The sequence below is a fragment of the Rhizobium gallicum bv. gallicum R602sp genome, assembly GCF_000816845.1.
GTDB classification, from domain to species: Bacteria; Pseudomonadota; Alphaproteobacteria; order Rhizobiales; family Rhizobiaceae; genus Rhizobium; species Rhizobium gallicum.
Window position 1 is genome coordinate 1 of record NZ_CP006877.1, and the last position, 56,318, is coordinate 56,318.

The window sequence follows — 56,318 nt, forward strand, 5'->3', positions numbered from 1 at the left end:
TAGCCAGACCGGCGGAGGGGAGAGAGTTTCGCCGTCGAGAACTCTCATGACTTTCCGGCGTGTTTCGCTCAAGCGCTTCGTCCCTATAAAAATCTAAAGATATTTAAAAAGGTTTCTATTTCTTAGAGTCGGTGTCTATCAAGGATTAAAATCCATCCACTGGTGATGCCGAATGTCAGGCGCATCAAAGATATCAGGACAACGTGGAGAGCCATCCATCGGGGTTTCTTGGAGAAGCTCGAATCTAAAAGTGATTCCAAAAACTTGTCTCGAAGGCTGAGGCATTTCTTTCTGTGGATATCGTGTGTACTCTAGATGAGCTCTCCAGCGCGGATCACAAATCCACAGGCCGCGCGCCAATACCCTCCAGAAAATCCGAAATGTGGATAAGGGGTCATGTTTTCCCTTGCCTCAAGCCATGCCGGTCCCTTAGCTCTTTCCCATCCAGTCTTTTCAACAGGCAGCAGAAAATAGCGTGGAGAACCGCACGAACTTCTTCCATCTGCATCTGATTTCTGACTCGACCGGTGAGACTCTGATCTCAGCCGGCCGCGCTGCATCGGCCCAGTTCAAATCTGCCCAAGCGGTCGAACACGTCTATCCGTTGATCCGCAACCGCAAGCAGCTGCTTGCAGTTCTCGATGCGATCGACAACGAGCCAGGCATTGTTCTTTACACGGTCGTCGACCGGGAACTCGCTGCGCTGATCGATGAGAGGTGTGTCGAGATGGGCGTTGCCTCAGTCAATGTGCTTGAGCCTGTGATGGCCGCTTTCCAGCTCTATCTCGGGGCTCCGCTGCGGCGTCGTGTCGGCGCTCAACATGTTATGAATGCCGGCTATTTCGCACGCATCGAGGCGCTCAACTTCACCATGGATCACGACGACGGGCAAATGCCCGAGGACTACAACGATGCCGACGTCGTCATCATCGGTATCAGTCGTACGTCCAAAACGCCGACGAGCATCTATCTCGCCAATCGCGGCATCAAGACAGCGAACATTCCGATCGTCTATGATGTTCCTTTGCCGGAAGCGCTTTTCACTGCAACGAGGCCGTTGATCGTCTGCCTCATAGCAACGACGGATCGGATATCGCAAGTGCGTGAGAACCGGGTGCTGGGTGCGACGCCCGGCTTCGATCGTGGCCTGTATACGGATCGAGCCGCGATCTCCGAAGAACTGAAATATGCCCGCTCGCTTTGTGCGCGGCATAATTGGCCGTTGATCGATGTGACCCGTCGCTCCATCGAAGAGACAGCGGCCGCGATCGTTGCCCTGCGCCCCAAGCTGCGCTAAGCGCTGACATTGTGAACCACGAGCTATGAGACGCATGACATCGAAACTGATTCTCGCTTCGTCCAGTCCATTCCGGAGGATGCTGCTTAAAAATGCCGGCCTGGAGTTTGAAGCGCATGCGGCAAAGATAGATGAGCGCGCAATCGAAGCACCCCTCGAACGAGAGGGCGCATCTCCAGATAGAGTTGCTTTGGTGCTTGCGAGGGCTAAAGCAGACGAGGTGAGCGCCCGGTTTCCGGACGCGCTCATCATTGGCTCGGACCAGACCATGTCGCTTGGCGATCGTGTGTTTCACAAGCCGCACGACATGGCTGACGCCGCCAATCATCTGAGATCACTCTCGGGACAAACACATCGCCTGAACAGTGCGATCGCCATCATCCGGAATGGTGCACTTTTATGGGAGCATGTGTCACACGCGTCGCTGACGATGCGCGTTCTGTCGGCGGATTTCATATCGCGCCATCTCGCACGCGTCGGCAACACGGCGCTTGGCAGCGTTGGCGCCTATCAGCTGGAGGGCGAGGGAATTCAACTTTTCAGCAAGATCGACGGCGACTACTTCACGATCCTTGGCCTGCCGATGCTGCCGCTGCTCGCGAAACTAAGGGGATTGGGTGCGATTGATGGATGATTCACGTGAAACATTCGGCCCGAATGCCTTCGTCACCGGCTTCCCCGTGCGGCACTCACGTTCGCCTTTGATCCACGGATACTGGCTGAAAAAGCTTGGGATTGCCGGAAGCTACCGCGCATACGAGGTTGCTCCCGCCGATTTTGCAGCATTCATTGGATCGCTCAAGGATCAAAGCTCGGGCTTTATCGGCGGCAATGTCACCATTCCGCACAAGGAGTTGGCCTGCCAGCTCGCGGACAGCCCGGATGAACTCTCCCAGGAACTCGGCGCATCCAATACGTTATGGCTGGAGGAAGGAAAACTCCATTCGACCAATACCGACGGTCACGGATTTACCGCCAACCTGAACGCGCGCCACCCTGGCTGGGATAAACACGAGACCGCAATAATACTCGGTGCAGGCGGCGCCAGCCGGGCGGTGATACAGGCGGTGCGCGACCGCGGCTTCAGGGAGATCCATGTCGTCAACCGGACCGCGGCTCGCGCGCAGGAACTTGCCGATCGTTTTGGAGACAAAGTCTATGCGCATCCGATGGGAGCGCTCGCGGAGGTCATGAAAGGTGCTGGTCTTTTCGTCAACACGACATCGCTCGGTATGGACGGCGAAACAGCACCGGCAATCGATTTTTCCCCGCTCGACAGTAACGCGCTCGTCACAGATATCGTCTATGTGCCGCTGAAGACACCCTTGCTGAAACAAGCCGAGGAGCAGGGTTTCGCGATCGTGGATGGACTTGGTATGCTGCTTCATCAGGCGGTGCCGGGCTTCGAGAAATGGTTCAGCAAGCGGCCGGTGGTCGATGACGAGCTTCGTGCACTCGTCGTCGCAGATATGGAAAAACACAGATGATCCGGATCGGTCTCACGGGTTCCATAGGGATGGGGAAATCAACGGCGGCAAAGCTCTTTGCCGGAGCCGGTATCCCCGTCAATGATTCCGATGCTGTGGTCCACGAGCTTTATGCCGGCGAGGCAGCGCAGTTGATCGAAGCTGAGTTCCCGGGCACCGTTCGGAACGGCGTCGTCGACCGTCAGGAACTTGGGCGTCAGCTTTCGCGCCGACCAGATGGCTTCAAAACGCTCGAAGCAATCGTTCATCCGCTGGTTCGCCAGCGCGAAACGGAATTCGTGGAACGCGAAAAAGCACGAGGATCGGAGATAATCCTGCTCGATATCCCGTTGCTTTTCGAAACTGGTGCGGAGACGCGGGTCGACATAGTCGTGGTCGTGAGCTGCGATCCACAGATTCAGCGCGATCGGGTGCTTGCGCGACCGGGCATGACCGAGGAAAAATTCAATATGATTCGCTCGCGGCAGACCCCGGACGCCGAAAAGCGGGAGCGTGCCGATTATGTCATCGACACGGGACACGCCATCGAAATTACGCGGGCGAGGGTGATTGAAATCATCGGGGTCTTGAAAGCGCGGATCGCGAAGGGAGATTTCCGGAATGCGTGAAATCATTTTCGATACGGAAACCACCGGTCTCGACAGCCGCATGGATCGCATCATCGAAATCGGCGGCGTCGAGCTTTTGAACCATTTCCCGACCGGCCGCACGATCCATATCTATATCAATCCGGGAGATCAGAAAGTTCATCCCGATGCGCTCGCCGTTCACGGTATTACCGACGAGTTTTTGAAGGACAAGAAGCCTTTCTCCGCAGTGGTCGAAGAGATCATCGAGTTCTTCGGTGACGCAAGGTGGATCGCGCACAATGCGACCTTCGATATGGGTTTTGTGAATGCCGAACTCGCTCGCCTTGGCATACCGCCGGTCCTGCCGGAGAGGGTCGTTGATACGCTTTCTCTCGCTCGGCGCAAACATCCGATGGGACCGAATTCGCTCGATGCCCTCTGCCGCCGCTACGGTATAGACAACTCACACCGCACAAAACACGGTGCACTTCTCGACTCCGAACTGCTTGCCGAGGTCTATATAGAGATGATCGGCGGGCGTCAGACCGCTCTCGGTTTGAGCGTTTCGGCAACAAGCGGGGCAGGCGACGCCGAGATTGTTCTGGATGAGGCCGTTGACATAGGTTTGGAGCGGCCCAGGCCCCTCGCGCCGCGCCTTAGCGAAGCGGAAGCTCAGGCTCACGATGCGTTGATTGCCGCACTCGGCACCAAAGGCATCTGGGCCAGATACGATCGTCCAAATTAAAAATGCCCGGGCTTTGACCCGGGCACGGCTGTCAAAATCACGTGCTTCGAATCAATTTGTCTGCACCTTTGCGCGCGTCTGCTCTTCGGCGACGCGTTGTGCAAACATCTGTGCGAAGTCGATCGGGTCGATCATCAGCGGCGGGAAGCCGCCATTGCGCGTAACATCGGCAATGATCTGGCGGGCAAACGGGAAGAGCATGCGCGGGCATTCGATGAAGAGAACGGGCAGCATGTGTTCTTGCGGGAAGCCGGCAACGCGGAAGACGCCGCCGTAAACGAGTTCGGCATGAAAGACCGTCTTGTCGCCATCCTTGGCCTCGGCGTTGAGCGACAGCACAACATCGAAGTCCGTATCCGAAAGAGGATTGGCATTGACGTTGACGTTGATATTGATCGCCGGCGCCTTGTCGCGCGCTTGAAGTGACCGCGGCGCACCCGGATTTTCGAAGGAAAGGTCCTTCGTGTACTGAGCGAGAATGGTGAGGCTCGGGCTTGTCGTGCCGCTGCCGTTGTTTTCATCAGCCATTGGATTTTCCTCGAGGGGCATTGGATGTTGCCGCCATCTAACATTTCGGGAAAAGGCTTACAACCCTGGGCGAATCGGTCTCTACTCCCCGAGCCGCTTGCCTGACCAGGGAGACTTGTCGTTAGGCTCGCGGCGATAATCGTCCTCGTCAAGATCAACAACTTTTGAATCCGGCTTGGATTGGTTGCTGAATCCGGACGATCGCGACGCGCTAGAGCCTCTCGCCGCCTCAACGATAACGAATCGCTTGCGGATGTAGTTCCAGGCAAGATCACGAACGGCCGGGATGAAAAGCGCGATGGCGATAATGTCCGAAATAAATCCCGGAACGATGAGAAGCAGCGACGCGATGACGAGCATGGCTGGCCGCAGAAGCTCCCGGCCAGGTATTACGCCGTTTCTCCCCTCGCTCGACATACGCTGCAGGATGCCGATCCCCTGGCGACGAAGCAGAGCCATGCCGATCACAACGCTCAGCACGACGAGACCAAGGGTTGCCAGTAGGCCGACTGCGCGCCCGACGATTACGAAGCCCGCTATCTCCGCCAGCGGCAGCAGCAGCACAAAACCTGGTAGCATTGCAAGTCGCATCGTCTCTCCAACCGGCGCTCGCCGGGCCTCAATGGCAATCGCAAGATTGCGGCTATTTGAATCATCTGTCTATGCGGACTATATGGGAGTACAAATCATAGATGTTAACGGTGGCTGCGGCACGATATGAGTTCAAACGACTTCATCACTTTGTTTTTCCTTGTGGCGGCGGTGCTGATTTTTTTCCAGCTCCGCAGTGTTCTGGGACGCCGCACGGGAAATGAGAAGCCGCCGCGCGATCTCTTTACGCCGCGCGATGCCGCCGGTCCTGAGCATTCCGATGCCGGCAAGGTCGTGACGCTTCCGCGCCGCGATACGCCTGCAGAGGAAGAAGGCCGCTTTGCAGTGGTCGACGCTTTTGCGGCCCCCGGTACGCCGCTCAATGAGCCCCTGCGTGCGCTCAGTAAAGCCGACCCAGCCTTCGCACCTAAGGAATTTTTGAACGGCGCGAAGATGGCTTACGAAATGATCGTCATGGCTTATGCCGACGGTGACAGAAAGACGTTGAAGAATCTTTTGTCCCGCGAGGTCTATGACGGTTTTGATGCGGCCATCGCAGATCGCGAGGCCAAGGGCGAGAAAGTGAAATCCACCTTTGTCGGCATCGATAAGGCGGACATCACACAGGTGGAAGTCAAAGGCAGCGAGGCACAGATTACGATCCGTATCGCCAGCCAGCTGATCTCCGCGACCTACGACAAAGCTGACAAGCTGATAGAAGGCGATGTCGAGAACGTTGCCGAAGTCAACGATATCTGGACCTTTGCCCGCGATACGCGATCGCGCGATCCCAATTGGAAACTCGTGGCGACCGAATCGGAAACATGAGTGACGATAAAGCGGGCTTCGTTCTGCAAGCTGCCGGTTTCGATGAACTCAAGGGCTGGAAGGATGATGATCCCTCCAGCCTTTTTGAAGTCATGGAAGCGTGCCGCAGCCAAGTTACCGGCACGAAACCCTACCGCACCGGATCGCTCGGCCTGAGCACCGACGATCTTTTGCCTCTGCTTAAGGCAGCCCGAAATGCGAAACCCGCATCTGCTTCGGAAGCCCGATCCTTCTTTGAGCAGAACTGTCGGCCGTTCTTTATCAAAAAACTGGACGGTGGCCGGGGTTTCGTTACCGCTTTTTACGAACCGGAAATCGCCGTTTCCGACAAGCTCGATTCTACTTATCGCTTCCCGTTCTACCGGCGACCCGATGATCTGATCGAGCTCGACAATAGCAACCGCCCCGTAGGCCTCGATTCATCCTATGCCTTTGGTCGCCTCCAGGATGGAGAGATAAGCGCCTATCCCGACCGGCAAGCGATCGACCAAGGCTTCCTCGACGGTCGAGGCCTTGAAATCGCCTGGGCGAAATCCAAGGTCGATGTCTTCTTCGTGCATGTGCAGGGCGCGGCGCGATTGCGCTACCCGGATGGACGGAAGGCGCGTATCACATATACGGCAAAGGCCGGGCATCCTTTCTCCGCCATCGGCAAGCTGTTGGTCGACCGCGGCGAAATCGACCGTGCGAACATTTCCATGCAGTCGATTCGCGCCTGGCTCGCAGCGCATCCAGAGCAGGTCGATGATGTTCTCTGGCACAATCGGTCCTATATTTTCTTCCGCGAGGCGCCGGTTGCCGCGTCTAAAGCTGGACCAGTTGCTGCAGCGAAAGTGCCGTTGGTCGCCGGACGGTCGCTTGCCGTCGACCGCCTGATACATACCTTCGGTTTTCCCTTCTTCATCCGTTCCGAAAGCCTGACCCATCTTGATAAGGGTAGGCCGTTCCAGCGTTTGATGCTTGCCTTGGACACTGGCTCCGCGATCGTCGGTCCTGCGCGTGGCGATATTTTTACGGGTTCCGGCGATGAAGCGGGCGAATTGGCGGGTACGGTGCGCAACGACGCGGACTTTGCCATCCTCATTCCGAACGCTGCGGCTGGAAGGTTCGGCTGATGACGCGAGACCGCAAGCTCAGCACGGACGAGCGAATTCTATGGGGCAAGGTTGCGCGCAGTACGCGGCCGCTCGCCGGCAAGAAGGGCGAGTTGACTGAACTCGATGCCTTTCTTGTGGAAACCGAAGCCGAGGTCGCGAATGCCGTACAGAAATCATCTGCCGACACGGAAATGCAAGCTGCAGCGCTGCCCGCGGCAGCGAAGCAGCCTTCCGGCACCCACCATCCACTGGAGCGGCCCGTCAAACGCAAGATCGCCAAAGGCCGGCTGGCACTAGAGGCGCGTATCGATCTCCACGGCCTCGTGCAAAGCCAAGCCCACGTCATGCTTCTCGATTTCCTCATCCGCGCGCACGAGCGCGGCATGCGGCATGTGCTGGTGATCACCGGCAAGGGCAGTTCGATGGGGAGCGAAGGTGCGTTGAAACGGGCTGTACCGCTCTGGTTTTCGAAGCCGGAATTCCGCTATCTGATCTCGTCTTACGAAGCGGCTGCGCACCACCACGGCGGCGAGGGCGCGCTTTATATCCGGCTCTCCCGGCGGCAGGGGGACAGGTCATGACGCCGTTCGGCGAAGCTGTTCGAAAGCTTCGGGCGCGCAAAGGCGTGTCGCAAAAGCAGATGGCAGCGGCGCTCAACGTCTCGCCTGCCTATCTCTCCGCACTCGAACATGGAAAACGCGGCTTGCCGACCTTCGACCTGCTTCAGCGGATCGCCGGCTATTTCAACATCATCTGGGATGAAGCTGAGGAACTCTTCCTGCTCGCCCGCGCATCGGACCCGCGCGTGGTGATTGATACCGCAGGTCTCCCCCCCGAATATACGGCTTTTGCCAATCGTTTGGCGGGCCGGATTCGCAACCTTGACAGTGCAGCTTTGGCCGAGCTCGCCGCTACGCTTGAAAATCTCGGCAAAGCTGACGGAAAAGCGTCATAATCCCCTGCTTTATGCCGGATTCCCAGGCTCTGCCATTGGGAATGGCGTCCAAAAACCCTATATTCCGAAATGAAAAAGGCCGGTGATTCGCAAGGCTCTCCGGGCTCCTACAACAGGGAAATTCAAAGACAGCATGACCGATATACCAGCGACGGAAAACGGCGTTAGCACCGAATATGGCGCGGATTCCATCAAGGTCCTCAAGGGACTTGATGCCGTGCGTAAGCGCCCCGGCATGTATATCGGTGACACCGACGACGGTTCCGGCCTGCATCACATGGTTTATGAGGTCGTCGACAACGCAATTGACGAGGCGCTGGCCGGCCATGCCGACATCGTCACCGTCACGCTCAACCCCGACGGCTCGGTCACCGTGACCGACAACGGCCGCGGTATTCCAACGGATATACACACCGGCGAAGGTGTTTCCGCAGCCGAAGTCATCATGACGCAGCTTCATGCCGGCGGTAAGTTCGACCAGAATTCCTACAAAGTTTCCGGCGGCTTGCATGGCGTCGGCGTCTCGGTCGTCAACGCGCTGTCGGTCTGGCTGAAACTGAAGATCCGCCGGCAGGGTAAGATTCATGAAATGAGCTTCACGCATGGCGTTGCCGATGCGCCGCTCAAGGTGACGGGTGAGGCGGGCAGCGACACAGGCACGGAAGTCAGCTTCATGCCGAGCACCGGAACCTTCACGATGACGGACTTCGATTACGGCACGCTGGAGCACCGCCTTCGCGAGCTTGCCTTCTTGAATTCCGGTGTCCGCATTTTGCTGACAGACAAGCGTCATTCGGACATCAAGCAGGAAGAAATGCGTTATGACGGCGGCCTAGAGGCCTTCGTTTCCTATCTCGATCGTGCCAAGAAACCTCTGGTCGACAAGCCTGTCTCCATTCGCGGCGAAAAGGACGGAATTACCGTCGAAGTCGCAATGTGGTGGAACGACAGCTATCATGAAAATGTGCTCTGCTTCACCAACAATATTCCACAGCGCGACGGCGGCACGCATATGGCCGGCTTCCGCGCCGCGCTGACGCGCCAAGTTGTGTCCTATGCCGATAGCTCCGGTATTACCAAGAAGGAGAAAGTCACACTCCAGGGCGAAGACTGCCGCGAGGGCCTGACGGCTGTCCTTTCGGTGAAGGTGCCGGATCCGAAGTTCTCGTCGCAGACGAAGGACAAGCTGGTTTCCTCGGAAGTCCGTCCGGTGGTCGAAAGCCTCGTCAATGAAGCGCTCAGCACATGGTTTGAAGAGCATCCGAGCGAGGCCAAGGTGCTCGTCGGCAAGGTCGTAGAGGCCGCCGCGGCCCGCGAAGCGGCTCGTAAGGCCCGCGAACTGACGCGCCGCAAAGGTGCGCTCGATATCGCCTCGCTGCCTGGCAAGCTTGCCGATTGCTCCGAGCGCGACCCTGCGAAGTCCGAAGTCTTCCTCGTCGAGGGTGACTCCGCGGGCGGCTCTGCAAAACAGGGACGTTCCCGTGAAAACCAGGCGATCCTGCCTCTGCGAGGCAAGATTCTCAATGTCGAGCGTGCCCGCTTCGACAAGATGCTCTCCAGCCAGGAAATCGGCACGTTGATTACCGCGCTCGGCACGGGGATCGGCAAAGACGAGTTCAGCGCCGACAAGCTTCGCTACCACAAGATCATCATCATGACGGATGCCGACGTCGACGGTGCCCACATCCGCACGCTTCTGCTGACATTCTTCTTCCGTCAGATGCCGGAGCTGATCGAGCGCGGCCATCTCTACATCGCCCAGCCGCCGCTCTACAAGGTTTCGCGCGGCAAGTCCGTTCAGTACGTGAAAGACGAAAAGGCGCTAGAAGATTATCTGATCGGCCAGGGCCTTGAGGATGCGGCGCTGAGGCTCGCAAGCGGCGAAGTCCGCGCCGGTCAGGATCTGCGCGAAGTTATCCTCGATGCATTGCGCCTGCGTGCGTTGCTCGAAAACCTGCATTCCCGTTACAATCGCGCTGTCGTTGAGCAGGCGGCAATCGCCGGGGCACTGAACGCCGAAGCGGTCAGCGATCGTGCCAGGGCCGAACAGCTCGCGACTGACGTCGCCAAGCGACTAGACATCATCGCCGAGGAAACCGAGCGCGGCTGGGAAGGCGGCCTGACCAGCGAAGGCGGGTTGCGGCTTGAGCGAATGGTGCGCGGCGTCAAGGAAGTCGTCGTGCTCGACATGGCGCTGATTGGATCGCAGGATGCGCGACAGATTGATCAGCTCTCGTCGCGCCTCAAAGAAATCTACCAGAGCCCACCGGCGCTTTCGCGCCGCGACGGAGATACCGAAATTTCCGGTCCGCGCGCTCTGCTCGATGCAATTTTTGCAAGCGGCCGCAAGGGACTGACGATGCAGCGCTACAAGGGCCTTGGCGAAATGAATGCCGAGCAGCTCTGGGAGACGACGCTCGACCCGAACGCCCGTTCGCTGCTACAGGTCAAGGTAAACGACGCGACGGATGCGGATGGCCTTTTCGCCCGGCTGATGGGCGACGAAGTCGAGCCGCGCCGCGAATTCATTCAGGATAACGCGCTCAGCGTTGCAAATCTCGATATCTAATTGATTTCTTGTACAAAAAGGCGCGTTCATGGCGCCTTTTTCTTTCACAGAATCAATTAGCAACGAATTTTCCGTTGAAGGCCACCTCCGCAAGCGGCATGCGCTGACTTGGCACTTCGCGTGCCTGGTTGCGCTCCGACAGAACGCTCTTGTCGCCAAGGCGGCCGATGGCTATTCCGGCCTCGACGCGATAGCCTTCCGGAATGGCGAAGGCTAGCCTGATTTCGTCATGTTTGATTCCGCCCATGCCATGGGCGTAGAAGCCGGAAAAGCGTGCCTGGAGGGCGAGATGCCCCCACGAGGCACCAGCGTCGAACGAATGCGTATAGCGCGGTTTGTTCTCCGAGAAAGCGCCACTAAAACTGCGTGAGACAACGAAGATCAGCGCGCAAGCATTTTTTGCCCATTCCTGGTTCGATTCCACGAGCAGGCTAAGATGCTTCTCGAAATGTTCCGTGCCCCTAAGGGCGTAGATGAAGCGCCAAGGCTGCTGGTTGCCGGAAGATGGCGCCCAATGAGCTGCGTCAAGGATCGTCAGCAATTGCTCTTCGGCTATGGTTTCGCCCGTGAAAGCACGTGGCGACCAGCGATCGAGAAACATCGCATCGATCGGATATTCGGATGTGCGGCTATTGGCTTCGGTCATCTTGTTTCCGGATAGTGGTTGAGGGGCTGGAGCGAATGATATTGCCCGCGAACAGAACTTTGCAAGCAAACCCGTCGCCGCAGATGCTTCTCCCTTCATTCAATCCGGCGTGCCAAATTCAGTTCCGGCGAATTTTTTAACAATGCGTACCGCTTCAGCAAAAAGCCGTAATGACACGCTTAGTCGACTGGTCCATAGGTGATGGTAGTCCGTTTTCGATGAGGAGGAGATTTTATGAAGCTGATGCGCGTTGGCGAACCAGGTCGTGAAAAACCGGCGCTACTCGATTCCGATGGCAAGATCCGCGACCTTTCGGCGCATGTTTCCGACGTCGCTGGCGAGGCGATTTCGCCGGCCGGCCTGGCAAAAATCGCAGCGCTCGACGCGAAAAGCCTTCCGGAATTGGCTCCGGGCCGCATCGGTGCCTGTGTTGCAGGCACGGGCAAATTCATCTGTATTGGCCTGAATTTCTCTGATCACGCTGCCGAAACTGGCGCAACAGTTCCGCCGGAACCGATCATTTTCATGAAGGCCACCTCCGCGATCGTCGGTCCCAACGATAACGTCGTCATCCCGCGTGGTTCCGAAAAGACTGATTGGGAGGTCGAACTCGGCGTTGTGATCGGAAAGACCGCAAAATATGTCACCGAGGCCGAAGCGCTGGACTACGTTGCCGGCTATTGCGTCTCCAATGATGTCTCGGAGCGCGCATTCCAGACGGAACGCTCCGGGCAGTGGACGAAGGGCAAATCCTGCGACACCTTTGGCCCAATTGGCCCCTGGCTCGTTACCAAGGACGAGATCGCCGATCCGCAGAATCTCGGCATGTGGCTGAAGGTCAACGGCCAGACGATGCAGAACGGCTCGTCGAGGACGATGGTCTACGGGGTCGCTTATCTGGTCTCTTATCTCAGCCAGTTCATGTCGTTGCAGCCTGGCGATGTCATTTCCACCGGTACGCCGCCGGGCGTGGGCATGGGTTTGAAACCGCCGCGTTACCTCAAGGCTGGCGATGTCGTCGAACTCGGAATCGAAGGCCTCGGCACGCAGAAGCAGACCTTTGTCGCGGATCGCTGAAGCTGTCCGATCCTTAATAAATGTGAGTGTATTATTTGCCGGGAATCACTTTTCCCGGCATTTCTTTTCGCGACACGGCTGCATTTGTTGCTATGCAACAAATAAGCCTGTTACTCTCAATTGAAGTGCCCGCAAACGATGGAAAGAAGTAGATGGTCTGCCTGACGGCGCTGTCCTTTCCGGCAAAAGAAAGGTGGCGCAACTCATGTTTTATCAGCTTTATGAATTGAACCATGCAGCGATGGCGCCGTTCCGCGCTGCCGCTGATGCGATGAGGCTTGTTTATGCCAATCCGCTTAATCCTTTTTCGCAGACGCCGTTTGGCCGCACGATCGCCGCAAGTCTCGAGATGTTCGAGCGGACGACGCGCCGCTACGGCAAGCCGGAGTTCGGATTGAAGGAAACGGTCGTCGGCGACAGCAAGGTGGCAGTGCGTGAAGAGATCGTCTGGTCGCGTGCTTTCTGCAATCTTTTGCATTTTGCGCGCAACACGCCTTCCGGCCACCGTGATCCCCGAATCTTAATCGTTGCACCGATGTCCGGTCACTATGCAACGCTGCTTCGCGGTACGGTCGAAGCGCTGCTTCCGAGCGCCGATATCTACATCACCGACTGGGTCGATGCCCGCATGGTGCCGATGACGGAGGGAACCTTCGATTTCGATGACTATGTTGATTATGTCATCGAGATGCTGCATTTTCTCGGCCCCGATACGCACGTCATTGCCGTATGTCAGCCCTCCGTGCCTGTGCTGGCCGCCGCCGCCGTCATGGAAGAGGCAAACGACCCGTTGTCACCGTCGTCAATGACACTGATGGGCGGACCGATCGATACTCGCATCAATCCGACAGCGGTCAATAAACTCGCAGAAGAGAGACCGCTGACGTGGTTTGCCGAAAACGTCATCATGAATGTGCCATGGCCACAACCAGGCTTCATGCGGCCGGTTTATCCGGGTTTCCTGCAACTCTCGGGTTTCATGTCGATGAACCTCGACCGGCACGTGGTCGCACACAAGGAGTTCTTCATGCATCTCGTGAAGAACGACGGTGAGCCTGAAAAGCACCGCGATTTCTACGACGAGTATCTTGCCGTGATGGACCTGACCGCGGAATTCTACCTGCAAACGGTCGATCAGGTGTTCATGAAGCACTCCCTGCCGAAGGGCGAGTTGATTCATCGTGGCAAGCGCGTCGATCCGGCCGCAATCCGCAATGTCGCGCTGCTGACAGTGGAAGGCGAGAACGACGACATCTCCGGTGTGGGCCAGACGAAGGCGGCGCAGACGATCTGTGTCAACATCCCCGACGACATGCGCATGCACTACCTTCAGCCCGACGTGGGCCACTACGGCGTCTTCAACGGATCACGCTTCCGCCGCGAGATCGCGCCGCGTATCGTCAACTTCGTCCGCGAGCACTCTCGTTCTGGAAAACTCAGCGTCAAGCGCGTCATCAGGGGCGGCAAATCCGCCTGAGTTAGAGGATGCTGATTTAATCTTGCCTGTTCAAGGCCTTGTCCGATTTCGCGGGCAATCGTCTTGAAGGGTTGGCCAGCGGTAACCACATCGATTTTCAGCGCTCGGTATTCTGCCGGGCGCAGAAAGCGAGGATACCGCACGATGAACCAGTCAGCATTGCTTCGCCCGGATTGGACTCCGGCTACCGTTGCGTTGATGGTGCTCGGCTTCGTGGTCTTCTGGCCTCTGGGCCTGGCCATGCTTGCCTATATCATCTTCGGCGAGCGGCTTCGCGGTTTCAAGCGCGAAGCGAACAACGCGACTGACGGCTTTTTTGCCGGCTGCCGCCGTTCGCATGGCCGCTACCGCCCGCATTTTTCGACCGGCAACGTCGCCTTTGACGATTGGCGGAAGGCCGAGCTTGACCGCCTCGAGGAAGAGCGCCGTAAGCTCGATGAAATGCGCGAGGAATTCGATACCTACATGCGCGAGCTTCGTCGCGCCAAGGATCAGGACGAATTCGACCGTTTCATGCGCGACCGAAAGAATGCAAAGCGCGATGACAATGGCCCGGTTGCCGAATTTCAGACGCCTTAACGTGTCAGTAGATGATCAACAGACCGGCATCAGCGATGCCGGTTTTTCTTTGCCCGGATTTGTTGCGAATCGTATAGAAAAAGCGCTTATGTTTCCGCTCCTTTCCAAGTCGCAACGGACTGCTGCACGAAAACCTGCCCCGCCCGAAACGCGGACGCTGGACGTCGCAGGCAGGCTGATGCCGCTCACGATCAAGCAGCATGATCGCGCAACCCGTATTACGCTGCGCATCGAGCCCGGCGGCAGAGCGCTGAAAATGACGGTTCCGAAGGGCCTTGCGCAGCGCGAGGTCAACGCCTTCCTCGACCGTCATCAGGGATGGCTGTTGACGAAACTGGCAAAGTTCTCCGTCGACAATACCCTTCACGATGGCGGCGAGATCCTTTTGCGCGGCATCAAGCACCGGATCGAACATACCGGCAGTCTGCGCGGCCTCACCGAGGCAGTCATGGTTGGCGACCGGCATGTGCTGAAGGTCAGCGGCCTACCGGAACATCTTGGCCGCCGGATCGCAACCTTTCTTAAGAAGGAGGCGCGCTCTGACCTCGTGCGGCTCGCGCACTTCCACGCACGTTCGATCAAGGCGCCGATCAAGTCGATTTCCATGAAAGACACGCGCAGCCGTTGGGGCTCATGCTCGTCGGAGGGAAATTTGAGCTTTTCCTGGCGCGTCGTCATGGCGCCGGCCTCGGTGATCGATTATCTAGCGGCCCACGAAGTGGCGCATCTCAGAGAAATGAATCACGGCCCGCATTTCTGGGCGCTTTGCCAAAAGCTCTGCCCGCATATGGAAGATGCGAAAACCTGGCTGAAACGCTACGGAAGCCAGCTTCACGCAATCGACTTTGATTGAGCGTTTAGCCGCGGGAAATTAAGCCTTAGTCGCAAATTGGCTCGACTCTTTTGCCTTTTCGTGTCACTTCGCTGCCATGAAACCCGATATCAAAATCTGCGGCCTGAAGAGCGCTGAAGCGATCGAGCGCGCGGTGTATCGCGGCGCGAACCATATCGGTTTTATCTTCTTCGAAAGAAGTCCTCGTTATATCGAGCCGGACGTTGCCGGAAAGCTTGCCGATGCTGTCCGCGGCAAAGCCAAGATCGTCGCCGTCACCGTCGATCCGACGAATGATGAACTCGATGAAATCGTAGCGCTTTTGAAGCCGGACATGATCCAACTTCACGGCAACGAGAGCCCGGAACGCGTCTTGACGATAAAGGCCGTCTACGGTCTCGCGATCATGAAGGTATTCTCTGTTCGCAGCGCCGATGATCTGAAGCGGGTTGAGGCTTATATTGGGATAGCCGACCGGTTTCTCTTCGACGCCAAGCCGCCGAAGGGGTCCGAATTGCCGGGCGGCAACGGGGTTTCCTTCGATTGGAGCCTGCTCGGCCAGCTTGACGATAGCGTGGATTACATGCTTTCCGGTGGGCTGAACAAGGACAACATCGCCGAGGCGCTGACGATCACCAAGGCGCCGGGCATCGACGTATCCTCCGGCGTCGAAAGTGCACCCGGCGTGAAGAGCGTTGCCATGATCGATGATTTTTTCGATGCGGTCGAGAAGGCTTGCGAGCCTGAAACGGTCTCAGGGAGTTGAGAGTGAACCAGACGCTAAAACCGAATTCCTTCCGTTCCGGTCCCGATGAGGATGGCCGTTTTGGCATCTATGGCGGCCGTTTCGTTGCCGAAACGCTGATGCCGCTGATCCTCGATCTACAGGAGGAATGGAACAAGGCGAAGGACGATCAGGAATTCCAGGCGGAACTGAAACATCTTGGCAGACACTACATCGGCCGTCCGAGTCCGCTTTATTTTGCTGAGCGCCTGACTGCCGAGCTTGGCGGCGCGAAGATCTATTTCAAGCGGGAAGAGCTGAACCACACGGGTTCGCACAAGATCAACAACTGCATCGGCCAGATCCTGCTTGCCAAGCGCATGGGCAAAACGCGCATCATCGCTGAAACTGGTGCGGGCCAGCATGGGGTTGCCTCTGCAACGGTCGCCGCCCGCTTTGGCCTTCCCTGCGTCGTCTATATGGGCGCGACGGATGTCGAGCGCCAGGCGCCGAACGTTTTCCGCATGAAGCTGCTTGGCGCCGAGGTGAAGCCGGTGACAGCAGGTCACGGCACGCTGAAGGATGCGATGAACGAAGCCCTGCGCGACTGGGTCACCAATGTCGATGACACCTACTATCTGATCGGCACCGCAGCCGGGCCGCATCCCTATCCGGAAATGGTTCGCGATTTCCAGGCGGTCATCGGCGCGGAAGCCAAGGAGCAGATGATGGAGGCCGAAGGACGTCTGCCGGATCTTGTCATCGCTGCGGTTGGCGGCGGTTCGAATGCAATCGGCATCTTCCATCCGTTCCTGGATGACGAAGGCGTAAAGATCGTCGGCGTCGAAGCCGGCGGCAAGGGTTTGCAAGGCGATGAGCACTGCGCTTCAATCACGGCCGGCTCGCCGGGTGTCCTTCACGGCAATCGCACGTATCTGCTCCAGGACGGTGATGGTCAGATCAAGGAGGGCCACTCGATTTCGGCCGGCCTCGATTATCCCGGCATCGGCCCCGAGCATTCCTATCTGAACGATATTGGCCGCGTCGAATACGTGCCGATCATGGATCACGAGGCGCTCGATGCCTTCCAGACGCTGACCCGCCTCGAGGGTATCATTCCGGCGCTTGAGCCGTCGCATGCGCTGGCCGAAGTCATCAAGCGCGCGCCGAGAATGGGCAAGGACGAGATCATCCTGATGAACCTCTCCGGCCGCGGCGACAAGGACATCTTCACCGTCGGCAAGATTCTGGGAATGGGTGTGTAAGTCATGACCGCACGTATGGATAAACGCTTTGCCGATCTGAAGGCTGAAGGCCGTCCGGCGCTCGTGACCTATTTCATGGGCGGCGACCCGGACTACGAGACCTCGCTCGGCATCATGAAGGCGTTGCCGGAAGCCGGTTCTGATGTCATCGAACTCGGCATGCCGTTCTCCGATCCGATGGCCGATGGCCCGGCAATCCAGATGGCTGGCCAGCGCGCGCTAAAGGGCGGACAGACGCTTAAGAAGACGCTGCAGCTGGCAGCCGATTTCCGTAAGGGTGACAACGCGACGCCGATCGTGATGATGGGCTATTACAATCCCATCTATATCTACGGGGTCGAGAAGTTCCTGGACGATGCGCTCGCATCAGGCATCGATGGCTTGATCGTCGTCGATCTTCCGCCGGAAATGGATGACGAGCTTTGCATTCCAGCAATCAGGAAGGGCATCAATTTCATCCGTCTGGCAACGCCGACGACCGATGACAAGCGCCTTCCGACGGTACTGAAGAACACGTCTGGCTTTGTCTACTACGTTTCGATGAACGGCATCACCGGTTCGGTCCTGCCTGATCCATCGCTGGTCTCCGGGGCCGTGAAGCGCATCAAGCAGCATACCAATCTGCCCGTTTGCGTCGGTTTCGGCGTCAAGACTGCCGATCACGCCAAGGTCATCGGCAGCTCCGCCGATGGCGTCGTGGTTGGTACGGCCATCGTCAATCAGGTGGCGATGAGCCTGAGCAGCGACGGAAAGGCCACAGCAGATACAGTCCAGGCCGTGGCCACCCTCGTCCGTGGTCTTTCATCCGGAACGCGTTCGGCGCGCCTTGTTGCTGCCGAATAGTGTCCCCACATTGGCTGTAGTCAATCAGGAGTTTTCGACTTGAACTGGATCACCAACTACGTTCGCCCGCGCATCAATTCCATGCTGGGCCGTCGTGAAGTGCCGGAGAACCTCTGGATCAAGTGCCCGGAAACGGGCGAGATGGTCTTCCACAAGGATTTGGAAGACAACAAGTGGGTCATTCCGGCCTCGGGCTATCACATGAAGATGCCGGCAAAGGCGCGCCTTGCCGACCTTTTCGACAACGGTGAATACGAGTCGCTGCCGCAGCCGAAGGTCGCGCAGGATCCGCTGAAATTCCGTGATTCCAAGAAATACACGGATCGCCTGAAAGACAGCCGCCTCAAGACAGAACAGGAAGACACGATCCTCGCTGGCGTTGGCAAGGTTCGCGGGCTGAAACTCGTCGCCGTCGTGCACGAGTTCAACTTCATGGGAGGTTCGCTCGGTATTGCTGCCGGTGAGGCGATCGTCAGAGCCTTCGAGCGTGCGATTTCCGAAAAGTGCCCGCTCGTCATGTTCCCGGCTTCCGGCGGCGCGCGCATGCAGGAAGGCATCCTTTCGCTGATGCAACTGCCGCGCACCACCGTTGCCGTTGATATGCTCAAGGAAGCTGGCCAGCCCTATGTCGTCGTTCTCACTAACCCGACCACGGGCGGCGTAACGGCTTCCTACGCTATGCTGGGTGATCTGCATTTGGCAGAGCCGGGCGCTGAAATCTGCTTCGCCGGCAAGCGCGTCATCGAGCAGACGATCCGCGAGAAGCTGCCGGAAGGTTTCCAGACCTCGGAATACCTTCTCGAGCACGGCATGGTCGACATGGTCGTCAAACGGCACGATATTCCGGAAACGCTTGCGCGGGTCCTGAGCATCCTGACCCGCAAGCCCGCCAACTCGCTTGCGGTGAATGGCGGCACGATCGCAATCGCAGCGAGCGCCTGATTGATACAAACCTGCTTGGGCGGGGTGCTGAATGATACCCAGGGGCCAGACCGCAGTGAGTGAAGCAGCGCAGGAGATCGACAAACTCATGGGATTGCATCCCAAGGGTTTCGATCTTTCGCTCGATCGCATCACCCGCCTTCTCGAAGTACTCGGCAATCCGCAGAACCGGCTGCCGCGGGTCATTCATGTCGCCGGAACAAATGGCAAGGGTTCGGTTACAGCCTTTTGCCGCGCATTGCTGGAAGCCGGTGGCTACGGCGTCCATGTCCATACCTCGCCACATCTGGTCAACTGGCATGAACGCTACCGGATCGGTCTTAAGGGCGGCCGGGGTAAGTTTGTCGACGATTCGGTTTTTGCAGAAGCGCTTCGGCGCGTTGCTGAAGCGAATGCCGGCCAGAAAATCACGGTCTTTGAAATCTTGACGGCGGTGACTTTTCTTCTCTTTTCCGAGCACCCGGCCGATGCGGCAATCATCGAGGTGGGTCTCGGCGGACGGTTTGATGCGACAAACGTCATCTCCGATCCGGCCGTTTCGGTTATCATGCCGATCTCGCTCGATCATCAGCCCTATCTCGGCGACCGCGTCGAACTGATCGCGGCCGAAAAGGCCGGCATCATGAAGGCCGGGCACGCCGTGGTGATCGGTCATCAGGAATATGATGCAGTCCTGGATGTCTTGATGTCGACTGCCGAGCGCTTGCATTGCCCGACCGCTGTCTTCGGCCAGGATTACATGGCGCATGAGGAATATGGCCGCCTCGTCTATCAGGACGAATTCGGTCTCGCCGATCTGCCGTTGCCGCGCCTTCCCGGCCGCCATCAATATGCCAACGCCGCAGCAGCAATCCGCGCCGTCAAGGCAGCAGGTTTTGTCGTCACCGAAGCGATGATGGAAAAGGCTATGAATTCCGTCGAATGGCCTGGTCGCCTTCAGCGGCTGACCGAGGGCCGCCTTATCGCACACGCCCCGGCCGGTGCCGAAATCTGGATCGATGGAGGCCATAATCCCGGTGCTGGCGAAGTTATCGCCGAGGCCATGGCGAATTTCGAGGAAAAGCAGCCGCGGCCGCTCTACCTCATAACCGGCATGATCAATACCAAGGACCCGGTCGGCTATTTCAGGGCCTTCGTCGGGCTTGCGGAAAAGGTCTTCTGCGTACCGATCCGTGGCAGCGAGGCGATGATCGATCCGGTGATCCTGTCAAATTCTGCCTATGATGCCGGCCTTGTTGCAGAGCCGAAGGCCACAGTCGGTGAAGCGTTGGACGCGATCAAGGAGATCCTTGATCCGCAAGCTCCGGCGCCCAGAATCCTGATCGGCGGGTCGCTCTATCTCGTCGGCGATGTTCTTGCTGACAACGAAACACCCCCGAAATGAAACCGAAATGTGGAAGCATTCTGCAGACTCAATTGTCGCAGAATGCCTATTCTTGTGACGACGTAAACCACGTCGCAAAACTATCGCTTCAATCGGGGATTTTCGCGACACCACGGATCACTATTTCGGCAGGTTTCTTGGCAGCCAGAGCCACGCAATGATTCCGACGACAAGCATGAGCAACCCTCCGACTCCGACTGCGACATGCAACCCGGTAAGGAAGGCTTCTTTGGCCTGTGCGACGGTCTCAGGGGGAAGGCCTGGCCGATCCAGGGTCTCGTTGAGCGTGCCCGCTACGCCGGGACCAAGCAGGCGGAAGCTCAGGGCGGCCAGCGATCCGAGCAGAGTGATGCCGAGCGCATTTCCCAGCTCGTTGCTGGTTTCCGCGATGGATCCGGCCGCGCCGGCCCGTTCGGGCGAAACCGCCGAGACAGCGACCTCGGCCACGAGGCTGAACGACAGTCCGTAGCCGATGCCGGCGATGAGCGTTGATGCGATGAAGGCCGCGCCACCAACCTCAGTGCTTGTAAGCAGCAGTAAGATGACGCCTGCGCCTATCAGTAGATGCGTCGCCACAAGAGCAGTCTTGCGGCCGATCCACTCCACGATGCGAGCGGTGCCTACGCATGTCGCAGTCAGCACGATGGCCCCCGGCAGCGTCAGCAGCGCCGTGGTGAAGACATCGAAGCCGAGCACCGATTGCAGATAGATCCCGGACAGGTAGCCGGCGACAGACCAGACGACGAGGGATAAAAGTCCGGTCAGGATCGCGATGGAGAAAACGCGATCTCGAAATAGGCTGAGATCGAGCAGCGGATAGTCGATGCGGGTCTGTCGGCGTAGGAACAGCACGAGGGCAAGAATGCCGATGATCCCGCCGGCGGACTGCGCCGCCGTAATACCCTCGGCTGCGGCGAACTTGAGCGACCAGGTGAACAGCAGGATGCCGGCGAACGACAGCAGGAGACTCGGCAGGTCGATCCGACCATAGGTCGTCGAGCGGACCTCGCGAAGCAGGATCGGCGCGACGATGAGGAAGGCGAGCACGACGGGGACATTAATGAGGAACACGACGCCCCACTTGAACTGCCTGAGCAACATGCCGCCGATAAGGGGACCAATGGCGAAGCCGGCTGCGAATGTCGCGGCGAAGATGCCGATGGCCCGCGCGCGCAGCCGCGGATCGGGAAACAGGGCGCTGACGATTGCCAGCCCCGACGGCAGCAATGTCGCACCGCCCAGCCCCATGAGCGCCCGTGCGGCGATCAGCATCAATGGAGATTGCGAATAGGCCGCGCCGAGCGATCCCGCACCGAATACCACCGCGCCCACCATAATGAGCTTGAGCCGCCCATAGCGGTCACCGATATTGCCGAAGACGATCAGCAGGGAGCCGACCACGAAGCCGTAGATGTCGAGAATCCAGAGCGCCTGGTCGGCTGTCGGCGTCAGGGCGGACGTGACGTGCGGCATGGTGAGGTAGAGAATCGAGCCGTCCATTGCGACGAGCAGGACCAGCGGCAGCACGGCCATGAGGCCGAGCCATGCCTTTCTGTTCACGGAGCTTGGAAGTGCCATATCGGTCATTGGGTAAATTCCTTCTGCGAACGGCGCGCGCAGGCGTGCCGCTTCGGCCGCTGACGAAAGACCAGCGGATGGTTGCGTTGGAAGGGTTGTATCTATATACTTTAAGTAAGTTACATTTGGTATATAGAGATGTCAAGCACACCCGATGACACGCAGATCCCGAAGCGCGTCCGTTTGAGCCGTGACCAGCGGCTATGCCAGCTTCTCGACGTGGCGTGGCGGCTCGCGCGCGAAGAAGGCACCGATGCCCTGACGCTGCCGCGCATGGCGGACGAGGCCGGCGTTACAAAGCCCGTAATCTACAGCCATTTCGGTACCCGCAACGGCCTGTTGACGGCTCTCTATCAGGACTTCGACGCGCGCCAGACGGCGGTGATCGACGCCGCGCTCGAAGCCTGCGCGCCGATCTTGGAAAAAACCGCAAGGGTCATCGCTTCGTCCTATGTCGAATGCGTGCTGGCCCAGGGTCGCGAGATTCCCGGCGTGTTGGCCGGACTTGCGGGCTCCCCCGAACTGGAGGCCGTCAAACGCGACTATCAACTGGCGTTCATCGAGAAATGCCGAAAGGCGTTGGCGCCGTTCACGGGCCCAAAGGGCATCATGCAGTCAAGCTTCTGGGCGGTGCTCGGGGCGGCCGATTCGTTATCTCATGCCGCTGCGACGGGACAAATCACCATCGAACAAGCTCAAGACGAACTCTATGAGATCATCGTTGCAATGGTGAGCAGGAGCTTTCACACTTAACGGGCGGCAGGCAATCGCAGGACTCAGGCAGTTTCGCTACGAAGCTACTTCGGCTCATGCAATCGCCCGACCGCTCTCTTCGGCCAGGATTACATGGCGCATGAAAAACATGGCCGCCTCGTCTATCAGGACGAATTCGGTCTCGCCGATCTGAGTTGCCGCGCCTTCCCGGCCGCCATATACCGACGCCGCAGCAGCAATCCGCGCCGTCAAGCCAGCAGGTTTTGTCGTCACCGAAGCGATGATGGAAAGGCTATGAATTCCGTCGATGGCCAGAGCTTCAGCGGGTCGCCTTGTCGCACATGTCCCGGCCGGTGCCGAAATCCGGGTCGATGTCGGGCCCGTCGGTGAAGCGCTGGACACGATCGAGGAGGTCCTTGATCCGCAGGCTCCGGTCGGCGATGTTCTTGCTGACAACGAAATACCCCCGAAATGAAAAAAGCCCGGTCAGAGCCGGGCTTTTTCTCTCAATATGCAATGAAATCACGCGGCGTTCGAAATCCAGCTCGAAAGAGCGGTCTTCGGAGCAGCGCCGACCTTGATATCGGCAACTTCACCAGCCTTGAAAATGGCAAGCGTGGGGATCGAGCGGACGCCGAACTGGGCTGCCAGTTCCGGGTTTTCATCGATATTAAGCTTAGCGACCTTAACCTTGCCTGCGAGTTCGGTTGCAATTTCCTCAAGGCTCGGAGCGATCATCTTGCACGGACCGCACCACTCAGCCCAAAAATCAACGACGACGGGTTCTGCAGATTCCAGAACTTCCGACTGGAAGTTGTTGATATCGACTTTCACGGTAGCCATAGGCTGCTCCTTTAGCGGAATTTACTGTTGATCCACATGTGATGGTGCGGTGCCGAACTTTCAATGTCCGGTATTTCACTTTGTTTTGAGTCCTGCAAGCGCCATTTCGAGCTCCCGCCCGCTCAACGTATAGACAGTGGCGTTCTCGGTATAGACCAGCATGCAATCGATGCGCCTGCCCGGATAGAGCGGCGCCAGGATCTCGCGGTAGATCGCAAGCTGCGCCTGATGCGCAGAGGGAATGTCCTTTTGGGTCGCGGGCGGCACGCGATTGGTTTTATAGTCGAGAACGACGACGCGATCGTCGAATACGGCCAAGCGATCGACACGGCCGGAAACGGCATAGTGGCCCCCCTTCAAGGTGAGCGTCCCCATGATCGAGACTTCCGGCTGCGTGTGCACTGCAAAGATCGCCTGAAGGCTGTCTTCCGTCATTAGTTTCAGCACCGAATCGATCAATCTCTGCCGTTCGGTTTCGGGCCAGAAACGTGCAGCGCGGCTTGCGTAACGCGCCGCCGCGTCCGCTCTCTCGGCTGGAGCGATGTCCGGTAGAGTCTGGAGCATGCGGTGGATCAGACGCCCCTTTTCCAACGACCTGTCGGAGCGTGTTTTTTCCGCAAAGAGCGGCGAATTGATCAACAGGTCATCCGCCTGCTCATCGATGATGGTTCCGGCGCCGGATGGGCTGAGAGGTCTCGGCAACTGCCTTTGCGGCGGGAGCGGCCGGAGAATGCTGGAGGGCAAGGCCTCGCGCTCGTTCCAGTCTTCCAGCTTCTCTGAGCGCTCGAACGTGCGGCCCACTTGCGGCACGCGCCATTTCACGCCCTGCCATTCACCATCCGGTCCTTCGAAGCTTGCCGGTGTAACATGTGGGTGACTGTCTGCCATCGCTGATGAAATCATCATGTGCCAAGTATCGCTGTTTGCCCTGACACCGCGATAACCGCAAACAATCAACCGGTCGGCGGCGCGTGTCATCGCTACATAGAGCAGCCGCCGGTATTCCTCTTCCGCCAATTTCTGAAGTCGTGCCGCATCGGCTTGCGTCATCGAATTGGCAAGGCCGCTGACCGGAACCCAGACAGGTATTGGAGGGGTTTCTGCATTTGTTTCGAGCAGGCGCAGTTTCGGCATGTGGGTATGCGTGAAAGCTTTGGAGCCGCCGTCGACAAGAAAAACGATCGGTGCTTCCAGCCCCTTAGAAGCGTGCACGGTCATGATCCGAACCTCGTTGCGGCCCTTGTCCTGCTCACGCTTCACTTCGGGCGCTTCGAGTTCCAGCGCTGAGATGAAGGATTGCAGGCCGGGCAAGCCCGAGCTTTCGTGATCAATCGTGAATGTGAGGAACTCGTCCAGAATATCGCTGACCTCGGTGCCGAGACGCGCGAGAAACTGCCGCCGGCCGCCGTGAACGCCAAGCAGACGCGCGTAAAAGTCGTGAACGGAGAGGTTTCGCGATTGATGAAGAAGGAGCGTGAGCTTTTCTGTCACGGTCGCATAACGCTCGTGACCGTCGAGTGCGAATTGCTGCAGGTGAGTCCACACGCTTGCATTGTCGCTACGCAGCGCAGCGAGTGCGAAGATATCGTCTTCCGATAGGTCGAACAGCGGGCTCTTGAGCACCGCCGCCAGTGAAAGATCATCCTGCGGCAACAAGAGGAAGCGGCCAAGCGCCAGCAAGTCCTGAACAGCGATATGGCTGGTCAGCCTGAGGCGGTCTGCGCCCGCGACCGGAATATTGTTGCGCCGTTTCAGTGCGCGGGTCAGGGCATTGACGAAGGCATCGCGCTTGCGGACGAGCACAAGGATATCACCCGCCCGAATAAGACGCTCCTTGCCCTTGTCGACGATCGTCTCATGGCCGACAAGCCGCTCGATCGTATGGGCCATCCGCCGCGCAAGAATAGCAGCTGGCGCGCTTTCGGGAGTCGCGTCAAAGGGCGCTGTCCAGTCTTCGTCCTTAACGGTGGCTTCGGGGGCGATCATCTCCCAGAGATCGACGGCACCTGGGTGACCGATGCGGCTAGATCGGTGAACGACCGGTTCTTCGACGGCGCTGAGGCCTCGCGCGTTTTCGGACGATGTGAAGATATGGTCGACCGCAGCGAGAACGTCGGATGTCGAGCGAAAGGAAAGGGGCAGGCGCACGGACGAAAACATTTGACCGCTTGCCGAGACCCGCCTCCTCGTACGTTCGCTCTCCTCGGAGAAACGTTCCGGGCGCGCGCCCTGGAAGGAATAAATCGATTGCTTCTCGTCGCCGACGGCAAACAGCGTCCGCACGACCGGCCGCGCACTTTCGCCGGAAAAGAAATCTTCCGCCAGCGACTGGATCACGCTCCATTGGATTGGGCTCGTATCCTGCGCTTCATCGACCAGAATGTGATCGATGCCCTGGTCGAGCTTATAATGAATCCAAGGCCCGACGCCGCTTTTCGTCAGCAGATCCGCGGTGCGCGTGATGAGATCTTCGAAATCCAGCTGACTGCGCTGCTTTTTCAGGTCGTCATAGTCCCGGTTCAGCCGGTCAGCGAGGATCATCGCTGCATGCGTGGCATTGAACATCCGCATGATCTTGAGGCGGTCGCGGCAGGCGACGACATGCGCGCGCGCTTCAGCGATCGCATCTGCAAGCTCAGGTGCATCGCAGAGCATGGCTTTAACGGTGAATTGCGAATCCGACTTGGGTTCGCCCTTCGCCGTCAGGAATATTTTTTCCAGCAATTCGGCGCGCTTAGTCGCATTGCGCTCGTTGGAAGCCTGCCGCAAGCCATAGGCGACTTCCTGCGCTTTCGCGCCGCCCTTTTGGGCTGTCAATGTCAGGTAAAGATCGAACGTCAGGCCGAAGAGACCCGGCAGCGGCCAGTATCGCGAGGTGATCTGGGCCTCTGTTTCGTCGGCGGATAGTTGCAGTTCCCTGCGCAGCGTGGCCGCAATCCCGCCTCGTTGCTCGGCCGAGGAAATGAAGCGGCGAATGGCGTTACGGCTGGCGACGATCTCGCCGAGTAGTGTTTCCAACCCGGTCTCGTCACCGAGATTGAGAATATAGGAGAAGGCATCGGCAAGCTCGGGATCCTGGTCGGGTGTCGTCGCGGTCAAGAGCGAGCGGCGGGCATCGGCGAGCAATGTCGCTGCGGCACGATCGTCGAGAACCGAGAAGTGTCCGGCGACATTGGCCTCCAATGGAAACTGATGCAGTAATGCCTCGCAAAAGGCATGGATGGTCTGGATTTTCAGCCCGCCCGGCGTTTCCAGCGCCTTGGCAAAAAGCCGTCTCGCTTCGGCAAGCTTGAGCCGATCCGGCGTTTCGCCTTCGATCTGCGTAATGCGGTTTTTGAGTTCCTCGTCCGGCAGCACCGCCCACTCGGCCAAACGTGCGAAGACACGATTCGACATTTCGGATGCGGCGGCCTTGGTATAAGTGAGGCAGAGGATGGCCGAGGGCCGCGCACCGGAAAGCAGAAGGCGGATGACGCGCTGCGTCAGCACATGCGTCTTGCCGGAACCGGCATTGGCCGAAACCCAGGCTGACCGCGACGGGTCGGAGGCAATCGACTGCTGGATCGTCGTCCAGCTGATCCACATGCCCGGATCGTCCCCTTGCGGAAGTGCGGTCGGATCACTCATCGCCGCCTCCTTCTTCGTTTTCGGCCGTCGACCATTCGGAAACGCGGGCAAGGTGATCGTAATCACCGCCGAAATCGAACTGCTGCGCGGGAATTAACCGTGAAGTGAAGCCACGTTCGCCGGATTGCAGAAGAGACACGAATTTGACCAATTGATCGATCGATTCCTCTGCCAGATCGAGGGCCGATTTTGCCTTGTCGCTTCGGGTGGAAGTTTCATTGTTGACGACATCGGTGTCGAAACGGCTGCCGGGCCGAAGGCGCACATAAATGAGATCCTGCGGCGTCAGACTTCCGACGTCGCGAAAGGCGCCGGCGCGGAGCGCCGCGGCCTCGAGCGCCAACTGCGGATCGAGAAGCGCGCGCGCCTGTGCGGGCGATGGATTGTAGCCGGTCTTGTAGTCGATGATGTCGGCAGCGTTTGGCCCCGTCACATCGATGCGATCGGCAACGCCTGTCAACCGGATATTGATCGGTTCGAGTTCCACGCCGCCGCGCACTTCCGTATAAGTCTTGCGGATCGCCGGTCGGCGTTCGGCTTCCCATTCGAGGAATGCGCGCGCCACCTCCCTGAAACGCGGACGCCATACTGCATCAATGTGCGACGGCAGGCGCTCCATGTCGAAGAGCTCCATCAGAATGGTTTCCATGGCTTGCGCGGCTTCCGGGGTACCGGCGACATGTCCTTCACGGACAAAGCGGTCGATGATCGTGTGATAGAGCGTTCCGCGTTCCGCAGCACCTGGATCGCGATTGAAGGGATCCACGGGGTCAAGCCGCAAGATGCGCCGGGCATAGATGGCATAAGGATCGCGGCGCAGGCGGCCAACTTCGCTGAAGGAATAGGATTTCGGCTGCAATTCAAGGGGCGGTGTAGGCGAGGGGCGTTGCGCGGGTGTTTGGCTCTTGCTCTCGTCCAGCAGGCTTACCCAATGCACGAAGCGGTCGCCGCGTGCTTTCAGTTCCCTTTCGAAAGCCTCGCCGCCCAGCGCCAAGAGCCGCTGAAGCCAGCGCGAAGCGACCGTCGGCGTCGAGCCTTGCCGCAGCGAGCGCGAATAGATCAGATGCCGTGTTCCGCTCGCCATTACGAAGTCATGGGCCAGTTGACCGATGCGCCGCTCCGGCGGCTCGAGGCCGATTTCCGTCTTCATCGTGCGCGAGATGAAGGGATTGTTGGCCGTTTGGCCAGGCCAGGAGCCTTCATTCAGTCCACCCAGGATCAGCGTGTCGACGCTTTGCAGACGCGCCTCCAACGTGCCGAAAATGAAGACTCTTGGATGGCTGAGCGCGCGTGGCTTGACCGCCTGGCCGGCCGAAAGCGCCGCCATGATATCGATCCATTGCGGTCCATCGGCTTCGATCTGGCCCTCCGTCTCGATCACCTCTGCGAGCAGGCTTGCAAGTGAATCCCCCGCTTCACCAGCCCAGAGATTGGCGAGGTTGCCGCGTTCATCGATTGCCACAGCTTCGAGTGCACGTCCGGTCCGCTCCGCCCAATCGGAAAGAGTGAAGCTGGCCGTCAGCCCACGGCCATCCGGGCGGTGCGCGACAAGCGCGGATGCCAGCGGTTCGGTCGCATTCGACATCCGCCGGGCAAGGTTTCGCGCTTGCTCCACCGCTTCCGGTGGCAGCGACCTGCGCCAATTCGGCGCGTGTCTGTCCCTTGCCTGCTCTGAAAGTTGATGCTCCAGCAAAGGCTCCAACGCGCTGATATCAACCGCGGCAACACCGCCACGCAGGGCGAGCAGTTCGAGTGCTTGGACGGCTTGGGCGAGCGCGCCGCGTTCGAGGCCGAAGCGGGCCAGCGGATGCTTGAGCAATGCAACGATGGTGACTGGATCGCCGGGCCGGAGGGTTGCCTCGAGGAGCAATTGAAGGAGTGTTCCCTGCAGCATGGCCGCAAGTGGCGTACCTGCCGAGTCGTCGGCCAGGATGCCGAAACGGGAGAGCTCTGCCATCACGCGCCGTGCCAGATTGCGGTCCGGTGTGATAAGCGCTGTCTGGCTGTCGCCGTTTCGTCCCGGCTGCTCCAGTGCCAGCCGCAAGGCTATGGCGATCGCCGTCGCTTCTTCACGTTCGTTTGTGGCTTCGATCAGCGAGACATCGGCAAAGGCAGCCGCCAATGCATCGTCGGGGAGTTCTTTCTTCCATTCGCCCCAATTATCCGTCGCTTCCGCTGGAGCGAGCGCACGGGAAAGAATTTCTGCGCGGCGATGCAGATCGTGTTCGGCCTCCTCGATCGCAACGACGTCGCCGCGCGTGAGGTTCAGCCGTTTGAGGAGGGACGAAAGGCCATATTGCGGGTGGCTTCGGCTGGCGGGGTTGGTCCGCCCCCCAGCGGTAATCTCTGGTGCGACCATCTGCCAATGCGCATCCGGCATGGATAGATCGAGGCCCGGAAGGACGATCACGCCCTCGGGCAGATTGGCGACGGCAGCGATGAGGTCGGCCGTTGCCGGCATCGAGCCGGTGGACCCGGCAATAATAATCGGTCCGCCAGGTTTTGCCGTTGCGAGCCGGTGGGCTTCCGCACGCAGGATTGCATTGCGATGGCGTACCGGTGACGATTTTCCGAGTTCTGCAAGCCGTTCCGGCCAGAAAGCGATGGCGATCTGCAGAAATTCGGCCGTCAACTGCCACCACAGAGCGTGATCTTCGGCATCGAGTTTCGAGATTTCCGACCACTCGCGATCCTCGGTCTCGATGGAATCGATCAGTTCGGCAAGATTGCGTGCGAGCCAGATCGCGTCTGCCGGGCTCGCCGGCGCCGCCAAGGGCGAATCGGCGTGGATACGCCGCACGATCTCTGGCAGCCTGTTGCGCCAGGCGAGGATGAGGCGGGCAAGCTCCAGCAGGCGCGCCGTATTCGAAAGCGGCTGTGCGAGATCGAGCGTTGCAGGCAGCGCCTCCTCGAAATAGCCGCTGTCGTCATCCGTCTCGCCGAGCGGCCGGATAACCGGCAGGATCGCCGAACGGCCGCCGAGAAGATCGACGAAATGCGAACGCAGCACGCGGGCGGCGCGACGCGTTGGCAGGTAGATCGTTACTTTGGAGAGCGAAAGCGGATCGTCCGGATCGTGCCGGAAGAGCGGTGTCAGTCCCCCGTCGCAGAGCGTCGCGGCAAGCGTCTTCAGGAAAGGCAGACCTGCCGGGATCGTTAGGACGCGAGGCTGGTGCCGTTCGGCCATCCGTTACACAAACGTCCGGAAGCGCCGGATCGTTTCCTCCGCTTCGCCGATCGCCTCCGGCGTGCCGACCGTCAGCCAATGGCCTTCGAGCATCATGCCAAAAAGCCGTCCGCGCTCGATCGCCTTGTCGAAATAGATATTGAAATTGAACGGGTCATCGGCGGGAGCATCGTCCAGAAACGATGTGTCCATGACGATTGCACCGGCATAGACGACGGGGTTCGGACCGCTTTCACGATAGCGGGTAAGCCTGCCATCTGGGGCGAGGTTGAAATCATTCTTGCCATTGTGGCCGGTCGTATCCGCGAGTTTGACGCAGAGCATGGCCATATCCATGCTGTTTGCTTCGAAGAATCCGGCTAATCGACGGAGGTTGCTCGGCCGGTCGGCCCGTTCACCGATCCAGAAAAGATCGGCATTGGTGACGAAAACTGTGCCGCGCTCAAGAAGCTTGAGGCCCTTTGCCAGACCGCCGCCATTGTTCATCAGTCGGTCGCGCTCGTCGGAAATGATAATATCAAGCGCTTCGTAAGAATTCAGATGTGCGAGCATCTGATCGGCGAGATGATGGATGTTGACGACCGCCTTCTCAACGCCTGCCTCTGCAAGCGAATCCAGTGCATAGTCGATCATCGGCTTGCCGTCGATTTTCACCAGCGGCTTCGGGATTGTATCGGTGATCGGGCGCATGCGGGTGCCAAGGCCGGCAGCCAGCACCATGGCTTGTTTGATCGTCATCTGATCCGGAACTTATGATTCGCTCTAACCTATTCCAGCCCTTGCGCACCAATCGCGCAAGGGGGCAAGCGCTTCATGTTCAAGCGCCACTTGGAGATAGGAGAGCGTGCGGGGCATGTGTTTCGTATAGCCGGGCTTTCCGTCGCGCTGCAATAGCCGCACCCAGAGACCGGCAAGCTTGCAGTTACGCTGCGCCGACATGATCGCCCAGCTTTTCAGGAAGCCGGCTTCGTCAAAATTGCCCTGTGCGCTGCGAAAAGCCAAATAGTCGTCCATGAGCTGCCTGAACAGGGCTTGTTCGATGGTGACGCGCGCATCCTGCACGATGGATGCAAGATCATAGGCGGTCGGGCCAATCATGGCGTCCTGAAAATCGATGAGGCCGATCTTCTGAATGCCTTTTTGTCCTTCGCGCCAGATGATGTTTGGGGAATGAAAGTCCCGGAGCAACAGATTTTTTTCTGCCGATGCGAGTTCATCGATGAGCCTATCCCAGATCGCCAGATATTCCTCACGCTCGGCATCGCTGGCGGCTGTACCGCGCTTCCAGGGGAGATACCAGTCGAGAACAAGGCGCACTTCCATCTTCATGGCGGTGCGGTCAAAATCGGGAACGTGGTGGATGTGGTTATCGGTGACGCGGATATCCTGCGGTATCTTCATCCCGTGCAAATGCGCAAGACAGGCGACACTTTGTCGGTAACGCGAGGCGATGGGCTTGCCGCCCTCATCGAGCACGCCATCGCTGCCGAGATCTTCGATCAGCAGAATGCCCTCAGCATAGTCGACCTCGTAGATCTCTGGCGTTGCGAAGCCTTTCTCGCGCAGCACATTGGCAATTGCAACGAAGGGATAGGCATTCTCGGCAATATGGGCAACCTTCGGATAAGGCTTTCCGTCGAGTACGGCCGGTCCCTCGGGAAGCGGCGGCCAATCCATCAGTATCTTGCGGCTCTTCTGATCCGGATAGACCGCTTCGTAGGCGCGCAGCGATGCATCACCCGTCAGGAAGCGGCGTTTTGCGATCGGGTGCCCGGCTTTGGCGAGAAAAGTGCGGATTGCAAGGACGCGGCGGATTCTCTGCATCTGTGCGGGCGGTGCGCAAATCGTTGCCCGCCGGCCCCTGCCTTCATGCTCAAGTTTCATCACGATACGATCGGCGGGCAATTCGTCTTCTGCCATTTCTGGCCATTCGACAAGGCAGATACCGTTCTGAAGCGCTTCGTCGAAGCCGAGTTCCTCCAACTCCGCCCCATCAGCGAGGCGGTAGAGATCGAAATGCGAAACCGGAAACCGCAAATCGTAGGATTGGACCAGCGTAAATGTCGGGCTCGGGACCTCAAGCCGCTCGTCATCCGCCATGGCGCGCAGAAACGCACGGGCAAGGGATGATTTTCCGGCGCCGAGATCTCCCGAAAGTGCCAGGCAATCACCTGCCTTCAGCGCGAGCGCCAAATCTTCCCCAAGGCGGATTGTTGCCGCCTCGTCTTCCAGGAAAAGGGAGATTGTGCCGTCCTTCGTGATCATTCTGCTGCTGCGACGGAATGCGGCAGGTTGACCGAGGGAATCCGGCAAATAACCTTCGTGCCTTTGCCCGGCTGGCTATCGATCGAAACCCTGCCGTTATGTAGGCTGACGAAACTGTCCACAATCGAAAGGCCAAGGCCTGCACCGCCGCGCTTGCCGCTTTTTGCGCCCGTGGCAAAACGATCGAAGACTGTCGCGATCATGTCCTGCGGAATACCGGGGCCGCGGTCGCTGACGGAGAACACGAAATCCGTGCCCTCGCGATGGCATTCGAGAGCGATTGCCGCACCTTCCGGTGAGAAATTCGCAGCATTGGAAAGCAGCTTCAATAGGATTTGTTTCAAGCGCTGGGGATCGGCGACGATCGAACCAAGATAGGCAGGCGCTGTGATCTCCAGCGTCACGCCGCTTTCCTGCAGCCGGTCGGCAATCTGCATGGAGACATCATCAAGAAGATCGTTGAGGTCGATTTCCGAATAGTTGAGCCTCATAATGCCGGCATCGACGGTGGCAAGATCGAGAATATCGTTGACCAGCGTCAGCAGCACGGACGAGGAGGTCGAAATGTGGTCGATATATTCGGCCTGACGCTCGTTCAGCGGCCCGACACTCGGGGTGCGCAGCAGGTCGGCAAAACCGATGATATTGGTCAGTGGTGAGCGCAGCTCATAGCTGACATGCTGGACGAAATCGTTCTTCAGCTCGTCGGCCTTGCGCAGCGCCTCGTTCTTCTCGGTCAGCGCACGCTCAGCGCGGACACTGTCGGTCATGTTGACGAAAGTCAGCATCGTCTGGGCGTTTGGCAGCGGAATGACGGCGTAGTCCAGCACAAGGCCAGAGAGCAATTCCAGTGTTCCCTGACTGGAACGGCGTTCGTCATCGAAGCTGGTAATCAGCTCCCCAAAGGTTTTCCAGCCGTCCGGCCGGTCATAGGACGGTAAGCACGTTTCGCCGATCGCACGAATATGTGTTCCCGGCTTGGCGTCGGCTTCGGTAATGCCCCAGAGCATACGGAAGGCCGGGTTCGAAAGGCGAATACGGCCGTCGGCTCCGAAAACGGCGACGCCTTCGGAGAGATGGTCGATCGTTTCGCCTTGGACCTTCACCAGTGTGTTGTATCTCGTTTCGAGAGCGACCTGTTCGGTTAAATTCTCGAAAACCCAGGTTGCGCCGCCTTGCGGATGTGCAGTCGCAAAGACCCGCAGTGTCTGACCGTTCGGCAGATGCCAGAGGTCCGTTTGCGTATCGAGTGCCCGATAGACGGAAAGTGCGGTTTCTTTCCAGCTTTTCCAGTTGAGCTGATCGGGAAGCTTCTTTGCGGCGCGCAATCGCTCCAGCAACTCGGCGTTGTCGGGCTTGCTTTCGAGGAAAGCGATATCGAGTTCCCAGAGCGCGACGAAGGCCTGATTATAAAACTGCAAACGGCGCTCGCCATCGAAGATCGCTACAGGCGTCGCAAGATGGTCAAGTGTCTCGGCATGGCTTTTCAGCGTCCGCTCGAGCTCGGCGCGGACGGATGCGGCTTCAGAAACGTCGATCGCGATTCCCGCCGAACCGCTTGGCAACTTCACGTCAACGACGTCGAAAAAGGTGCGATTGCCGCGGACGACCGTCGAAATCTTGTCGTGGAAGGGTGATTCGGGCGTCGCCGCAACGCGGATGTGTTCTCGGGCGACCGTCGTCAGGAATTCCCGCCCTTCATTGATCGCGTGCTGGGGCGACGTCGCCTCGACCGCATCGCCATAGGCCTGATTGACCCAGGTAAGGCGCCCTTCGGTATCGCGCTGCCATGCGGGCAGGTCGATCGCATCGAGCAGGTTCTGGAAGGCCGAGATCGAGGACATCAGCCGGTCGCGCTCGATCTTCAATTCGGCAAGCTCGGCGCGGAGGTTGTTGAGCGCCACGAAACGCACGAAGGCGCGGCCACCGGAAACCCGGCCTTGCGCCTCGAGGATTTCTTCGCGACTGGTTTCGACGACCATATCGAAGCTCTGTGCAACTCCACGCAGACGATCGATCGCTCTTTCGAGCTCTGTAGCGGAACGGGGTTTCAGCCAGAGGCCGAACGCCAGGAATTCGCTGTCTTGCGGCGCACCGGTTTCGGCTGGGAGCTGGCCAAGCAGTTCCGGCCGCTCATCGCCGTCCCAGACGACGATGCGGCGATTTTTGTCGGCGATCAGCGCCTGGTATTGAGAAATGCGCTGATGCGCATCGGAAAGGGCGGAGCGGATTTCACGGCTTTCGTTTTCAAGATTACCGCGCTGACGCACGAGCCAGAGAGTTGAAAGCAGGGCTGCGGAAATGACGCCGATCACGACGGAAAAGCCGACGACCTGCGAAGATGTGAAAAGATGTGCGGATGCTGCTGCTTCGGATTCGACCTGGGCCAGCACCGGCCGCGCCAATGCTGCGATTGCCGTTCCGCCTGCGCAAATCCTCGCGAGCCGCGTCAGTGACCCCGAGCTTTGCTTCACGGCTTTTCTGGCCGTATGTTTTTGGCCTGCCTCGTGTGAACGGATGTCAGGCCAAGCGCCCTCGTCCGCCTGTCCCGGCAGGCTGTGATTCATTTCCGACATCAGCGGTATGTCTCCGTCCTTCAATGTGCCGCATCACGACAAGACATCCCATTTTCGGGCAAACCGGATACCTCCGCGCCACGAATCGAGTTCTAGAACAATACTTCGGAAGGGAATCGGCGGGAAGGTGGGACCCAAAAAATAGGGATGCCGCATTTGTCAATGCGGCATCCCCAAGATGTTGTGGATATTGTTGCCGAGGTTAATATCTGTAGTGGTCGGACTTGAAAGGACCCTTCGGCGACACGCCGATATAGGCGGCCTGTTCTTCAGAAAGCTGCGTCAGTTTCACGCCAAGCTTGTCGAGGTGCAGGCGGGCAACCTTCTCGTCGAGATGCTTCGGCAGAATATAGACCTTGTTTTCGTACTGCCCGGGCTTGGTGAAGAGCTCGATCTGCGCCAGTGTCTGGTTGGTGAAGGAGGCCGACATCACGAAGGACGGATGGCCTGTCGCGTTGCCGAGATTGAGCAGGCGGCCTTCCGAAAGAAGGATAATGCGATTGCCCTTCGGGAACTCGATCAGATCGACCTGCGGCTTCACATTCGTCCACTTGAGGTTACGGAGTGCCGCGACTTCGATTTCATTGTCGAAGTGGCCGATATTGCCGACGATCGCCATGTCCTTCATCTGACGCATATGGTCGATGCGGATGACATCCTTGTTTCCGGTCGTGGTGACGAAGATATCAGCAGACGAGACGACGTCCTCGAGCAGCACGACTTCGTAACCGTCCATCGCTGCCTGCAGCGCGCAGATCGGATCGGCTTCGGTGACCTTGACGCGGGCGCCGGCGCCCGAAAGCGATGCCGCTGACCCCTTGCCGACGTCGCCATAGCCGCAGACGACGGCAACCTTGCCGGCCATCATGACGTCGGTGGCGCGCCGGATGCCGTCAACCAGCGATTCCTTGCAGCCATACTTGTTGTCGAATTTCGACTTGGTGACCGAGTCGTTGACGTTGATCGCCGGGAAAGGCAGCAGACCCTTCTGGCTGAGCTGGTAGAGGCGGTTGACGCCGGTGGTGGTTTCTTCCGTGACGCCCTTGATCGCATCACGCTGCTTCGTGAACCAGCCCGGTGAAGCGGCAAGACGCTTCTTGATCTGTGCGAAGAGGATCTCTTCTTCTTCGGAATGCGGGTGCGAGAGTACATCTTCGCCGGCTTCGGCACGCGCGCCGAGCAGGATGTACATGGTGGCATCGCCACCATCGTCGAGGATCATGTTGGAGAGGCCGCCATCGGCCCACTGGAAGATCTTGTCGGTGTAGACCCAGTAATCTTCGAGCGACTCGCCCTTGACGGCAAAAACCGGTACGCCCGATGCGGCGATTGCGGCAGCGGCATGGTCCTGGGTCGAAAAGATGTTGCAGGAAGCCCAACGGACTTCTGCGCCGAGCGCGGCGAGCGTTTCGATCAGAACGGCCGTCTGGATCGTCATGTGCAGCGAGCCGGTGATGCGCGCGCCCTTCAGCGGCTTTGACGGGCCGAATTCGGCGCGACAAGACATGAGGCCCGGCATTTCAGTTTCGGCGATCGAAATTTCCTTGCGGCCGAAATCCGCCAGACCGATATCGGCGACGACATAATCTCTTTCAGTGCTCATCGAGGTCTCCAGCTGAAAAGCGTCTCATAAGCGCGCAGTTGACGGCGCGATAGCTCGAACGCGTGCATTGACGCACGGCCATGCCCGCCGTGTAGCAGGCTTCGCATGCGATGGCAATAAGGATATAAAGAAGTCTTTATATGTTTATATGAAGCCTGGAAGGCTACATTTCTTCGCCGAACTTGTCCTGAACCAATTGATCCAATGCGTTCAGCGCTTCGGCCGCCTGATTGCCGCTCGCAGAAACGAGAACTGTCGTGCCCGGACTCGCGGCAAGCATCATCAAGCCCATGATCGAGGTGCCGCCGACTGTCATTCCGTCCTTGGAGACAGTAACGGCAGCGTCGAATGTTTCGACCATTTGGACGAATTTGGCGGAGGCGCGCGCGTGAAGGCCGCGCTTGTTTACGATGAGCAGTTCCCGGGAAAACGAGGTCATGGCGGGACTTGTTTTCATCATTTGCCACTCAGAACGCGGCTGGCGACGTTGATGTATTTCCGCCCGGCCTCCGACGCTTCGACGAGCGCCTTTTCCATGTTGTTTTCGCCACGCACGCCAGCAAGTTTGATCAGCATCGGCAAGTTCATGCCGGCAATCACTTCGGTATGACCGCTGCTCATGACCGAAATAGCGAGATTGGAAGGAGTACCCCCGAACATATCGGTCAGGATGACGACGCCGTGGCCGTCGTCCGCGCTAGAGACCGCCTGCAGGATATCCTGTCGTCTCTGATCCATATCGTCTTCGGGGCCGATGCAGACCGTCTCGATAAATTTCTGAGGACCGACGACATGCTCTACAGCATGACGAAACTCTTCAGCCAGCTTGCCATGAGTGACAAGCACAAGTCCGATCATGATTCAACTGCTCCCAATGGCATATAAACGGTGGCCCCAATATCGCAACGCAGCAATCGCGTCCACCGGTGGGGGCACATCTTGGCCATCAAAAGCCGAAGTGCAAGATAAAAATGCAGGCATATGCGGCGAATGCGCCTATGCAGCAGGCATTATCGGCCGATGTCCGGTGCCATTGCCATCAAAATCGCGAGAGGTACTGGAGCGTTTGGCAGCAAGCGCAGAGCCGGCAGCGAAAAGCCTTCTGCGAATTGAGCGACGTCGTTTTCAGGCGGCAGACGATTTTCGCCCGACGTACTGCCGGGCAGCACGGCATAATGCATCGGGGCGAGCGGAACGCTTTCGCACTTGACGATGCCGGTACCGCGCAGCTCGATCAAACCAGAGATTGCGGACGGTCGTTCAGCGATCATCTGTCCGTCGCGTTTCGACAGAAATACCTGATCGTCGGCGACCAGTGAGGCGGGCAGCCCCATCCGTTTGGCTTCCGTGATGCACGTGAATGCCAGCATGGATTTACCCCAGCCGGAGGGGCCAACAAAGAGCAGGCCGGTCTTGTTGACGACGATCGCCGTGGCGTTGATGTTGAAAGTTGCGCCCGTCATGATGACACCGAGACTGCGGGGAGGGCCAGAATGAAGCGGGCGCCAAGCACATCTGCCCTTTCTGCATCGATGATGTTTTCGGCACGCAACGAGCCGCCATGGGCCTCTGCGATCTGACGGCTGATCGACAGGCCAAGACCGGAATTTTGCCCGAACCCTTCTGACTCGGGCCGGTCGGTATAGAAGCGCTCGAAGATGCGGTCGATATTTTCGGCCTGGATGCCCGGACCGTTGTCTTCGATATAGACAATGCAGCGCGACCGGGTGCGGAACAGCCGGACGGTGATCTTGCCGCCTTCATCCGGAACGAAGGAGCGGGCATTCTCGATGAGGTTGGTAATGATCTGACCGATACGCAGATCATGACCATTGACGACGAAGCGCGTCTTGACGCCGGGCTTGCGTTCGATCGCGAGCTCGATCTGTACCTCTTTATTCTTGTGGCGAATCTGCCTTGAAACCTCCACCAGATCGCTGAGGAACACCTCGAGATCGACGGATCGAGCATCGACGCGGGCAAGTTCGGCATCGAGGCGCGAGGCGTCGGAGATATCGCTGATGAGACGATCGAGGCGGCGGACGTCGTGCTGGATCACATCCATCAACCGCTTCTTGGAATCGTCCGACTTGGCTAGCGGCAGCGTTTCCACGGCGCTGCGAAGCGAGGTCAGTGGGTTCTTGAGCTCGTGGCTGACATCGGCGGCAAAGCTCTCGATCGCATCGATACGGTCATAAAGTGCGGTAGTCATCTCGCGGAGCGCGATCGAAAGGTTGCCGATCTCGTCCTGGCGGGCTGAGAAATCCGGGATTTCCTCGCGCTCCTTTGCGCCGCGCCGGACGCGGATCGCCGCAGCCGAGAGACGGCGAAGCGGATTGGCGATGGTCGAAGAAAGAACCAGCGACAACAGAACATTGACGAGTGTCGCCACACCGAAGACGCGCATGATCGCCAAGCGTTCGGCATGAACGATGTTGTCGATGTCACCGGCTTGCGTCGAAAGCAGCAGAACGCCGAGAACGGCACGAAAACGCTGGATCGGGACAGCTACAGAGACGATGAGTGCGCCCTTGTCGGTGGTGCGTACAACGGCGCCGCGCACTCCCGTCAACGCATTCATCACTTCCGGATAGATCGACCCGTCGCCACCCGGCGCTTCCTTGTAGACCGGCAGATTTCCAGGCTGGAGCGCCTTGTTGAAAAGGGTTGTAAGCCATTCAGCCCAAGTCTGCTTCTCTTCCTCCACCGGCGGCAGGTCGAAGCGCAAGACCTGACCTCGCGAATAGAGATGGCGCGAATCGAGAAGCAAGTTGGCATCGGCATCAAAGATGCGGGCACGCGTCCGCGTGGGCGAAATCAACCGTCTGAGAACCGGTGCTACCTTTTCCGGATCGATCGGGAATTCAAGATCCTCATCATTCGGGACGGGCGTAATGCTCTGCCCGGCCTGCAGTTCGAGAAGCTTCTGCGGATCGATGGTGATAGAGTTCGTATCGACGGAGGCCGATGCCGAAACCGCACCGGCGATGATTTCGCCCTGCGTGAGCAAGCTCTCGACGCGGGCGTCGATCAGGCCCTCGCGAAACTGGTTGAGGTAAAGAATGCCGCCGACAAGGACGAGCAGTGCTGCGAGATTGAAGAAGAGGATGCGGCGCGTCAGGCTCGAAAAGACCGCATTGCCGAAGATGCGGCGAATGATGGTGAAGGGATGCGACCAGCGCCTTCCCCTGACACGGCGGCCGCTCAAGCCTTCCGCATCATCCAAATCCCTTTCCTGCACCAACTGTGCCAACGACAGGCCCTTTCGGAGGGCGTGGCGGTCTCCCGCCTCCAGCCCTCGACAATACTCATGCGCCGCGCCGACAGGCGTCAGGCTGCTTCGCGGAAGCGGTACCCCACTCCGTAAAGCGTTTCAATCATATCAAAGTCGGTATCGACCATCTTGAATTTCTTGCGAAGCCGCTTGATGTGGCTGTCGATGGTACGGTCGTCGACATAGACCTGTTCGTCATAGGCCGCGTCCATCAGCGCGTCGCGGCTTTTCACCACGCCCGGCCGTTGTGCGAGCGAGTGAAGGATCAGGAACTCGGTTACCGTCAGCGTCACCGGTTCGCTCTTCCATGTGCAGGTATGGCGTTCCTGGTCCATCACCAGCTGGCCGCGTTCGAGTGAGCGCGCGAGCTGGGCAGCGCCTGTTTTTGGCGCGGCGCCAGCGCCAGCAACCGTCGTTGTTTCCCGGCTGGAAGCCCGGCGAAGCACGGCGCGGACCCGTTCCACGAGCAGTCGCTGGGAGAATGGCTTGGTGATGAAGTCATCGGCACCCATCTTCAGGCCGAAGAGTTCGTCGATCTCCTCGTCCTTGGACGTGAGGAAAATCACCGGCATATCGGATTTCTGCCGCAACCGGCGCAAGAGCTCCATTCCATCCATGCGCGGCATCTTGATATCGAAGATAGCGAGTTGCGGAGGGCGCGCGATAAGGCCATCGAGGGCCGAGGCGCCATCCGTATAGGTTTCGACCTTGTATCCTTCGGCTTCCAGTGCGATCGACACGGAAGTCAGGATATTGCGGTCGTCGTCAACGAGCGCGATTGTCGCCATGGTGTTCATCTCCGTCATCTATGCGCATCTCCCGGAATGTCTGATGTCCCCAGGCCGGCCCAACGACCGGAGGCGCTTATGGAGGATAAAGGTGGAACAAATTGTGGCAAAGATAAAGGGCAGGCATTGCTGCAATGTGCAAATGGTGGACGCACGTGGCGCGGCGAAAACCAAACCCAAACGCATAATTCAAACGATTTAAAATACACGAAGGAAATTTAAATCGATTAATTATTTGATATCATTATATTTTCGCCATTTTGCACTATTGCTTTTTAAAATTGGTCACCGTAGTTTTGCTCTTGGTTTTAACGGCGGAAGCCTTGGACGAAAGGAAAAGCCATGGAGACGTTCGGAATTCACAACCCGGCGATAACGCTGGCGACGATTGGTTTGAGCGGCGCAAAAAGCGTCCGCTATAACCTCACCGCCGCCTCCCTTTATGAAGAAGCGATTCGCCGCGGTGAAGCCGAACTGACGGCCCAAGGCGCCCTTCGTGCATTGACGGGACAACATACCGGCCGCTCGCCACGCGACAAATTCGTCGTTCGCGATGCCAATACCGACGGCGAAATCTGGTGGGACAACAACAAGCCGATGTCGCCGGAGCATTTTGCCTTGCTGCATCAGGATATGCTGGCGCATGCCGCCGGCAAGGAGCTTTTCGCCGAGGACCTGATCGGCGGCGCCGACAAGAACTACTCGCTGCCGACGCGTGTGGTGACGGAATTTGCCTGGCACTCGCTTTTCATCCGCAATCTTCTGATCCGTCCGGAGCTTTCTGCCCTTGCATCCTTCGTGCCGAAACTGACGATCATCGATCTGCCGAGCTTCAAGGCCGATCCGAAGCGTCACGGCTGCCGCAGCGAGACGGTTATTGCATGCGACCTGACGAACGGTCTCGTGCTGATCGGCGGCACATCCTATGCTGGAGAGATGAAGAAATCCGTCTTCACCGTACTCAACTACCTCTTGCCGTCAAAGGGTGTCATGCCGATGCATTGCTCGGCTAATGTCGGCCCGGATGGCGATTCTGCGGTCTTCTTCGGCCTCTCCGGCACCGGCAAGACGACGCTGTCGGCTGATCCGTCGCGCACCCTGATCGGAGACGACGAGCATGGCTGGGGCGAAAACGGCATCTTCAATTTCGAAGGCGGCTGCTACGCCAAGACAATCCGTCTTTCGGCGGAGGCGGAGCCGGAAATCTACGCGACAACGCAGCGTTTCGGCACGGTACTGGAAAACGTCGTGCTCAACGAACTGCGCGAGCCCGATTTCGACGATGGCTCGTTGACGGAAAATACGCGCTGCGCCTATCCGCTGAATTTCATTCCCAATGCCTCGAAGACGGGCCTTGCCGCGCATCCGAAAACGATCATCATGCTGACGGCGGATGCTTTCGGCGTCATGCCGCCTATCGCGCGTCTGACGCCGGATCAGGCCATGTATCACTTCCTTTCCGGCTACACCGCAAAGGTCGCCGGCACGGAAAAGGGAGTGACGGAACCAGAAGCGACGTTCTCGACCTGCTTCGGTGCGCCGTTCATGCCGCGTCATCCAACCGAATATGGCAATCTGCTGAAAGAACTCATCCATCGCCACGGTGTTGAATGCTGGCTTGTCAATACCGGTTGGACGGGTGGTGCTTATGGTACCGGCAAGCGCATGCCGATCAAGGCCACACGTACTTTGCTGTCGGCAGCGCTCTCCGGCGAACTGGCCAAGGCAGATTTCCGCATTGATCCTAATTTCGGTTTCGCGGTGCCCGTGACTGTCGCTGGCGTCGAAAGCGGTATTCTCGATCCGCGCTCTACGTGGGCCAACGGTGCAGCCTATGATATTCAGGCAGAAAAGCTCGTCTCCATGTTCATTTCGAACTTCGCGAAGTTTGAGGCACATGTCGACGGCGGCGTGCGCGATGCGGCGCCCGGCATCAAGGCTGCGGCCGAATAGGTTCTAAAATATTGATGATTCACGTGAAACCCGGCCCATTCCGCCGGGTTTTTCTTTGCGTGTTTTAAAATTCCCGCGGATATGAGATAGAAGCCCGCATGGCCAGCGACGCGCTCTATATCAACGACGGGATCACCATCGCTGGATGGGAGCTGACGGAACAATTTGTTCTGGCCGGTGGCCCCGGCGGCCAAAATGTCAACAAGGTTTCGACGGCCGTCCAGCTGTTCTTCAATATCCCCAATTCACCTTCGCTTCCCGATCGCGTCAAGACGAATGCCATCAAGCTTGCCGGCAAGCGCATGTCGAAAGAGGGCGTGCTGATGATCGAGGCAAGCCGCTTTCGCAGCCAGGATCGCAATCGCGAGGATGCGCGAGAACGCCTCAAGGAACTGATCCTTGGGGCCGCCAAGCCCCCACCGCCACCGCGCAAGAAAACGAAACCGACCAAAGGCTCGATCGAACGCCGCCTGAAGGAAAAATCCGGGCGCGCCGAAGTGAAGAAGATGCGCGGCCGTCCCGGCGGAGAATGATATGACGGAGCTTTCGACCGGCGTCCGTCACTTTCCGGAATATCTGGACCGCGCCCGGCAGGAAGCGCTCGTGGAAATGATCCGCAGCATCGTCGCTGAGGCTCCGCTTTTCGTGCCCGTGATGCCGAGCACGGGCAAACCGATGTCGGTCCGGATGAGCAATTGCGGTCCACTGGGCTGGGTCACCGATAAGGAGCGCGGCTACCGCTATCAATCGACGCATCCTGTCACCGGCAGGCCGTGGCCGGCGATGCCGGACGTCTTGCTCGACATCTGGAACGGTGTTTCCGACTGCGAAAAACCGCCGCAGGCTTGCCTGATCAATTTCTATTCGGACGACGCAAGAATGGGTCTGCATCAAGACAGGGACGAGCAGGATTTGAAGGCGCCTGTCGTTTCGATCTCCCTCGGCAACAGTTGTCTTTTCCGCATCGGCGGGCTTTCCCGCACAGACCGCACGCGGTCGGTCAAACTCGCCAGCGGCGATATCGTGGTTCTTGGGGGCGAAGGGCGTTTATGCTTTCACGGCGTCGACCGCATCTATCCGGCAACTTCGACGCTGCTCAAGAATGGCGGGCGGATCAATCTGACGTTAAGGCGTGTGGATCCGTGAATCCGGCTAGAGCTTCCTGAGCGCGACCTGCTCGATGAGGTGGTTTTCGCCCTTGCGCAGGATCAGATCAGCCCGTGGGCGGGTCGGCAGGATGTTCTGCCGGAGATTCTTCAGGTTGATGTTGGCCCAAAGACCTTCGGCGATGGAAAGCGCTTCTTTTTCGCTGATCGAGGCATAGCGATGGAAATAGGAATTCGGATCGCGGAAGGCGGTTTCGCGCAGACGCATGAAGCGTGTGACATACCAGTTGTGGATCAGTTCTTCTTCGGCATCGATGTAGATCGAGAAATCGAAAAAGTCGGAAACCATCGGCACGATCTTGCCGTCGGCCGGAAGGTCGCGCGACTGCAGAACGTTGATGCCTTCGAAAACCAGGATGTCGGGCCGGTCGATGATCGTGTATTCGTTCGGAACGACGTCATAGACCAGATGAGAATAGACGGGCGCCTTCACATTCGGCTGTCCGGCCTTGATCGCGGAGAGAAATTTCAGGATGGCGCCTGTGTCGTAGCTTTCGGGAAAGCCCTTGCGCTGCATAAGGTTTTCCCGCTCGAGTACTGCGTTTTGATGCAGAAAGCCGTCGGTCGTGATCAGGTCGACCTTTGGACTCGATGGCCAGCGCCGCAGCAGTTCCTTCAAGATACGCGCGGTCGTTGATTTACCGACGGCGACGGAGCCGGCGATGCCGATGACGAATGGTGTTTTCGTCACGTCGGACAAGCTGAGGAACCGGTTGCGCTGTTCAAAGAGCAATTGCGATGATTCGACATGTGAGGAGAGCAGACGCGACAGCGAGAGGTAGATGCGCCGGACTTCGTCGAGATCGACCGGATCGCCCATCGAGCGCAACCTCGCGACCTCCTCGGCCGTGAGCGTGAGCGGCGTGTCGGCGCGGAACTTCGCCCATTCCTCGGAAGAAAAGAAATTATACGGCGAATAGGAATTCGCCTGGAAGTGATCGAGCGTTTCTGGCGCCCCGAGAATTTGCGTCGCGATACTCATGAACTCTGCCGGCTGGCCTTTTCCTTGACGCCGGATTGAGCCGTACGCCGCTCAAGCTCCGCCATCACATCCTGCAACGGAATGCCTGCTATCTTCAATACGACCAAAAGGTGATAGAGGAGGTCGGCCGCCTCGTAGGTAAGATTGGCGCGATCCCCCGCTACAGCAGCCATGACGGCTTCAATGGCTTCTTCGCCGAGTTTCTTTGCTGCCTTCTGCTGCCCGGCGGCAACGAGCTTCGCCGTCCAGGATTCATCCGGTGAGGCCTTCGACCGCTCATCGACGATCTTTTCCAGATCGGAAAGGGAAAATCCGGTCATACTGTCGCTTTCAATCAGTCGAGGCGCATCGCGATGCCATGCGAAGACATATAGTGCTTCGCTTCGCCGACGGAATAGGTGCCGAAATGGAAGATGGAGGCAGCAAGCACGGCATTGGCATGACCATCCTTCACCCCTGCGACCAGATCGTCGAGATCGCCGACGCCGCCCGATGCAATGACGGGCACGCGAACGCAATCGGCGATCGCCCGGGTGAGCTCAAGATCGTAGCCGACTTTCGTGCCGTCGCGATCCATCGAGGTGACAAGCAGCTCGCCGGCGCCGCGCGCAACCATCGTCTGTGCAAATTCCACGGCATCGATGCCGGTCGCGGTGCGGCCGCCGTGAGTATAGATTTCCCAGGCGCTCAAGTTGTCCTGGCCAACAGCCTGCGTGCGCCGTCGCTTGGCGTCGATCGAAACGACGATGCATTGGTCGCCGAACTTGTCGGCAGCTTCAGCGACGAAGTCTGGATTGTTCACGGCCGCCGAATTGATCGAGACCTTGTCGGCACCGCACAGCAGCAGCTTGCGGATATCGCCGATGCTGCGCACGCCGCCGCCGACAGTCAGTGGCATGAAGCACTGTTCGGCGGTGCGGGAAACGACATCGAAGATCGTTTCGCGATTGTCCGATGAGGCCGTGATGTCGAGGAAGCACAGCTCGTCTGCGCCGGCAGCATCATAGGCTTTCGCAGCCTCGACCGGATCACCGGCATCGATCAGGTTGACGAAGTTGACGCCCTTGACGACACGGCCGTCTTTGACGTCGAGGCAAGGGATGACGCGGGCTTTCAGGGTCATTGTGTGTCTTCCTTTTCCCGCGCCGCCTTGATCAGCGCCAAGGCTTCCCGAGGATCAATTCGTCCATCATACAGCGCACGGCCGGAGATGGCACCTTCCAGCTTGCGGGCGTCGGGCTGCAGCATGCGCTTCACATCCTCGATCGAAGCGAGCCCGCCCGAGGCAATCACCGGGATCGAAACGGCATCGGCAAGCTCCAGTGTCGAGGTCCAGTTGATGCCGGTCAAAATCCCATCGCGATCGATGTCGGTGTAGATGATTGCCGCCACGCCGGCACCTTCGAATTTCCTGGCAAGTTCGACGACGCCAAGCTCGGAGGCTTCCGCCCAGCCCTCCACGGCCACCTTGCCACCCTTCGCATCGATGCCGACGGCGACGCAGCCCGGAAACTGCCTGCAGGCCTCGATGACCAGCGCCGGATCGCGAACGGCAACCGTACCGAGGATCACACGTGTCAGGCCGCGGGAGAGCCAGTTTTCGATATGCGACAGCGTTCGGATGCCGCCGCCGAGCTGCACCGGATTCTTCGTTGCCTTGAGGATCGTGTCGACGGCCGCGCCATTGACGCTTTCGCCGGTAAAGGCGCCGTTGAGGTCAACAACATGCAGCCATTCGAAGCCCTGGTCTTCGAACGTTTTCGCCTGTGATGCAGGGTCGGGGTTGTAGACCGTTGCCTGCTCCATATCGCCGAGCTTCAGGCGAACGCATTGGCCGTCCTTGAGGTCTATTGCTGGAAATAGGATCATGTTGGTTCAGTCCTTGCGGTCTGCGCGAGCCTAAGGCTTCCAGCGCAGGAAATTGGTGATCAGGGCGAGACCGAGCTTCTGGCTCTTCTCCGGATGGAATTGCGAACCTGCCATGTTGTCGCGTCCGACGAAGGCCGTCATCGCTCCGCCATACTCTGTCGTGGCGATGACATCGCCGGCGCTTTCGGCGGCCAGATAGTAGGAATGCACGAAATAGGCATGCAGGCCATCAGGCCCTGTCGGAATGCCTTCGAAGAGTGGATGCGGATGCCGAAGGTCGAGTGTGTTCCAGCCGATTTGCGGAATCTTGAGGTCGGGATCGTCCGGTGTCATTTCAACGACGTCGCCAGGAATCCAGCCGAAACCTTCCGTCACCGTTTTTTCAAGGCCGCGCGACGACATCAGCTGCATACCGACGCAGATACCGAGGAATGGCCTTGTCTTCCTCTCAACCGCTTCGATCAGCGCTTCGGTCATGCCGGGAACGGCATCGAGCCCGTGGCGGCAATCGGCATAGGCACCCACACCCGGCAGCACGACCCGATCGGCCGACGCGACATTCTCGGCCTTGTCCGTTAGATCGATGTGGGCGTCGATGCCTGCCTCGCGTGCGGCGCGTTCGAAGGCCTTCGTTGCCGAGCGCAGATTGCCCGAGCCGTAGTCGATAATTGCGACGCGCATCAGCGTCCTCCGTTAAACCCAAAGAGACCAAGCGAAGTCGTATTGCCATGGCGGCCGGCGGAGTGCGGATGTCGCTCCCACTCCGGCGCGGGCATGCGGTCGCCATCGGTCTCGATATTCGAAAAATAGATCTCTTCCGCGGTCGCAAGCGAATCTGCCGTAATCACGGCTTCCTCGTTCCAGCCTTTGGAAGCGAGATTTCGGATTCGCAGGTTCTGGCCCTCGAAGCCGGCTAGGATGCAAGTGCCGAGCGTGATCGCAAAGCCTGCCGGCCAGAGTCCGGGCCGATCCATTAAAACGCCGCCGAGCCCCTGAAGCAGGAATGCTGCAATCGCATAGAGCCAAAGCCGGTGTAGAAGAAGCCATAGCCAGGGAAAGAGAAAGCCGAGCAACGTGAAGCCGTCGCGGATGACGCGCGTCTTCTCATGGGTGACGTCCGTTCCGCCAGGAGCCGTCAAAACCAGATAGCTGGAAGTCATATCGTTCAAGCTCCCTGAAGGGGCTCAGACGAGCGTGCCCTTCGTCGAGGGAACACGGCCCGCCTGTCTTGGATCGATCTCTGTCGCCATGCGCAACGCGCGGGCAACGGCCTTGAAGCAGGTCTCTGCAATATGGTGGTTGTTGGCACCATAATGGTTCAGGATATGCAAGGTGATGCCGGCGTTCTGCGCAAGTGCCTGGAAGAATTCGCGGATAAGTTCAGTGTCGAAGGTGCCGATCTTTGGCGCGTTGAAGGCGACGTTCCAGACAAGGAACGGCCGGCCGGAAAGATCGACGGCGGCTTTCGTCATCGTTTCGTCCATGGCAAGGTCGATCGAAGCATAGCGCGTGATGCCACGGCGGTCGCTGAGCGCTTGTGCAATCGCCTGGCCGATCGCAATCCCGGTATCTTCGACCGTGTGGTGATCGTCCACATGCAGGTCGCCCTTCGTCTCGATCTCCATATCGATCAGGGAATGTCGCGAAAGCTGATCGAGCATGTGGTCGAAGAAGCCGATGCCCGTCGAGATCTTGGCTTTGCCGCTACCATCAAGATTGACGGAAACGGAAACCGAAGTCTCGTTGGTCTTGCGCGAAACATTGCCCATGCGGCTTGCTGCAGTCTCGGCCATATGGCTGCTCCATCAGGAATGACGGCCGTTCCTTATCAGGCGTTCCCTAAAATATCCAGAAGCGCACCGGCAGAAAAACCGGCCCATTTGCAATCGGCATCGGCCAACTTACATAGGGCTCACAGGGCCGGAGAGCGGCTCGGCGTAACGCCCGCTGATCCGGGCAAGGATGTTTTGATGACAACGATTATTACAATTCGAAAGGGCGGCAAGGTGGTGATTGCCGGTGACGGCCAGGTCAGCCTCGGTCAGACCGTCATGAAGGGCAATGCGCGCAAGGTGCGCCGTATTGGTAAGGGCGAGGTCATTGCCGGCTTTGCTGGTGCGACCGCGGACGCATTTACGCTGCTCGAGCGTCTTGAAAAGAAGCTCGAGCAGTATCCGGGCCAGTTAATGCGCGCAGCCGTTGAGCTCGCCAAGGACTGGCGCACGGATAAATATCTTCGCAATCTCGAGGCCATGATGCTGGTCGCCGACAAATCGATAACACTGGCAGTCACCGGCAACGGCGATGTTCTGGAGCCCGAGCATGGCGTCACGGCGATCGGATCTGGCGGCAACTACGCATTGGCGGCGGCGCGTGCCCTGATGGATACGGACAAGTCTGCCGAGGAGGTGGCGCGCCGCGCGCTGGATATCGCAGCCGATATCTGCGTCTATACGAACCACAACATGGTGGTGGAAACACTGGATGCTGAAAACTAAGCCTGCCTCCCGCTACCGTTTCCGCGACGTCTGCCATGAGGATTTCCCTCTTCTGGCGCAATGGCTTTCGGAGCCGCATGTCGCGAGATGGTGGGGCGAAGCTTCAACGGAGCTTGGTTCGATCGAAGAGGCAATGACGAGCGAAGAAACACGGCCAATGATCGTGGAACTGGACGGAAAGCCTATAGGTTATCTGCAAAGTTACGATCCTCATCTCGAGGAGGGCCATCCTTATCAGGATCAGCCGAAGGGTACGCTCGGCATCGACATCTCGATCGGTATTCCGGAACTGACGGACAAGGGCCACGGTGCTGCGATCATCCGCCAGTTTACGTCCGAGCTTTTTGCAGACGGCGCCAAGCGCATCGTGATCGATCCGGATCCTGAAAACCTTCGGGCGATCAGGGCTTACGAGAAGGCGGGCTTTCGCTACGTCGATACAAGAACTTCCATTTACGGTCCGGCCCATTTCATGGCGCTGGACGCACCCGGAGAAACGGATTTACCATGACCACCTTTTCCCCCCGCGAGATCGTTTCCGAACTCGACCGCTACATTATCGGTCAGCATGAGGCCAAGCGCGCCGTGGCGATTGCGCTCCGCAATCGCTGGCGCCGTCAGCAGCTTGACCCGAGCCTGCGTGACGAAGTGATGCCCAAGAATATCCTGATGATCGGCCCGACCGGCGTCGGCAAAACGGAGATTTCCCGCCGTCTTGCCAAGCTTGCCGGTGCGCCCTTTATCAAGGTCGAGGCAACCAAGTTCACTGAGGTCGGTTATGTCGGCCGCGATGTCGAACAAATCATCCGCGACCTCGTCGAAATCGGCATCGGGCTCGCGCGCGACAAGAAGCGCGCCGAGGTCGAATCAAAGGCTCATATGAGCGCCGAGGAACGCGTCCTTGATGCCCTTGTCGGTGCGACCGCCTCTCCTGCTACCCGTGACAGCTTCCGCAAGAAGCTGCGCAATGGTGAACTCGACGACAAGGAGATCGACATCGAGGTTGCCGATACCGGCGCGGGCATGGGCGGCTTTGAAATCCCCGGCATGCCCGGTGCCAATATCGGTGTTCTCAACATCTCGGAAATGTTCGGCAAGGCGCTGGGCGGACGCACCAAGAAGGTCCGCACGACGGTGAAAGCCTCCTATACCGATCTCATCCGGGACGAGTCCGACAAGCTGATCGACAATGATATCATCCAGCGCGAAGCCGTGCGCGCGGTCGAAAATGATGGCATCGTCTTCCTCGACGAGATCGACAAGATTGCGGCGCGGGACGGCGGCATGGGGGCCGGCGTGTCGCGCGAAGGCGTGCAGCGCGATCTTCTGCCACTCGTCGAAGGAACGACCGTCTCCACGAAGTATGGACCGGTGAAGACGGACCATGTCCTCTTCATCGCCTCGGGCGCCTTCCATGTGTCGAAGCCTTCCGATCTCCTGCCGGAATTGCAGGGCCGCCTGCCGATCCGTGTCGAACTTCGACCGCTGACCAAGGAAGACTTCCGACGCATCCTGACCGAAACCGAAGCGAGCCTGATCCGGCAGTATCGCGCTCTCATGGAAACGGAGAACCTGAACCTAGAATTCACCGACGATGCGATCGATGCCCTGGCTGATGTCGCAGTCCATCTGAACTCTTCGGTCGAAAACATCGGCGCTCGCCGGCTGCAGACAGTAATGGAACGTGTACTGGACGATATTTCCTTCAACGCGCCGGATCGCGGTGGTTCGGCGATAAAGATTGACTCGGCCTATGTGCGTGAGCACGTCGGCGATCTGGCGCAGAACACGGATCTCTCGCGCTTCATCCTGTGATATTGGCGCACCGGCTGCAACCTTTGCAGGTTCCACAGCGGATTTCGACAGTCTGAACTCTCGACAGCGGGCCTTTTACTTCTTAGTGAAGGCCCGCTTGTTTGTGAACGCGGCTTTATTCGGCCAAGATTCTGGTCCAGTCAGCGCGCTTCGCCATGAAGACGATATAACCAGACGGAATAGCTGATCGTGCGACGCCTCTTGACATGCCTCCTGATCGCCATTGCGGCGCTCACATCCGTGCCAGCCTATGCCGTTGAGGTCGTGCCGCCCGGCAATCGCAACATCGAGCAGCCCGCGGTCCCGGGCGCATCCGTCCGCCGCACCAAGGGCACCAAGTCGACCTTCGACCGTAAGTACGAGAAAGTTTTCGAACTGCTCTCCACCGATCGCGAACTGATGGGCAAGATCAGGAAGACGGCCGCCGCCTACAGCATCGATCCCATCCACATCATCGGCGCCATCGTCGGCGAGCACACTTATAACGTCGATGCTTATGACCGCCTTCAGTCCTACTACGTGAAGGCCGCATCCTATGCCGGCGAGAGCTTCCGCTTTGCCTTCGAGGGCGAGGGCGTCGACACTTTCGTCGATCGTCCACAGTTTGCAGAGTGCAACGGCAAGCGTGATTCCTATCTGCTCTGGAGCTGCCGTGAGGATGTTTGGGAACGCGACTTCCGTGGGAAGGCTGTCGACGGCAAGAGCTTCCCGAACAATCGCTTCAGCGCCGTGTTCTTCCAACCGTTTTATGCCGGTCAGACCTTTGGTCTCGGCCAGGTGAACCCGCTGACGGCATTAATGCTCTCGGATCTGGTCAGCCGTGTTTCCGGCTATCCGAGACTGAACGAAAAGGACGCCGGCGCCGTTTACCGCGCCATCATGGAGCCGGATATCTCGCTCGCCTTCGTTGCGGCCTCGATCCGCGAGTCGATCGAAGATTACAAGCAGATCGCCGGCATGGATATTTCGAAGAATCCTGGTCTGACTGCGACGCTTTACAATGTCGGCAATTCGCGCCAGCGCGCTTTGGCTCTCGCCGCGAAGAACCAGGCTGCAGGTGCGCTAGTCTGGCCAGAGGAGAATTATTACGGCTGGCTGATCAACGACAAGCTGGACGAGCTTGAGGGCCTGCTCTAACCTTCGCCTTGGCGCGAGGTTATAATCCTCCGCGAAAGGCCATTTCCATGGATATGCGACCGGAACCGTTTGTTCCACCCGCACCGCTGCCGCGCTCTGTGCCGCCGTCGCCGCTGGAGATCATCCGCACGATCCTTCGCAATCCGCTGGAGCTCTGGGGCGAGCCGTCCTACACGCTTCCCTGGATCAAGACGCGCTTCTTCCACGACAGCACGATCATCGTCAACGATCCGGGTCTCATCAAACATGTGCTGGTCGACAACGTCGCGAACTACCGCATGGCGGATATCCGCCAGCTCGTATTGCGCCCGATATTGCGCGACGGATTGCTAACGGCCGAAGGGGAGGTCTGGAAGCGATCGCGCAAGGCGGTTGCTCCCGTGTTCACGCCGCGCCACGCCAAGGGTTTCGCAGGGCAAATGCTGCGGCAATCCGAGGTCTATGCGCGAAAATACGAAGCGGTCGCAGGCGAGAGCCAAGTATTCGAAATCGCCAGCGATATGACCGAGCTCACCTTTGCGATTCTCGCCGATACGCTGTTTTCCGGTGAGATCGTCACCTCATCAGACAGCTTTGCTGAGGATGTGAACGCGCTTTTGCACCGTATGGGCCGCGTCGATCCCATGGATCTCCTGCGAGCGCCGTCCTGGGTGCCGCGGGTGACACGCATTGGTGGCCAGAAGGTTCTCGACAAGTTCCGCACCATCGTGCGCGAGACGATGGACGCCAGGCTCCGTCGCATGGCTGCCGATCGCGGTTCGGCCCCGGAAGATTTTCTGACTCTGCTGCTCGACCGGGCAGCAACGGGCGGCCTCACCAATGAGGAAATCGAAGACAATATTCTGACCTTCATCGGCGCGGGTCACGAAACGACGGCGCGAGCGCTCGCATGGACGCTCTATTGCGTGGCGAACAGTCCGCATATCCGCGACGCGATGGAGGAAGAGATCGGCCGCGTTCTCGCAAGCGGCGCCGAGCCCGTCGAATGGCTCGATCTGATGCCCTTCACCCGCGCCGCCTTCGAAGAGGCCCTAAGGCTCTATCCGCCGGCGCCGTCGATCGACCGTGCGGCGATCGCCGACGACAGCTGGACAGATTCCAAGGGCGAGAAGGTCGATATTCATGCCGGCATGACGGTGCTCGTCATGCCCTGGACGCTTCACCGGCATGAACTCTATTGGGAGAAGCCGCGTTCCTATATGCCCGAGCGGTTTTTCCCGGAAAACCGCGGCAAGATCGGCCGGTTCCAGTTCCTGCCGTTCGGTGCCGGTCCGCGCGTCTGCATCGGTGCCACCTTCGCCATGCAGGAGGCGGTCATCGTGCTGGCCGTATTGATGAGCCGTTTCCGCTTCGACGTGACCGAAAAGACCAACCCCTGGCCGGTGCAAAAGTTGACGACCCAACCTCAGAACGGTCTGCCGATGCGGGTCACGGAGCGTACTGTTTCCTTATCGGCATAAATCTTTCGAACTATTGCAGAATTGACTATGAATGAAAGCGGCGCAAATTGACAGCATGTGAAAACGCCGCCTTCCGCGGGAGGAGAATTGCATGAGCTGCATCGAAAAGAACGGTCTTTCCATCGAAACTGTCCTTCATGACTTCATCGTCAACGAAGTGCTTCCAAGCCTTCCGGTTGACGCGGATGCATTTTTCGCCGGCTTGTCCGCAATCGTTCATGACCTCGCGCCGAAGAACCGCGAACTGCTTCTGAAACGCGATCACCTGCAGGCGCGTATTGACGAATGGTATCGCCAGAACGGTGCGCCGGCGGACACGGAAAGCCATCAGGCCTTTCTGCGCGAAATCGGCTACCTGCTGCCGGAAGGCTCGGATTTCCAAGTTTCGACCGACAATGTCGATCCCGAGATCGCTTCGATTGCAGGGCCTCAGCTCGTCGTTCCCGTCATGAATGCGCGTTACGCGCTGAACGCCGCAAATGCGCGCTGGGGCTCACTTTATGATGCGCTTTACGGAACGGATGCCATTCCCGAAAACGACGGAGCGGAAAAAGGCAAGGGATACAATCGGAAGCGCGGCGAAAAGGTCATCGCCTGGGTTCGCGATTTTCTGGACAGCGCCGCGCCGCTCGAGGGCGCGAGCTGGAAGGAGGCGGCTGCCTTCAAGGCCGACGGCGGAATTCTCGCGGTCACCTCGACGGACGGCGAGAAACTGGCCCTCACGGATAGTCGGCATTTCGCCGGCTATCGAGGCGATGCGGACGCGCCGACACATCTGCTCTTGAAAAACAATGGTATTCATATCGAGATTATCATCGATGGCTCGACGCCGATCGGAAAGGGCGATCCGGCGCAGATCTCCGATGTCTGGCTCGAATCTGCGATCACGACGATCATGGACTGCGAGGATTCGATTGCCGCGGTCGATGCCGAGGACAAGGTTGTCGTCTATCGCAACTGGCTGGGTCTCATGAAGGGTGACCTGCAGGAGGAGGTGAGCAAGGGCGGCGCGACTTTTGTCCGCAAGCTCAATCCCGACATCACCTATCAGGCGCCGGACGGTTCCGCCTTTGATTTGCACCGCCGCTCGCTGATGCTCGTCCGCAATGTCGGCCACCTTATGAGCAATCCGGCCATACTCGACCGCGACGGCCGGGAAGTTCCTGAAGGCATCATGGATGCCGCCATTACGGCTCTGATCGCGCTTTACGACATCGGTCCCAACGGCCTCCACAAGAACTCGCGCACCGGCTCGATGTATGTCGTCAAGCCGAAGATGCATGGGCCCGAGGAAGTGGCCTTCGCCGTCGAGATTTTCTCCCGCGTCGAAGAACTGCTCGGCATGGCGAAGAACACGATGAAGATGGGGATCATGGATGAGGAGCGCCGCACGACGGTAAATCTCAAGGAATGCATTCGTGCTGCCCGCGAGCGCGTCGTCTTCATCAATACGGGCTTCCTGGACCGTACCGGAGACGAGATCCATACTTCGATGGAAGCAGGCCCGATGATCCGCAAGGGCGATATGAAGCAGGCGGCCTGGATTTCCGCCTACGAGAACTGGAACGTCGATATCGGCCTCGAATGCGGCCTGTCCGGTCACGCGCAGATCGGTAAGGGCATGTGGGCGATGCCTGACCTGATGGCAGCCATGCTGGAGCAGAAGATCGCTCACCCGAAGGCCGGCGCCAACACCGCCTGGGTTCCCTCGCCAACCGCAGCAACACTGCATGCGACGCATTATCACCGGATCAAGGTGGCCGATGTTCAGCGCGGACTGAAGGATCGTGCGCGCGCCAAGCTCTCCGATATCCTTTCCGTTCCTGTCGCCACCCGGCCGAATTGGACAGCGGAAGAAATCCAGCGAGAACTCGACAATAATGCGCAGGGCATCCTCGGCTACGTCGTCCGTTGGGTCGATCAAGGTGTCGGCTGCTCAAAGGTGCCCGACATCAACAATGTCGCCCTGATGGAAGACCGCGCAACGCTTCGCATTTCCGCTCAGCACATGGCCAACTGGCTGCACCACAAGGTCGTCAGCGAAGCGCAGATCATCGAAACGATGAAGCGCATGGCCGCAGTCGTCGATCAGCAGAATGCCGGTGATCCCGCTTATATGCCGATGGCGGAGAATTTCGAGCGCTCGGTCGCCTTCCAGGCAGCCGTCGATCTTGTCTTGAAGGGCAGGGAGCAGCCGAGCGGCTACACGGAACCGGTTCTCCATCGCCGCCGTCTTGAGGTCAAAGGCAAGCAGGCTGCACAAGGCTCATGATCTAACAAAAGGCCACCGGAAGAAATTTCCGGCGGCCTTTTTTATACCGAATTCGCTTTTTAGCTTACTGGATAACGATGACCTTGGTCGCCTTGCCCGGACGGACACGGCTGTAGAGGTCGATAACGTCCTGGTTCATGAGGCGGATGCAGCCGGACGAAGCCGCGGTGCCGATGGAGGCCCATTCGGGCGTGCCGTGAAGACGGAAAAGGGTATCCTGACCCTTTTCGTTGAAGAGATACATGGCGCGCGCGCCGAGCGGATTCGTGAGACCTG

Annotated in this window: 56 protein-coding genes (1 of these 56 running past the window's edge); 30 read left to right on the forward strand and 26 right to left on the reverse strand. The window is 58.7% G+C overall.

What is annotated here, in order from left to right:
- Positions 1-475 precede the first annotated feature (475 nt).
- Genes RGR602_RS00005 through dnaQ form a run of 5 tightly spaced genes read left to right on the forward strand, consistent with a single transcriptional unit; the run spans position 476 to position 4,098 of the window.
- Positions 476-1,297 (forward strand): pyruvate, water dikinase regulatory protein, encoded by an 822-nt coding sequence (locus tag RGR602_RS00005; protein ID WP_022718407.1) that lies wholly within the window; start codon positions 476-478, stop codon positions 1,295-1,297.
- 34 nt (positions 1,298-1,331) lie between these two features.
- Positions 1,332-1,931 carry a Maf-like protein gene (locus tag RGR602_RS00010; RefSeq protein ID WP_039843396.1) on the forward strand — a complete coding sequence of 200 codons (600 nt, stop codon included), beginning with the start codon at positions 1,332-1,334 and terminating at the stop codon, positions 1,929-1,931.
- Positions 1,924-2,784 (forward strand): shikimate dehydrogenase, encoded by an 861-nt coding sequence (locus RGR602_RS00015; RefSeq protein WP_039843397.1) that lies wholly within the window; start codon positions 1,924-1,926, stop codon positions 2,782-2,784. The genes RGR602_RS00010 and RGR602_RS00015 overlap by 8 nt, the downstream gene beginning before the upstream one ends.
- Positions 2,781-3,392, forward strand: coding sequence for a dephospho-CoA kinase (gene coaE, locus RGR602_RS00020; RefSeq protein WP_039843398.1), 612 nt, complete (start codon positions 2,781-2,783; stop codon positions 3,390-3,392). The genes RGR602_RS00015 and coaE overlap by 4 nt, the downstream gene beginning before the upstream one ends.
- The gene (dnaQ, locus tag RGR602_RS00025) at positions 3,385-4,098 is read left to right on the forward strand and encodes a DNA polymerase III subunit epsilon (RefSeq protein ID WP_039843399.1); all 714 of its coding nucleotides are present in this window, start codon (positions 3,385-3,387) and stop codon (positions 4,096-4,098) included. Before coaE ends, dnaQ begins: the two co-directional genes overlap by 8 nt.
- A 51-nt stretch (positions 4,099-4,149) precedes the next feature.
- Here the strand turns inward: dnaQ and secB are convergent, their stop codons facing one another.
- Both secB and RGR602_RS00035 read right to left on the reverse strand, forming a co-directional pair.
- A complete protein-coding gene (secB, locus tag RGR602_RS00030; protein WP_022718412.1) occupies positions 4,150-4,626 on the reverse strand; it encodes a protein-export chaperone SecB in 477 nt (158 codons plus the stop codon).
- Positions 4,627-4,707: 81 nt separating this feature from the next.
- Positions 4,708-5,217 (reverse strand): FxsA family protein, encoded by a 510-nt coding sequence (locus RGR602_RS00035; protein WP_039843400.1) that lies wholly within the window; start codon positions 5,215-5,217, stop codon positions 4,708-4,710.
- A gap of 126 nt (positions 5,218-5,343) precedes the next feature.
- Here RGR602_RS00035 and RGR602_RS00040 point away from each other — a divergent pair, with 126 nt between their 5' ends.
- From RGR602_RS00040 to gyrB, 5 genes are all read left to right on the forward strand, one after another.
- On the forward strand, positions 5,344-6,045 hold the full coding sequence (locus RGR602_RS00040; protein ID WP_039843401.1) for a Tim44/TimA family putative adaptor protein: 702 nt from the start codon (positions 5,344-5,346) through the stop codon (positions 6,043-6,045).
- A complete protein-coding gene (gene mltA, locus RGR602_RS00045; RefSeq protein WP_039843402.1) occupies positions 6,042-7,160 on the forward strand; it encodes a murein transglycosylase A in 1,119 nt (372 codons plus the stop codon). Before RGR602_RS00040 ends, mltA begins: the two co-directional genes overlap by 4 nt.
- A complete protein-coding gene (locus tag RGR602_RS00050) occupies positions 7,160-7,723 on the forward strand; it encodes a Smr/MutS family protein (protein WP_039843403.1) in 564 nt (187 codons plus the stop codon). The genes mltA and RGR602_RS00050 overlap by 1 nt, the downstream gene beginning before the upstream one ends.
- Positions 7,720-8,097 (forward strand): helix-turn-helix domain-containing protein, encoded by a 378-nt coding sequence (locus tag RGR602_RS00055; protein ID WP_022718415.1) that lies wholly within the window; start codon positions 7,720-7,722, stop codon positions 8,095-8,097. The genes RGR602_RS00050 and RGR602_RS00055 overlap by 4 nt, the downstream gene beginning before the upstream one ends.
- A gap of 133 nt (positions 8,098-8,230) precedes the next feature.
- On the forward strand, positions 8,231-10,666 hold the full coding sequence (gyrB, locus tag RGR602_RS00060) for a DNA topoisomerase (ATP-hydrolyzing) subunit B (RefSeq protein WP_039843404.1): 2,436 nt from the start codon (positions 8,231-8,233) through the stop codon (positions 10,664-10,666).
- Between the two features lie 52 nt (positions 10,667-10,718).
- On the opposite strand, the gene RGR602_RS00065 is transcribed toward gyrB, so the two are convergent.
- On the reverse strand, positions 10,719-11,312 hold the full coding sequence (locus RGR602_RS00065) for a nitroreductase family protein (RefSeq protein WP_039843405.1): 594 nt from the start codon (positions 11,310-11,312) through the stop codon (positions 10,719-10,721).
- A gap of 234 nt (positions 11,313-11,546) precedes the next feature.
- Between RGR602_RS00065 and RGR602_RS00070 the strand changes: the two genes are divergently transcribed.
- The 9 genes from RGR602_RS00070 (at position 11,547) to RGR602_RS00110 (ending at position 20,435) form a co-directional block, all read left to right on the forward strand.
- Positions 11,547-12,389 carry a fumarylacetoacetate hydrolase family protein gene (locus tag RGR602_RS00070; protein ID WP_039843406.1) on the forward strand — a complete coding sequence of 281 codons (843 nt, stop codon included), beginning with the start codon at positions 11,547-11,549 and terminating at the stop codon, positions 12,387-12,389.
- A 205-nt stretch (positions 12,390-12,594) separates the two neighbouring features.
- Positions 12,595-13,866 carry a polyhydroxyalkanoate depolymerase gene (locus RGR602_RS00075; RefSeq protein WP_039843407.1) on the forward strand — a complete coding sequence of 424 codons (1,272 nt, stop codon included), beginning with the start codon at positions 12,595-12,597 and terminating at the stop codon, positions 13,864-13,866.
- A gap of 144 nt (positions 13,867-14,010) precedes the next feature.
- Positions 14,011-14,445, forward strand: coding sequence for a DUF2852 domain-containing protein (locus RGR602_RS00080; protein WP_039843408.1), 435 nt, complete (start codon positions 14,011-14,013; stop codon positions 14,443-14,445).
- An 88-nt stretch (positions 14,446-14,533) separates the two neighbouring features.
- Complete coding sequence (locus RGR602_RS00085; protein ID WP_039846551.1) at positions 14,534-15,298, forward strand: M48 family metallopeptidase; 765 nt, start codon at positions 14,534-14,536, stop codon at positions 15,296-15,298.
- Positions 15,299-15,374: 76 nt separating this feature from the next.
- Positions 15,375-16,043: a phosphoribosylanthranilate isomerase gene (locus RGR602_RS00090; protein ID WP_039843409.1), complete on the forward strand. Its 669-nt coding sequence runs from the start codon at positions 15,375-15,377 to the stop codon at positions 16,041-16,043.
- Between the two features lie 2 nt (positions 16,044-16,045).
- Positions 16,046-17,266, forward strand: a complete 1,221-nt coding sequence (gene trpB, locus RGR602_RS00095; RefSeq protein ID WP_039843410.1) for a tryptophan synthase subunit beta — start codon at positions 16,046-16,048, stop codon at positions 17,264-17,266.
- Between the two features lie 3 nt (positions 17,267-17,269).
- Positions 17,270-18,109 carry a tryptophan synthase subunit alpha gene (gene trpA, locus RGR602_RS00100; protein ID WP_039843411.1) on the forward strand — a complete coding sequence of 280 codons (840 nt, stop codon included), beginning with the start codon at positions 17,270-17,272 and terminating at the stop codon, positions 18,107-18,109.
- Positions 18,110-18,148: 39 nt separating this feature from the next.
- The gene (gene accD / locus RGR602_RS00105; RefSeq protein ID WP_039843412.1) at positions 18,149-19,051 is read left to right on the forward strand and encodes an acetyl-CoA carboxylase, carboxyltransferase subunit beta; all 903 of its coding nucleotides are present in this window, start codon (positions 18,149-18,151) and stop codon (positions 19,049-19,051) included.
- Positions 19,052-19,082: 31 nt separating this feature from the next.
- Positions 19,083-20,435, forward strand: coding sequence for a bifunctional folylpolyglutamate synthase/dihydrofolate synthase (locus RGR602_RS00110; protein ID WP_039843413.1), 1,353 nt, complete (start codon positions 19,083-19,085; stop codon positions 20,433-20,435).
- Positions 20,436-20,555: 120 nt separating this feature from the next.
- Here RGR602_RS00110 and RGR602_RS00115 read toward each other — a convergent pair whose 3' ends face one another.
- On the reverse strand, positions 20,556-22,022 hold the full coding sequence (locus RGR602_RS00115) for an MFS transporter (protein WP_039843414.1): 1,467 nt from the start codon (positions 22,020-22,022) through the stop codon (positions 20,556-20,558).
- Positions 22,023-22,151: 129 nt separating this feature from the next.
- On the opposite strand from RGR602_RS00115, the gene RGR602_RS00120 reads away from it, so the two are divergent.
- Complete coding sequence (locus RGR602_RS00120; RefSeq protein WP_039843415.1) at positions 22,152-22,766, forward strand: TetR/AcrR family transcriptional regulator; 615 nt, start codon at positions 22,152-22,154, stop codon at positions 22,764-22,766.
- A gap of 54 nt (positions 22,767-22,820) precedes the next feature.
- On the opposite strand, the gene RGR602_RS39590 is transcribed toward RGR602_RS00120, so the two are convergent.
- From RGR602_RS39590 to RGR602_RS00190, 14 genes are all read right to left on the reverse strand, one after another.
- Positions 22,821-23,000, reverse strand: a complete 180-nt coding sequence (locus RGR602_RS39590; RefSeq protein WP_039843416.1) for a hypothetical protein — start codon at positions 22,998-23,000, stop codon at positions 22,821-22,823.
- A gap of 46 nt (positions 23,001-23,046) precedes the next feature.
- Positions 23,047-23,244: a hypothetical protein gene (locus RGR602_RS39595; RefSeq protein ID WP_170250137.1), complete on the reverse strand. Its 198-nt coding sequence runs from the start codon at positions 23,242-23,244 to the stop codon at positions 23,047-23,049.
- A gap of 5 nt (positions 23,245-23,249) precedes the next feature.
- On the reverse strand, positions 23,250-23,570 hold the full coding sequence (gene trxA / locus RGR602_RS00135; protein WP_022718427.1) for a thioredoxin: 321 nt from the start codon (positions 23,568-23,570) through the stop codon (positions 23,250-23,252).
- A gap of 75 nt (positions 23,571-23,645) precedes the next feature.
- Entirely contained in the window at positions 23,646-27,197 is a 3,552-nt protein-coding gene (gene addA / locus RGR602_RS00140) for a double-strand break repair helicase AddA (RefSeq protein WP_039843418.1), read from the reverse strand.
- The gene (gene addB / locus RGR602_RS00145) at positions 27,190-30,384 is read right to left on the reverse strand and encodes a double-strand break repair protein AddB (protein WP_039843419.1); all 3,195 of its coding nucleotides are present in this window, start codon (positions 30,382-30,384) and stop codon (positions 27,190-27,192) included. The genes addA and addB overlap by 8 nt, the downstream gene beginning before the upstream one ends.
- A 3-nt stretch (positions 30,385-30,387) precedes the next feature.
- Positions 30,388-31,122 carry a nucleotidyltransferase family protein gene (locus tag RGR602_RS00150; RefSeq protein ID WP_039843420.1) on the reverse strand — a complete coding sequence of 245 codons (735 nt, stop codon included), beginning with the start codon at positions 31,120-31,122 and terminating at the stop codon, positions 30,388-30,390.
- Positions 31,123-31,146: 24 nt separating this feature from the next.
- A complete protein-coding gene (tsaE, locus tag RGR602_RS00155) occupies positions 31,147-32,649 on the reverse strand; it encodes a tRNA (adenosine(37)-N6)-threonylcarbamoyltransferase complex ATPase subunit type 1 TsaE (RefSeq protein WP_170250136.1) in 1,503 nt (500 codons plus the stop codon).
- Positions 32,646-35,225, reverse strand: a complete 2,580-nt coding sequence (locus RGR602_RS00160) for a PAS domain-containing sensor histidine kinase (RefSeq protein WP_039843421.1) — start codon at positions 35,223-35,225, stop codon at positions 32,646-32,648. Before RGR602_RS00160 ends, tsaE begins: the two co-directional genes overlap by 4 nt.
- A gap of 202 nt (positions 35,226-35,427) precedes the next feature.
- Positions 35,428-36,828, reverse strand: a complete 1,401-nt coding sequence (gene ahcY / locus RGR602_RS00165; RefSeq protein ID WP_039843422.1) for an adenosylhomocysteinase — start codon at positions 36,826-36,828, stop codon at positions 35,428-35,430.
- Positions 36,829-36,991: 163 nt separating this feature from the next.
- The gene (locus RGR602_RS00170; RefSeq protein WP_039846553.1) at positions 36,992-37,267 is read right to left on the reverse strand and encodes an HPr family phosphocarrier protein; all 276 of its coding nucleotides are present in this window, start codon (positions 37,265-37,267) and stop codon (positions 36,992-36,994) included.
- A gap of 17 nt (positions 37,268-37,284) precedes the next feature.
- Entirely contained in the window at positions 37,285-37,686 is a 402-nt protein-coding gene (locus RGR602_RS00175) for a PTS sugar transporter subunit IIA (RefSeq protein ID WP_039843423.1), read from the reverse strand.
- A gap of 152 nt (positions 37,687-37,838) precedes the next feature.
- Positions 37,839-38,291, reverse strand: coding sequence for an HPr kinase/phosphorylase (locus RGR602_RS00180; RefSeq protein WP_039843424.1), 453 nt, complete (start codon positions 38,289-38,291; stop codon positions 37,839-37,841).
- The gene (locus RGR602_RS00185) at positions 38,288-40,081 is read right to left on the reverse strand and encodes a sensor histidine kinase (RefSeq protein WP_039843425.1); all 1,794 of its coding nucleotides are present in this window, start codon (positions 40,079-40,081) and stop codon (positions 38,288-38,290) included. The genes RGR602_RS00180 and RGR602_RS00185 overlap by 4 nt, the downstream gene beginning before the upstream one ends.
- Before the next feature lie 77 nt (positions 40,082-40,158).
- On the reverse strand, positions 40,159-40,890 hold the full coding sequence (locus RGR602_RS00190; RefSeq protein WP_194730257.1) for a response regulator transcription factor: 732 nt from the start codon (positions 40,888-40,890) through the stop codon (positions 40,159-40,161).
- 78 nt (positions 40,891-40,968) lie between these two features.
- Between RGR602_RS00190 and RGR602_RS36815 the strand changes: the two genes are divergently transcribed.
- The 4 genes from RGR602_RS36815 to RGR602_RS00205 all read left to right on the forward strand — a co-directional run bounded on the left by RGR602_RS36815 (position 40,969) and on the right by RGR602_RS00205 (position 43,989).
- Positions 40,969-41,112, forward strand: a complete 144-nt coding sequence (locus RGR602_RS36815; RefSeq protein ID WP_170250135.1) for a hypothetical protein — start codon at positions 40,969-40,971, stop codon at positions 41,110-41,112.
- Positions 41,113-41,232: 120 nt separating this feature from the next.
- Positions 41,233-42,843 carry a phosphoenolpyruvate carboxykinase gene (locus RGR602_RS00195; RefSeq protein ID WP_039843427.1) on the forward strand — a complete coding sequence of 537 codons (1,611 nt, stop codon included), beginning with the start codon at positions 41,233-41,235 and terminating at the stop codon, positions 42,841-42,843.
- Positions 42,844-42,941: 98 nt separating this feature from the next.
- The gene (arfB, locus tag RGR602_RS00200) at positions 42,942-43,376 is read left to right on the forward strand and encodes an alternative ribosome rescue aminoacyl-tRNA hydrolase ArfB (RefSeq protein WP_039843428.1); all 435 of its coding nucleotides are present in this window, start codon (positions 42,942-42,944) and stop codon (positions 43,374-43,376) included.
- Between the two features lies 1 nt (position 43,377).
- Positions 43,378-43,989 carry an alpha-ketoglutarate-dependent dioxygenase AlkB family protein gene (locus RGR602_RS00205; RefSeq protein WP_039843429.1) on the forward strand — a complete coding sequence of 204 codons (612 nt, stop codon included), beginning with the start codon at positions 43,378-43,380 and terminating at the stop codon, positions 43,987-43,989.
- 6 nt (positions 43,990-43,995) lie between these two features.
- Here the strand turns inward: RGR602_RS00205 and coaA are convergent, their stop codons facing one another.
- The 7 genes from coaA to hisB are packed head-to-tail and all read right to left on the reverse strand — an operon-like array spanning position 43,996 to position 48,653.
- Positions 43,996-44,991, reverse strand: coding sequence for a type I pantothenate kinase (gene coaA, locus RGR602_RS00210; protein WP_039843430.1), 996 nt, complete (start codon positions 44,989-44,991; stop codon positions 43,996-43,998).
- A complete protein-coding gene (locus RGR602_RS00215; RefSeq protein ID WP_039843431.1) occupies positions 44,988-45,311 on the reverse strand; it encodes a phosphoribosyl-ATP diphosphatase in 324 nt (107 codons plus the stop codon). Before RGR602_RS00215 ends, coaA begins: the two co-directional genes overlap by 4 nt.
- Before the next feature lie 14 nt (positions 45,312-45,325).
- Positions 45,326-46,114, reverse strand: a complete 789-nt coding sequence (gene hisF / locus RGR602_RS00220) for an imidazole glycerol phosphate synthase subunit HisF (protein ID WP_039843432.1) — start codon at positions 46,112-46,114, stop codon at positions 45,326-45,328.
- Positions 46,111-46,860: a 1-(5-phosphoribosyl)-5-[(5-phosphoribosylamino)methylideneamino]imidazole-4-carboxamide isomerase gene (hisA, locus tag RGR602_RS00225; protein WP_039843433.1), complete on the reverse strand. Its 750-nt coding sequence runs from the start codon at positions 46,858-46,860 to the stop codon at positions 46,111-46,113. Before hisA ends, hisF begins: the two co-directional genes overlap by 4 nt.
- A gap of 30 nt (positions 46,861-46,890) precedes the next feature.
- Positions 46,891-47,541, reverse strand: coding sequence for an imidazole glycerol phosphate synthase subunit HisH (gene hisH, locus RGR602_RS00230; protein WP_039843434.1), 651 nt, complete (start codon positions 47,539-47,541; stop codon positions 46,891-46,893).
- Positions 47,541-48,020 (reverse strand): DUF2628 domain-containing protein, encoded by a 480-nt coding sequence (locus tag RGR602_RS00235; RefSeq protein WP_039843435.1) that lies wholly within the window; start codon positions 48,018-48,020, stop codon positions 47,541-47,543. The genes hisH and RGR602_RS00235 overlap by 1 nt, the downstream gene beginning before the upstream one ends.
- Before the next feature lie 24 nt (positions 48,021-48,044).
- The gene (gene hisB, locus RGR602_RS00240; RefSeq protein ID WP_039843436.1) at positions 48,045-48,653 is read right to left on the reverse strand and encodes an imidazoleglycerol-phosphate dehydratase HisB; all 609 of its coding nucleotides are present in this window, start codon (positions 48,651-48,653) and stop codon (positions 48,045-48,047) included.
- A gap of 177 nt (positions 48,654-48,830) precedes the next feature.
- Between hisB and hslV the strand changes: the two genes are divergently transcribed.
- From hslV to RGR602_RS00270, 6 genes are all read left to right on the forward strand, one after another.
- Entirely contained in the window at positions 48,831-49,358 is a 528-nt protein-coding gene (gene hslV / locus RGR602_RS00245; RefSeq protein ID WP_039843437.1) for an ATP-dependent protease subunit HslV, read from the forward strand.
- A complete protein-coding gene (locus RGR602_RS00250; RefSeq protein ID WP_039843438.1) occupies positions 49,345-49,869 on the forward strand; it encodes a GNAT family N-acetyltransferase in 525 nt (174 codons plus the stop codon). The genes hslV and RGR602_RS00250 overlap by 14 nt, the downstream gene beginning before the upstream one ends.
- On the forward strand, positions 49,866-51,173 hold the full coding sequence (hslU, locus tag RGR602_RS00255) for an ATP-dependent protease ATPase subunit HslU (RefSeq protein WP_039843439.1): 1,308 nt from the start codon (positions 49,866-49,868) through the stop codon (positions 51,171-51,173). Before RGR602_RS00250 ends, hslU begins: the two co-directional genes overlap by 4 nt.
- Positions 51,174-51,362: 189 nt before the next feature.
- Complete coding sequence (locus tag RGR602_RS00260) at positions 51,363-52,310, forward strand: DUF1402 family protein (RefSeq protein WP_039843440.1); 948 nt, start codon at positions 51,363-51,365, stop codon at positions 52,308-52,310.
- A 47-nt stretch (positions 52,311-52,357) separates the two neighbouring features.
- Positions 52,358-53,770 (forward strand): cytochrome P450, encoded by a 1,413-nt coding sequence (locus RGR602_RS00265; RefSeq protein WP_039843441.1) that lies wholly within the window; start codon positions 52,358-52,360, stop codon positions 53,768-53,770.
- Between the two features lie 91 nt (positions 53,771-53,861).
- The gene (locus tag RGR602_RS00270; protein WP_039843442.1) at positions 53,862-56,042 is read left to right on the forward strand and encodes a malate synthase G; all 2,181 of its coding nucleotides are present in this window, start codon (positions 53,862-53,864) and stop codon (positions 56,040-56,042) included.
- A 64-nt stretch (positions 56,043-56,106) separates the two neighbouring features.
- Here the strand turns inward: RGR602_RS00270 and RGR602_RS00275 are convergent, their stop codons facing one another.
- A protein-coding gene (locus RGR602_RS00275; protein WP_039843443.1) for a L,D-transpeptidase crosses the window boundary here: on the reverse strand, positions 56,107-56,318 show its 3' portion. The gene runs 469 nt beyond the window's last position; the window shows 212 of its 681 coding nt (coding positions 470-681); its start codon lies beyond the right edge, outside the window; its stop codon occupies positions 56,107-56,109.

Bases quoted from the DNA above. Each gene is read 5' to 3' on its own strand.
- RGR602_RS00010 (WP_039843396.1), top strand. From the start codon at position 1,332: ATGACATCGAAACTGATTCTCGCTTCGTCCAGTCCATTCCGGAGGATG.
- RGR602_RS00015 (WP_039843397.1), top strand. From the start codon at position 1,924: ATGGATGATTCACGTGAAACATTCGGCCCGAATGCCTTCGTCACCGGC.
- coaE (WP_039843398.1), top strand. From the start codon at position 2,781: ATGATCCGGATCGGTCTCACGGGTTCCATAGGGATGGGGAAATCAACG.
- dnaQ (WP_039843399.1), top strand. From the start codon at position 3,385: ATGCGTGAAATCATTTTCGATACGGAAACCACCGGTCTCGACAGCCGC.
- secB (WP_022718412.1), bottom strand. From the start codon at position 4,626: ATGGCTGATGAAAACAACGGCAGCGGCACGACAAGCCCGAGCCTCACC.
- RGR602_RS00035 (WP_039843400.1), bottom strand. From the start codon at position 5,217: ATGCGACTTGCAATGCTACCAGGTTTTGTGCTGCTGCTGCCGCTGGCG.
- RGR602_RS00040 (WP_039843401.1), top strand. From the start codon at position 5,344: ATGAGTTCAAACGACTTCATCACTTTGTTTTTCCTTGTGGCGGCGGTG.
- mltA (WP_039843402.1), top strand. From the start codon at position 6,042: ATGAGTGACGATAAAGCGGGCTTCGTTCTGCAAGCTGCCGGTTTCGAT.
- RGR602_RS00050 (WP_039843403.1), top strand. From the start codon at position 7,160: ATGACGCGAGACCGCAAGCTCAGCACGGACGAGCGAATTCTATGGGGC.
- RGR602_RS00055 (WP_022718415.1), top strand. From the start codon at position 7,720: ATGACGCCGTTCGGCGAAGCTGTTCGAAAGCTTCGGGCGCGCAAAGGC.
- gyrB (WP_039843404.1), top strand. From the start codon at position 8,231: ATGACCGATATACCAGCGACGGAAAACGGCGTTAGCACCGAATATGGC.
- RGR602_RS00065 (WP_039843405.1), bottom strand. From the start codon at position 11,312: ATGACCGAAGCCAATAGCCGCACATCCGAATATCCGATCGATGCGATG.
- RGR602_RS00070 (WP_039843406.1), top strand. From the start codon at position 11,547: ATGAAGCTGATGCGCGTTGGCGAACCAGGTCGTGAAAAACCGGCGCTA.
- RGR602_RS00075 (WP_039843407.1), top strand. From the start codon at position 12,595: ATGTTTTATCAGCTTTATGAATTGAACCATGCAGCGATGGCGCCGTTC.
- RGR602_RS00080 (WP_039843408.1), top strand. From the start codon at position 14,011: ATGAACCAGTCAGCATTGCTTCGCCCGGATTGGACTCCGGCTACCGTT.
- RGR602_RS00085 (WP_039846551.1), top strand. From the start codon at position 14,534: ATGTTTCCGCTCCTTTCCAAGTCGCAACGGACTGCTGCACGAAAACCT.
- RGR602_RS00090 (WP_039843409.1), top strand. From the start codon at position 15,375: ATGAAACCCGATATCAAAATCTGCGGCCTGAAGAGCGCTGAAGCGATC.
- trpA (WP_039843411.1), top strand. From the start codon at position 17,270: ATGACCGCACGTATGGATAAACGCTTTGCCGATCTGAAGGCTGAAGGC.
- RGR602_RS00110 (WP_039843413.1), top strand. From the start codon at position 19,083: ATGATACCCAGGGGCCAGACCGCAGTGAGTGAAGCAGCGCAGGAGATC.
- RGR602_RS00115 (WP_039843414.1), bottom strand. From the start codon at position 22,022: ATGACCGATATGGCACTTCCAAGCTCCGTGAACAGAAAGGCATGGCTC.
- RGR602_RS00120 (WP_039843415.1), top strand. From the start codon at position 22,152: ATGTCAAGCACACCCGATGACACGCAGATCCCGAAGCGCGTCCGTTTG.
- trxA (WP_022718427.1), bottom strand. From the start codon at position 23,570: ATGGCTACCGTGAAAGTCGATATCAACAACTTCCAGTCGGAAGTTCTG.
- addA (WP_039843418.1), bottom strand. From the start codon at position 27,197: ATGAGTGATCCGACCGCACTTCCGCAAGGGGACGATCCGGGCATGTGG.
- addB (WP_039843419.1), bottom strand. From the start codon at position 30,384: ATGGCCGAACGGCACCAGCCTCGCGTCCTAACGATCCCGGCAGGTCTG.
- RGR602_RS00150 (WP_039843420.1), bottom strand. From the start codon at position 31,122: ATGACGATCAAACAAGCCATGGTGCTGGCTGCCGGCCTTGGCACCCGC.
- tsaE (WP_170250136.1), bottom strand. From the start codon at position 32,649: ATGATCACGAAGGACGGCACAATCTCCCTTTTCCTGGAAGACGAGGCG.
- RGR602_RS00160 (WP_039843421.1), bottom strand. From the start codon at position 35,225: ATGTCGGAAATGAATCACAGCCTGCCGGGACAGGCGGACGAGGGCGCT.
- ahcY (WP_039843422.1), bottom strand. From the start codon at position 36,828: ATGAGCACTGAAAGAGATTATGTCGTCGCCGATATCGGTCTGGCGGAT.
- RGR602_RS00170 (WP_039846553.1), bottom strand. From the start codon at position 37,267: ATGACCTCGTTTTCCCGGGAACTGCTCATCGTAAACAAGCGCGGCCTT.
- RGR602_RS00175 (WP_039843423.1), bottom strand. From the start codon at position 37,686: ATGATCGGACTTGTGCTTGTCACTCATGGCAAGCTGGCTGAAGAGTTT.
- RGR602_RS00180 (WP_039843424.1), bottom strand. From the start codon at position 38,291: ATGACGGGCGCAACTTTCAACATCAACGCCACGGCGATCGTCGTCAAC.
- RGR602_RS00190 (WP_194730257.1), bottom strand. From the start codon at position 40,890: ATGGCGACAATCGCGCTCGTTGACGACGACCGCAATATCCTGACTTCC.
- RGR602_RS36815 (WP_170250135.1), top strand. From the start codon at position 40,969: ATGGAGGATAAAGGTGGAACAAATTGTGGCAAAGATAAAGGGCAGGCA.
- RGR602_RS00195 (WP_039843427.1), top strand. From the start codon at position 41,233: ATGGAGACGTTCGGAATTCACAACCCGGCGATAACGCTGGCGACGATT.
- arfB (WP_039843428.1), top strand. From the start codon at position 42,942: ATGGCCAGCGACGCGCTCTATATCAACGACGGGATCACCATCGCTGGA.
- RGR602_RS00205 (WP_039843429.1), top strand. From the start codon at position 43,378: ATGACGGAGCTTTCGACCGGCGTCCGTCACTTTCCGGAATATCTGGAC.
- coaA (WP_039843430.1), bottom strand. From the start codon at position 44,991: ATGAGTATCGCGACGCAAATTCTCGGGGCGCCAGAAACGCTCGATCAC.
- RGR602_RS00215 (WP_039843431.1), bottom strand. From the start codon at position 45,311: ATGACCGGATTTTCCCTTTCCGATCTGGAAAAGATCGTCGATGAGCGG.
- hisF (WP_039843432.1), bottom strand. From the start codon at position 46,114: ATGACCCTGAAAGCCCGCGTCATCCCTTGCCTCGACGTCAAAGACGGC.
- hisA (WP_039843433.1), bottom strand. From the start codon at position 46,860: ATGATCCTATTTCCAGCAATAGACCTCAAGGACGGCCAATGCGTTCGC.
- hisH (WP_039843434.1), bottom strand. From the start codon at position 47,541: ATGCGCGTCGCAATTATCGACTACGGCTCGGGCAATCTGCGCTCGGCA.
- RGR602_RS00235 (WP_039843435.1), bottom strand. From the start codon at position 48,020: ATGACTTCCAGCTATCTGGTTTTGACGGCTCCTGGCGGAACGGACGTC.
- hisB (WP_039843436.1), bottom strand. From the start codon at position 48,653: ATGGCCGAGACTGCAGCAAGCCGCATGGGCAATGTTTCGCGCAAGACC.
- hslV (WP_039843437.1), top strand. From the start codon at position 48,831: ATGACAACGATTATTACAATTCGAAAGGGCGGCAAGGTGGTGATTGCC.
- RGR602_RS00250 (WP_039843438.1), top strand. From the start codon at position 49,345: ATGCTGAAAACTAAGCCTGCCTCCCGCTACCGTTTCCGCGACGTCTGC.
- hslU (WP_039843439.1), top strand. From the start codon at position 49,866: ATGACCACCTTTTCCCCCCGCGAGATCGTTTCCGAACTCGACCGCTAC.
- RGR602_RS00265 (WP_039843441.1), top strand. From the start codon at position 52,358: ATGGATATGCGACCGGAACCGTTTGTTCCACCCGCACCGCTGCCGCGC.
- RGR602_RS00270 (WP_039843442.1), top strand. From the start codon at position 53,862: ATGAGCTGCATCGAAAAGAACGGTCTTTCCATCGAAACTGTCCTTCAT.